Below are 57,671 nucleotides of genomic sequence, written 5' to 3'. Positions count from 1 at the left end.
CCGCCAGGACGAGACCGGCCAGGCGATCGACACCGAGCAGTACCCGGTGGAGCTCCAGAAGGCCAAGGCGTACATCGCGCTGCACAACTCCTACGGCGTGGACCTCAACTCGACGGCCGTCGAACTGGCTGAGGTCTCGCTGTGGCTGAACACGATGCACCCCGGTATGGAGGCGCCGTGGTTCGGCCTCCACCTGCGGCGGGGCAACTCGCTGATCGGCGGTCGGCGGGAGATCTACGGCGCGGACCGCCTGAAGAAGGGCGGCTGGCTGGGCGCCACGCCGGAACGCTTCCCTCTCACGGATGCGGCGGCGGGCCTGCCGGCCGGCTCGGTCCACCACTTCCTGCTTCCGGCGAAGGAGTGGGGCGCGGTCGCGGCCGAGAAGGAGGCGAAGGCGCTTGCCCCGGAGGAGGCGAAGGCGCTCGGCACCTGGCGCAAGGCGATCACGAAGTGGCCGAGCGCGAAGCAGACGACGCGGCTCCAGGGGCTCGCGCGTCGGGCGGAGTACCTGTGGCAGTTGGTGGTTCGCCGCCTGGAGATCTCCGAGCGGGACATCAGCCGCAAGATCGATGTCTGGGGGGCGGAGCCGGAGTGGCTGCGCCAGCCGGTGGAGGCGGTCCAGCGCGAGGAGGTCCTGGCGGACCTTGAGGCGGTCGACACCCCGTACTGGCGACTGAAGACGCTGATGGACGCGTGGTGCGCACTGTGGTTCTGGCCGGTCCAGGAGGCGTCGCTGCTGGATGGGACGAATCCTCGTTACCGGCAGGCGGCGGAGCTGGCGGAGCAGTCGGCTGCCTATGAGGTGGCCGTCTCGGGGGCGGAGGACGAGGACGCCGGCGTACTGATGTCCTGGGAGGAAGAGGCCCTCCCCGGTTTCGGTATGGAGGTCAAGCAGCTGTCGCTCACGCAGGAGGACGTGGCCAAGCGGCGGATGGGCCGCCGCAAGGAGTCCATTGCGGAGAAGCGCCGCGCTGTGATCCCGCTGGCGAACCTGGACGACTGGCTGGACTTCGCGGAGTCGTTGCTGGGGACGCAGGATGTGCCGACGGAGTCGCTGATCGCGGAGTTCGAGTCGCTGACGGAACTGACGCCGTACGAGGACGCGTTGCCGGACTTGATGGGGATGGATCGGTCTTACTGGCTGGAGTCCCGATTCCCGTGGGCGGCCCGCTCGAAGGACATCGCTACGCAGCAGGGCTTCTTCCACTGGGAGTTGGAGTACGCCCAGGTCTTCGAGCGGGGCGGGTACGACCTGCAGGTCGGGAATCCGCCTTGGGTGCGGCCAGACTGGCAGGAGGATGTGATCCTCGCCGAGTTGGAACCGTGGTTCGTGCTCAGCGAAAAGCCGAGCGCGGAGGAATGGCGGCTACGGAAGGACGAAACACTCACAAGCTCTCGCGCTTCCGGCTTCTACCTTGCCGAGCTGGCAGGGGTCGTCGGGACGGCGGGCCTGCTGAGTTCTCCGACCACGTATCCGCTGCTGTACAAGACGCGGCCGGACTTGTACCGGGCATTCATGTGCCGAGTCTGGGGGCAGACGAGCACGGCGGGAACGGCGGGGTTGATTCACCCAGACACGCACTTCGGCGGGACAAAAGAGGGGCGACTCCGTGAGGCCGCCTACGGGCATCTGCGGATGCATGCGCACTTCTACAACCGCACCGGCGTCTTCTCCGAGATCCACGCGAACACCGAGTTCAGCATCAACATCTACGGCTCACGCAAAGCGCCCTCTTTCACCCATATCAGCTGGCTCTTTTCGCCCGACACTCTCACTTCCTCGTTGACTCACAACGGAAGGGGCGCACTGCCGGGAATGAAGCATGACGGCTCATGGGACCTCAGGGCACACAAATCACGCCTGGTCCACGTAACGTCCGAGCAACTGATGGAATGGAATCGCCTGGCAGGGGATAGCGAAGCACCGGACAGTCAGGCTGCGCTGCTATATCCCGTCACCGATAGCGAGCAGGACGCCATCGAAACATTGTCATCGATCGATATCAGGCTCGGAAGTTTCCGCCCACGTATCACCATCGGGATGTTCGAGAACCTGGCAACCAAGAAGCTCGGCCTGTACTCCTGGCGGACTTCAGATGTCGAGGATCTCAGCGAAGTCATCCTTCAAGGGCCGCATATCGCAGGCTCCACCCCTTTCAACAAGCAGCCCAACAACCCCTGCAAGACAAACCGCGACTGGTCTTCTTTCGACCTCACAGCCCTCCCCTCCGACGCCATCCCTCGCACTAACTACATCCGGGCCTGCGAGACAGACCGCTACGTCTCTGTTCAGGACCATTGGGATGGCCGCCCATACACGGAGTTCTTCCGCCTTGCTTGGCGCGTCATGGTTCCGTTCGACACCGAGCGCAGCTTGTTTGCCGCGCTCATCCCTCCTGGTCCGGCGCACGTCGATGCGGTGAACTCCCTAGCGCTTGGAAGTAACAAGGCGACTGTCTTGACCGCCGGATTCTGGGCAGCGTTGCCCATGGACTACTTGCTGCGCATCACTGGACGCTCACACCTTCGGGTAGCCGAGGCGCACAAGATGCCCGCCCCTGCCTCCAACCATCCCCTCGCCCTGCCCCTCCTCCTCCGCACCCTGCGGCTCAACTGTCTGACCAACGCCTACGCCCCCCTCTGGCAGGAGCTGTTCCACCTCACCTGGCCGGGGTACGAAGACTGGGCCAACGCTTGGGCAGGTCTCGCTCCGCTCGCGGGACACCTCAAGGGGGCATGGGAGTACGACACACCCCTCCGGACGGAGTACGAGAGGCGGGCCGCACTGGTCGAGTTGGATGCTCTCGTGTCTGTCTGGCTCGGAATCACCGCTGATCAGCTCGTGGCGATCTACAAGTCCCGTTACCCCATCCTCTCTGACTACGAGGCGGAGATGTACTTCGACGCGAACGGTCGCAAGCTCGCCCGCAACCACAACACCTACGGATACGGTCAGGCCAAGGAGACCTATCCGGCTCTCCTCGACCACCTGGACAACCCGGCCACCACCCCGCCGCCCGAGGGGTACACCGCACCCTTCTACAAGGCCGACCGAGAGACCGAGATGCGGGCCGCGCACGCACACTTCTCTGCTCGGCTTGACGCGGAGATCGCCGCCCGCCGATGGACGCCTCCCGTGAAGGGTGACGAGTAGGAAGACGAACGGGCCGCGCCAACCGAATTTGGCGCGGCCCGCGTTGTCGTACAGGTCAGCGCGACGCGAAGGCGACGAACGTCGCCCACTGCTCCGTGTCGAAGCTCAGCATGGCCCCGGCCTTGTTCTTCGAGTCGCGGACATGGGTCGAACCGACGGCGTTCGCCACCTCCACGCACTCTCCTCCCTCGCCGCTGCTGTAGCTGCTCTTGAACCAGGCCGATTCCGGCATCGCCCGCACAGGCTCTTCGACGTTCATGTCTCTCCCAGCAACTTCTCGACGACGGCCAGCGATTCGCGCGGAGTGAGGGCCTGGGCCCTGAGGAGTCCGTACTGTTCCTCAATCTCCCGCACCGACTTCCGCTCCGTGTGGAGGCGACTGTCCTTGAGCACCTCCACGTAGGCGATCCTCCGCCCTTCCCTCGTCTCGATCAAGGTGAACGGACCAGCCAACCCAGCGTGCTCCGCGCGCTCTGTCGGCATCACCTGGATCTCGACGTTGCGGCGATGCCCCACCGACAGCACGTGTTCCAGCTGGCCCCGCATCACGTCCCGCCCACCCAGTGGGCGACGCAGCACGGACTCCTCGATCACGAAGCTGATGGTGGGCATCGGCGTGCGGGAGAGGATCTCGTGCCGGGCCAATCGCGCCGCGACCCGTTCCTCAACGGTCGCCTCATCCAGCAAGGGCCGCCGCATGACGAACACCGCCCGCGCGTACTCCTCCGTCTGCAACAACCCCGGCACCGCCTGCACCGCGTACACGTGCAGCTCCACGGCCTCCTTCTCCAGCTTCGCCGCGCCCCGGAAGAACGCCGGGTACTGCGCCCGCGCGACCTCCTCCTTCATCTCCTTCAAGATTCCGCGCGCCCCGAGCACCTCATCCGCCTGGTCGATGAACTTCGCCGGCGGGATCCGCCGCCCCTGTTCGTACGCCGCGATCGTCGACGCCGAGTACCCCGTCATCGCCCCGAACTCAGGCCGTTCGAGCCCCGCCCACTCCCGGAACCGCTTCAGCTGCCGCCCGAAGACCTGAAGGATTCCCGCCGCCCCCTGCTCGGCCTCGTATCCGGCTTCCACTTCACGATCGTCCATGATCCGCGCCTCCCGCACCCAACTCCCCGGCCATCCCACCGGTCACGCCCCGTACCGCCGACACCCTCCGCACCGACGCGTACAGCCCGTACCCGTCCGCACGTCACTCCTGGTCAACGTTACTCACGCAACGCCACCGTTGGCCGCATGGAATCCACAACTCACCCCACCCAGTCCGCGCGCGAATTCAAAGCCCCCGCCCGGGAGTTCGACATGCGCTTCACATCCACCCCACGCGGCGCACGGCTCGCCCGGCGTCTCGTCTCGCACCGTCTCCACGAGTGGGGCCACCCGTACAGCACGACCACCAACGACACCGTCACCCTCCTCGCCGCCGAGCTCACCGCGAACGCCGTACGCCACGGCCACGTCCCCGGCAGGGACTTCCGTCTCCGCCTCACCGTCGGCGCCGACCCCGACACCAGCTCCACGAGCATCCGTATCGAGGTCACCGACACCCGCACCGAGCGGACGCCCGCCCTCGCCGCGCCCACCCCCGATGCCGAAGCCGGCCGGGGCCTGCTCCTCGTGGCGGCCCTCGCCACCCGCTGGGGCATCACACCCCGCATCGCCGCCCCCGGCAAGACCGTCTGGGCGGAGATCAGCGTTCACCCGGACCGTTGATCACATACGCTGCCGTCCGTGGTCTACGCGATCTCCCTCTCCGCAGCAGAACTCGACGACATCGACTGGCAGTTGCAACTGGACCAGTTCATGGGAAAGACCATGGGTTCGTCCATGCGGTCGCGTGACCTGTCTCCCCAGGTCACGCTCGTGTTCGCGCGTACCCATCCCGCGACAGGCACCGCCTACCCCACCTACCAGCTGCGTTGGCTCGGTGTGGTGAAGCGCCCCAAGGGCAAGCGCATCGCCACCCGCGACGCCCTGATCAAGGTGGAGCCGCTGTGGCGCAGTCCCGCGCCGGTGGAACTGGCCACGGTGACCGCCTCACTGTCACAGGCAGACGCCTCGGACCTCACCCTCATGCTGTCCAGCGAGGTCGCCGTACTCCCCGAGGAGCTCGGTCAGCGCCTCGTCGCCGCACTGCGCAAGCAGGGGCCGCGGTTTGCCCAGCTCCTCGACCGTCTGACCAGCGTCGCGGATCAGGCCCCCTTCGACAGTTCCCGCATCGAGGACCGCTCCTGGCAGGAGCAGTACGACTCCACGCGCCTTGCGCTCAGCATCGGCGAGTTCCCCCTCGCCCCTCTCAGCGCCTGGCGCCGGCCATCGAGTCCCCACGACACCTACCTCGCCGGGTTGATCCCCGAACCCACCGAGCAGAGCCTGATCGAGCACGATGCCGCCCACTCGATGCCGGGCCCGAGGCTCCTCCAACCCTGGGACGGACCGGACTTCCGCTGCGACATCCACGTCTTCGAACACGAAGGGCGGCGCATCGAGGTCGCCAACGTCAACGCCACGCCCGTCGAGGGGCGGCTGGGCAGCGACCTGATCCACTACCACGAGGCCACCCAGAGTTTTGTGATGGTCCAGTACAAGCGCCTCCCGCCCGTGGAGCGCTGGATATACGTGGACGACCGCCTGCGCGGCCAGCTCGACCGGCTGGAGGCCGTGGCGCAGATCGGCCGGCCGGCCCACGCGCCTCACGACTGGCGCCTGGGGAGCGACCCCTGCTTCCTCAAGCTCGCCTACTGGCCGGAGGACGGCCGAGCCGACCCCGGCGGCCCGGCAGCGGGCATGTACCTGCCTCTGTCCTACGTACGCCTGCTGCTCCAGGACGACTGCACCCGCGGGCCGAACGGAGGCAGACGCCTCGGCTACGACTATGCCGACCGGCACTTGATCAACAGCCAGTTCATCGAGCTCGTGAAGCACGGACTGGCCGGGACCGTGGGCACGTCCCGGGAGGAGCTGCTCGCCCTGGGGACGGAGCGCGCCATGGAGGGGTACTCCGTCACCATCGCCGCAGAGCTGGGGGACGGCCGCCACCCCGGGGAACTGGTGCGGGAGCGGCAACGGCGTGCCAACTCCCGTACGGCCGGCAAGCGGCAGGCCAAGAAGCCGACCCGAGCCCGGATGAAACCTCAGAGACTCGTGATCGAGGGCCAGTTGTCCTGGGATCTCGACGAGAGGGGCTTCGCGGACTGACGGAGTCAGTCGTCCTTCGGCACGCGCGCGTATGAGAAGGCGCACCGGACCCGGCCGTCGGCCGCGGGAACGAGGCGTACCTGCTCGGCGGGCATCTGAATCGCCGAGCCCGCTGGCTCGTCCCAGAGCGACACCGTTCCTCCGGCCTCCCCGAACGACAGGTACGGCCGCTCGGGCTTCAGGACGCCACCCCGGCTGCCGAGTTTCGCCGCGGGAACCGTCGGCTCGACGCACGTCCACTCCGGTTCCACCCCGAAGTAGGAAGGTGGCGCCGTCTTCCGAACCGCGGCCGTACGGAAGTCGTCCACCGCCTCCCGTGCCGAGTCCAGCGCCCCCAACCCGCACATCACCACCACCGTCACCTGGGTGAGTACGTACAGCGGGACGCCCAGCCGCTCGACCGGGCTGACGAACGATGCGTGCACGTGCTTCGCGATGCCCCACAGGGCCGGGACGAACAGGGCGTAGCTGAGCAGGCTCAGGAGCTTCACCGCCGACGCCGCCTGCCAGATCCCGGGGACGTCGAGGTCATCGGGCGTCACCCCGAGGCTGTCCGCGTACAGCGCGTGCAGCACCGATCCGGAGGCCACCACGAAGGACACGACAGCGGTGAAGGCGAGCGGTGCCGCCCAGGCGAGCCATTCGCCCCACGTCCACTGGCGGACCAGTAGCCAGATGCCTCCGACCGTCGCCGTGACGGCGAAGACCGACAGCATCTGCACCGGGGTCCGGCCTTTGTCGTCCCCCATGCCCGCGCCGAGCGAGACGACAAGGAAGTAGACGGCTACCGCACCGCATATGAGGAGGCTCGCCACGCGGCCGCCGGCCGCGAACACGCCGTAGGCCAACCGCGCGCCTCCGACGAAGCACAGCGTCGCGACACCGGTCCACACCCATACCCGCACACCGCTCTGCTGCCGGGCGACCACCGCGCAGAAGGTCATGGCGAGCAGCCAGGCCACGACCCGGTAGATACGACGCAGGCCGTCCTCCTCGCGACGCTGCACGATGTGACTTCGCTCCCGGCCGTAGACCGGCCGCACGTCGGTCACAGCCCCGGGAGCGGAACCACCGGGCAGGTCCATGCGAGAGAGCCTGCGGGCCTCCGACGCCGTGCCCGTGACCACCATGCCGGTGTCGCGGTAGCCGCGCCTCTCCGAGACTCGCGCACGTGACACCACGGTTGCTCGGCGCAGTCTCGCCATCGGCGTCAGCGTTCTCTGATCGGGTCGGCGGGGTGGCCTGTGAGCGACCGTATGCGCCCGCCAGCCGGTCAGCTGCTCCCGATCCCGGTCCACCAGCTCGCAGCGCCGGGCGTACATCTCCAGACCGGCCGCCCGTGCCAGCCGTTCCACCCGCCAGGCGGCCGCTCGCTCGGTGCGCCGGTTGCGGGCTCCGAAGAACCGCACCTCGACGGAGTACAGCCGCGCCGAGGCGGCTTCTCGCAGCACACCCCGCGACGGGCCCTCACCGCGGGCGAACGCCGTCACGACGGGCCAGCCCTGCTGGTCGAACACCCTCTCCGCCTCGTCCCAGTCGCGTTGCTCCCCCCGCACCTCGACGAGCACCAGTACCCGCTGGTCGTACCGCAACTTGCCCCCCTCATCGATCTTCGACGGTACAAGCGTTCAAACCGCTTGTAGGCCGAAGCCGAGCTCGCTAGCCTTCACTGTCACAGTGTCACCAGGGAAAGGAAAAGCGGAAAATGAGTCCCACGATCCGGGTGGACGACCAGGTCTACGAGGAGCTGCAGAACCGGGCTAAGCCCTTCGTGGACACCCCGAACAGCACCCTGCGCCGAATCCTCGGCCTCCCGGAAAAGCCGGGGCCCGCGGGCGCTCCTGAGTCCTCATCACGCGAGCACACGCTCGGCCCCCTTCTGGCGGACGGACGGCTCCGGATCGGGCAGCGGCTGGTGTGGCGGCGGCGCAATCTCAACCGGGTGCACTACGCGGAGCTCCTGGAGACGGGTGCTCTCCGGCTGGAGGACGGCTCCGTCCACGACACCCCCTCGGGAGCGGCCACCAGCCTCGCGGGTAACGCCCAGAACGGCTGGAAGGCCTTCACCACCGAGGACGGAATCCCGCTGAACGACCTGCGATAGGTACGGGCCGCACCGGACATCGGGCCTACGATGTGACCGTTACAGGAGGAGGATCATGGCAGGAGTGACCAAGCCGAAGGTCGGTCGCGTAGACCCGCTGACACTTGTCGAATGGGCGCAGAGCGGGCGAATCCGGATCCCGCGCTTCCAGCGCTCGTACCGCTGGGAGGCCTCCGACTCCGAGCGACTCTTCGACAGCATCCTGCGTGGTTACCCCATCGGAAACCTGCTGATGTGGCGCAAGCCCGCAGCTGCCGCAGAGATCACCCTGGGAGAACTCCGGTTCGACGCACCTGAACGATCCGACGCCCTGTGGGTGGTCGACGGGCAACAGCGGCTGACCACGCTCATCGGTGCGCTCACGGCATCCGAGGAGACGGTGGACCGCCGTTTCCGGATCTTCTACGACCTCCGCGAGAAGGACCAGCACAAGCGCTTCCTGTCAGCGCCGCACTCCCAGCCTCCGCGTGATTACTGGCTGCCGGTATGGGTCGCGAGCGACAACCGGCGCCTGATCGCCTGGCAGCGGGAACGGCCTTGGCTCACGGACGAGGAGTACGACTTGTGCGATGCGGTGGCCACCGCCATCCGCACCTACGAGATCCCGATGTACGAAATCGAGGGCGACGACGAGCAGGCCCTGCGCGAGATCTTCGACCGCATGAACACCTTCGGGAAGACTCTCAAGCGAGCCGAGATCTTCCAGGCCCTGCACTCCGCTCCACTGGACGTGCAGCCATCCGACCTCGATGCCCTCCGCGAACGCGTAGCGGCGCTCGACTTCGGTGATTTCAGCCCGCAGATACTGATGCAGAGCGTCATGGCAGTGCGTGGCGGGAAGGTGGACCGGGACTTTCGACAGGAGTTCGAGAACGACGAGGATCGGCACCAGGCTTTCGCTCAAACCGAGAAGGCCCTGCGTCTCGTGGTCGACTTCCTGCGCAACGACGCCGGAATCCCGCATCTCCGGCTGCTTCCCTATGCCCTCTACATTCCTGTACTCACCCGCTTCACCGCCCTGTTCCAACGCCCGGAGGGACGAGGAGCCGAGCTCTTGCGCCGCTGGATCTGGCGCGGCGCCGTGGTCGGCGCGGCCCCGCAAGGCAACACCGTCGCGCTGCGGCGCAATGCCAGCGCTGTGGATCACGACCCGGTCGCAAGTGCCACGCGGATGCTGAAACTGCTGCCGGTCGGTGGAGAGCTGTGGAAGCCGGATCTGACCCAGACGGCCCTGAACCGGGCCCAGGCGAAGATCAACGTACTCGGACTGCTCTCAGTGCATCCGGTCCTCCTCGAAGGGGCGACGGACTCGGACGGCAACTACTACCCAGTGGGGACCCGGCTCGACGACTCTCGCCTGCTGACGAACATGCTCGACAGGGGAGGTTCTCCTCTGCTGTCGATTCTGCCCCATGACCGAACTATGGCCGGCAAGTTGCTGCATCCGTCGTCGAAGATCGACTTCTGGCGACTGTTCGAGGAGAACTGGGACCACTTGGTGCTGCGCTCGCATTGCATGGACGAGCGGTGCGTGGAGCTGCTGGAGTCCGCGGACTACGAAGCGTTTCTGGGCCGCCGTGCACAGATCGCCACCGCCACCATCTCTGAGCATGTGCAGCGCATGGCCCTGTTCGGCTTTGCCGATGGGCCGGAGGCCGAGATGCTGTTCTCGGGCGAGGACCTGTGGGGAGACAGTACCGATGCAGCCTGATGTGACCGCAACCGTCTTTCTGAGCGACCGCCGTGTCGGGGTGTTGGGATACCACAAGGGGAACACCTGGTTCGAATATACGGACCTGACAGCCGATCACCCTGTTTTCGGGCAAGGGTTCGAGCGCGATCCACGAAAGCGACGCACGGCCAGCGGTAGCGTGCCCGAATGGTTCGCAAATCTGCTCCCCGAGCAGGGCAGCGGCCTCCGGCGACTGGTAGCCGCCGATCTCGGCAAGCAGCGGATCCACGACTTCGTGCTGCTGAACCACCTCGGCGAGGACCTGCCGGGGGCGGTACGCGTGATTCCGGATGCTCCGCTCGACGACCTCCCCGATCACGATCAGCCCGAGGTCTGCAGCCACGACCACGCCTTGCGCTTCTCCCTGGCCGGCGTCCAGCCCAAGTTCTCGATGCGCTTTGAGGACAAGGCGTTGGTGCTTCCTGCCACAGGAAGTGGCGGCGACTGGATCGTCAAACTCCCGGACGAGCGCTTCCCGGCCGTACCCGCCAACGAGTACGCCATGCTGCGCTGGGCAGGCCTGTCCGGCATCGACGTGCCCGAGGTAGCTCTCGTACCAGGCTCGAAGGTGAAGAACCTGCCCGAGCGCCTCATCGACCCCGCAGAGCCCGTCCTCGCCGTTCGCCGCTTCGACCGCACCGCGGGGGGCCGCGTACATCAGGAGGACTTCGCCCAGGTACGCGAAGTGGCCACGGAGTCCAAGTACGACCGGGCCACCTACGAGGGCCTCGGCCGCGTGGTCAGCGCGGTATGCCCGACAGAAGACGTCGTCGAGTACCTCAGGCGGCTCGTCGCCATGATTGCGATGGGGAACGCCGACGCACATCTGAAGAACTGGACGCTGCGCTATCCGGCCGGCCGGTCGGCCCGGCTCTCACCGGCCTACGATCTGGTGTGCGTCGGCGCGTACCCGAAGGCAGACCAGAAGCTCGCCTTCCCTCTGAGCGGCACCACGAATTCCGCCCTCATCACACTCGAGAGTTTCCGTGCGATGTCGCCGGCCCTCAAGCTGTCCGCGGAACAGATCACCGCAACGGTACGGGAGACGGTCGACGCTCTGGCCACCACCTGGCCGGAGGTCAAACGGGAGTGCCCCGTCCCCGATTTCGTCGCCGGGGCGATCGACGAGCGCTTGCGAACCCTGCCGCTGATCCGCGGCTGACGACAGGCCCCTATCCCCTCAACCGGCGCCAGAGGTCGATGTCCTTCTTCCAGGCCTTGTTGCCACCACCCGTGGGGCAGAGCCTGTTGTAGCAGCGCCAGTACCAGTTCTCCTTTGCACCGCGTCTGATCTCGATGTCGTCCTGCCCGCACCGGGGGCACTTCGGTGGGCGGGCGAAGATCTCGGCGTGCTCGTGAGTGAGGATCTTGCGGGCGAAGTAGGTGCCGCGCATCGTGACCATGACCTCGCGGGTCCAGCTCTGCGACAGGGCGTTGAGGCTGCCGAGCATCACGGTCTTCTCGTCCACGACGACGATCTTCTGGTGCATGACGTGCATCGGTACGACCGTGTGGACAACCGCGCGCAGGTCCTCGACGAGGGACGCGTTCGCCGGCTTCTTCTGGAGCTGGTCACTGGGGTCGCGGACGAACACGGTCACCCGTACGCCCCGGTCGACTGCCGCGTGCAACTCCGGGAGGATCATGCGGACGCGCCTGGCCACCCAGGGAGTCCACAACCACAGGGAGGTCCGCGCGCTTCTGATGGCGGCGACGAAGGACGCATAGAACGTCGTCTCGTCGTCGACGTCACTGACCTCCACGTGCCGTGAGAGGACCTCCGCAAGGCGGTCGCCGAACTCCCCGCGTGGCACGCTCAGCTCGGGCGGCGTGATCAGGGACTTGGCGCGGAGGACCCGCACTCCGGGCGTGCCGATGAGGGCGTCCAGCTGTCCGAACGGGGAGTCCGGGGCCTTTCGTGCCACCTCCCGGATGCGTGAGGCGCTCGCAATGACGTACACACGGGTCTGTACGCGGGTCATGGCCACGTTGAACAGCCTGATCCCGCTGCGCATCCAGTCGCTCGCCTCCGGCGCACGCGATGCCTTCGCCATCCACAGCGGCCGGCCGTGTTCGCCCTCGACGGTGTCGAAGACGACGACGGGGAACTCCCGGCCCTGGAACCGGTGCGCGGTGCCGACTTCGGCGCTCGGCCCCCCGTCCCGTTCGATGTCGCGCAGCGCCTCCAGCGTGGCCTCGGCCTGGTCTCCGTACGGGGTCACGACACCCGTGGTCTCGCCGTCCCCGCCGTGCAGGTCGATCAGAGCCCGGGAGATGAGCGGGCCCGCGGGCCACCAACCCTTGCTGGGGCCCGTGAGATGGACATGGGCGAGTTCGTGGAGCCCGTCGGTGTCGATGAGGACGATCTCCGGGTCCTCGGAGCTCCTGGGGTTCCGTACGACGGGGCCGGCCTGGAGCACACCGCCGTAGGCCAGGCCGTTCACGAGGCCCATCACAGCACGGCCGAACCTGTTCTGGGTCACCAGGGTCGTACAGGCGGGGTGTGTCCGCGCCGCCGCCGGGTCGGTGATGCCGCAGTGCTGAAACACGTCCGGGATCAGCCAGCGCTGGATGTCGGGGCGCCTCTTGTCCTTCAGCGCACGGGGGACGACCGGGCCCAGCTGCATGAAATCCCCGAGGAGCACGGCCGCCTGCTGGGCGTGGGAGACGGCGAGCAGGACCTCGGGCAGGGAGGCTGCGCCGACCTCGTCGATGAGGACCACGTCGTAGTGGCCGGAGAAGACATGCCGGTTGGTACGGAAACGGGCCAGAGTCGTGGCGACGAGACGGGCGTTCCTGATGATCTCGCCCTGCGCGTCGCGGGCGAGCCGTTCGTACTCCTCCTGGATCTCCTTGTACTGCTCCTCCAGCGGACCCTTCCAAGCTGCTTCGGAGGCGACGACGGGACGCAGGGCCGCGGCCTTCCCATGCCGGGCCGGCCAGCCCTGTTCCTCGACAGTGGCGATGAGCACCTCGGCGAGGTGTGCACGCCTAGCTTCGTCCTCGGCCGAGGCGAGAGCTGTGCGCAGCTCGCCCATGGACCGGGTCAGGGTTTGGCACCGGGTGGCGGCGTCCCCCGCCGCCGTGTCACGTCGGCCGATCTCACTGTCGGAGAAGGGGATCGCGCGCCTCATCTCCTCGGTCTGCACAGCGATCTGAGCACGTCGGCGATCCGCGACGTCGCGGGCCTTGAGGGCGTGATCGTGCGCGTCTTGGTATTGGACTCCCGCGTCACCGCATGCGGCCTGGGCCTCGGTTCGCTCAGCTCGTGAGCGCAGCTTGGCGAGCCCTGTCCGGTTCTCGACCTCGCGTAGGGCGCGCTGTGTCTGGCGCAGCCGCTCCTGGCTCTGCAGAGCGGCGGACTCGGCTGCCGTGGCCGCGTGCTCCACCCGGTCCGCCTCGTCGAGGAGGGCGTCGACCTGCTTCCAGAGGTGGCGGGAGTCCTCGGCGTCGTCCCGGTCCTTCAGTGCCCTGTTCAGGTCCTGGCCGGCCGCCGCCAGGGTCTGGCCGACTTCCCGGGCGGCCTTCTTCAGTTCCGCCACCCTTACATCGCGCGACGCCGCATCACCGAACGGTTCGCTCACCAGGGCACTGGCCTGTGCGTAGGCCTCTGCATCGAACCGTACGAGGCTAGCCTCCAGCTCCGCCAGATCCTCCGCGCGGCTGCGGATGCCCAGTAGTTCCACCGACACCCGGGCACGCCTGTCCTCGACGTCGGCCAGCCGGGCCCGGACCATGAGGGGCAGGGACACCCGCGGGTCGTCGGCGATCTCCTTCAGCTGGGGCGGTCCTACGCGGACGATGTCGCCAGGGTTGTGGTGGCGTCCCCTCAGGACGCCCTTCAGGGCGTTGTCCACGGCGATGTTGGTCGCGGAGACCAGCAAGACCCTCCTGCCCGCGGCGATCAGGTCACCGATGGCCAGCGTGAGGACCATCGTCTTCCCCGTGCCGGGTGGTCCCCACACGAGGCGTACGCCCGTGCCCAGGCAGGCTCGGTACGCCTCCTCCTGTTCGGGGAAGAGGCCGGCCGGTACCTCGGTCCGGGCAAGCTCTCCGGCGGGGCTGCCGGATGCGAGCAGGCTGCCGAGCGGGGTGTCCCCCAACCCGGCGATGCCGTCCCTGAGGGTTTCCAGCAAAAAGGTGGGGGGCTGTTGCAGAACCCAGAGGAAGGGGTCGACCGGGTCCGCGAACTCGGCGACCCTGATGGTCAGCGACGAACCGCTCTGCATGGTTTCGGTGACGGCGAAGCCGGCTTCCACACCCGATTCCTCGGGCCCGGCGAGGCGCAGGCTTTCGAGCTGGTCGGGGTTGAGTTCGGTGCCCCGCAGATCCACGGCGTACCGGCCCGGCTCGCCGGCCCGGGCCGCGCGGCCGATCCTGCGCCACCGCGGGCGCTGACCTGCTCCTCCTTCCACGGCGATCCATTCGTCGACTGCCGTGGTGATCTCATCGCGCCAGCCCAAAGCTCCCCCTTTTCGGCTCGCGAATGGTAGATCTTGCGGAGGCCCCGGCACCTCCCTTTGCGTGAAAGCCGTGGCCTCCGCAGGGGAATGGAAAGGTTCGAGACTCGGATCGGTTCCTATTCGGCCATGTCCCGGTCTTCGTCAACCGGACTGCGGACCGGTCTGTCCGAGGCGGCATATACCGTTGACACAGCTCGCCGACCTGGCACGAAGCGAAGGAGAACGTCGTGAGGCCCACGCTGGCCGCCGCGCAACTGCGGGGCAGTCTCACCCAGTACCTCACGACGACGTACGCGCTCACCGACGAGGACACCCGGCGGGCGCTGGAGCGGTTCCTCGAGCATCCCGAGACCGGAATGTTCCGCGGTCCCTATCTACGGATCAGGACCCCCTTCCACAAGGCCGGTGCCGGCTGGGAGAAGCACCTGGAGTGGAACCCGGGCTTCACCCCGTACCGGCATCAGGCGAAGGCTTACGAGCGGCTGAGCACGCTCCACGGGCCCGCCCTGCCGACGCTGGTCACGACGGGGACGGGTTCAGGGAAGACCGAGTCGTTCCTTGTGCCCGTCCTCGACCACTGCCGCCGTGAGAAGGCCCTCGGCCGGACCGGGGTCAAGGCCGTGCTGCTTTATCCGATGAACGCGCTCGCCACCGACCAGGCAAGCCGCATCGGCGACTATCTCGCGCAGCCGGACCTGGCCCAGGTGACGGCGGGGCTCTACATCGGCGACCGACCGGACACCGACTTCCGCCGGGTGATGACGCGGCGCGAGGAGATGCGGCAGTCGCCGCCCGACCTGCTCATCACGAACTACAAGATGCTCGATCTGCTGCTCCAGCGGACCGAGGACCGCGCGCTGTGGCAGGACTCCAGGATCCAGTACGTGGTGCTCGACGAGTTCCACACCTACGACGGGGCGCAGGGCACGGACGTCGCCATGCTGCTGCGCCGCCTGGCGATGACCACGGGTCAGAGCGAGCCCGGGCGTCCCCTCGGTTCGATCTGCCCGGTGGCGACCTCGGCGACCCTCGGTGAGGCCGGCCCCGGGGCCGGCCCCGGCTCCATCCTGGAGGTGGCGGCGCAGGTCTTCGGGATGCCGTTCTCCTCTGACGCGCTGGTGGGCGAGGAACGGATGACACCCGAGCAGTTCACCGGACCGGTGAACTACGGGCTGCCCGAGCCGCCTTCGCCCGAGGAGGTCATCGCCTGCTCGGGCGGCCCCGATGTGGTGTCGCGTCCGGACAAGCTCGATCTCAACGCCCTGGCGGCACGGATGCTGGGACAGCAGGGCCTGTCCGCCTTCGAGATCGGACGGCTGCTCAAGCAGCACGACTTCACTCAGGGGGTGCTGTCCCTTCTCGACGGGGACCCGCTGAGCGAATGGGAGCTCCGTGACCGCCTCGGCCGGTTCGGGTACGCCTGGGGCCGGACCGCCCGGGAGAATCCCCGCCTCGCTGTCGCCGCGCTCGCGCGGTTCGTCGCCCTGCTGTCGGCCGCCCGCGATCCGGAGTCGGACGAGCGCCACCCGCGGCCCCTGCTTCATGTGGAGACCCACCTGTGGGTCCGGCCGGTGGGTCGGATCGTGCGCGGAGTCGGCCCCGGCAAGCCCGAGTTCCACTGGTACGAGGACGATCGCGCTCGGCGCTCCGCCCTGCCCGCGACGCCCCCTGAGGGCGACGAGGAGCCCGAAGCCGGCCAGATCGGGCACGTGGCGCGTTCTCATCGCGCGCAGTCGGCGATCGGTGCGGACACCGCCATGCGACAGGCGAGCATAAGGCTGCCCGCCGTGTACTGCCGCAACTGCGGCCGCTCCGGCTGGGCGGCCATCTCCCCGGAGGCTGATCCCCAGCAGCTGGTGATGGCCCACGACAAGATCTGGCGCGCCAGCGTGGGGCGGGAGAAGCGGCGGGTCCGCTATTTCATCGCCGCCACGGCCGCGGAGCAGGAGGACACACTGGCGGCGGTCAGCCAGTCCCGGCCCGCGACGGGGGGTGGACAGTCGCCGGCGCTGATCCTGGACGGTGCTCAGGGTACGTACCGGCTGCCGGTCGCCCAGGACGCAGGGAACCTCCAGGACGCCAGCTTCGTCCTGGCGATCACCGAGAAGAAGACCGCCGACCGAGCCGCCGTCGATCAGCGCTGCCCCGCCTGCGACACCGACAACGCGATGCGTTTCCTCGGCACTCGGCCGGCCGCCCTGGCGGCCGCGACGGTGACCCAGCTGTTCACCGGGCAGGAGGTCGCGCTCGAAGCGGAGGAGCGCAAGACCCTCCTGTTCAACGACTCGACCCAGGACGCCGCCCACCGCGCGGGCTACGTGGCGAACCGGTCGTTCACGTTCTCTCTGCGCTCGCTCCTCGCGCGCAACCTCGACGAGTCCGGCAAGCCGTCCGCTCTCAACGACCTGATCGGGAACGTGCTCGACTCCGTCGAGGATGCGCAGGCCCTCGCCGCCGTCGTCCCGCCCGATCTGTACGACGAGCCGGGCGTGGACCGGCTGCTTTCCGGGCGGGGCACGGGCGACCTGCGGACCTGGAAGCTCATCGGAGAGCGGCTCGCCTTCGCCACCGTCATGGAATTCGGGCTCCGTTCCCGGCAGGGCCGCACCCTGGAGCTGACCCGGACGGCGGCCGCCGAGGTCGTCATCGACGACCAGCACCGGATCACCATGCTCGCCCGCGACCTGCACATGGCCCTGCCCGGTCAGCTGCTCGGCACCGGACTGCCGACGGCCGAGCGCTACCTCGCCTTCGTCCGCGGACTGCTGGAGCGGGTCCGAGTTCGCGGTGGCGTCCGGCACCGGTGGCTGGAGCCGTGGATGAAGGACGCCGGGGTGACCCGGTTCAAGATCTGGGGTGGTCGGCCCGACGGCATGCCGGCGTTCCCCGACAGTGTCGCCGCGCCGCGCTTCCTGCTCGACGGCGACAAGGGCAGGTCCGACTTCGACTCGACGACGGCTCGCGCCGGCTGGTACCAGGACTGGGCACGCCGGTGCCTGGGCCTCGATGCCCCCGGGGCGGCCGAGTACCTCCGCAGGCTGCTGCCCGTCCTCGTCGGCGAGGGGCTGCTCGCGGTGCGGACGGCACAGGACCGGACGACGAAGGTCTACGGCCTGCAGCCCGGCCACATCGAGGTGCGGCTACTCGAGGACGACATCGTCAACAAGGCCTTCGTCACCTGTGAGGCGTGCGGCTGGCAGCAGGTGGTCCACCCCTCCCGGCGGACCCGCTGGTACGGCCATCCCTGTCCGCGGTACCGGTGCCGCGGACAGATCACCGCGCCACAACCGGGTCAGGCCACGGTGCTGTCCTCCGGTTCCACCAGCTTCGGCGGCCCCCGGCCGCGCGACTACCGCGATGACTACTACCGGCATCTGTACCGGACGGGTGGCACGTTCCGGGTGGTCACGGCCGAGCACACCGGCATGCTCACCCGGCCCCAGCGGGAGCGCGTGGAGCGGGCCTTCCGCGACGGCACTCACTACACCGACCCGAACGTGCTGTCGTGCACTCCGACTCTGGAACTCGGCATCGACATCGGAGACCTGTCCGCGGTCCTGCTGGGATCGCTTCCGAAGGGCCCTGCCAACTACGTGCAGCGAGCGGGCCGCGCGGGCCGCAAGACGGGCAACGCCCTGGTGGTGGCCTTCGGCGGCCGCCGGGCCCGCGACCTGTACTACCTGGACGAACCGCGGGAGATGATCGCCGGGGACATCGTGCCGCCCGGCTGCTACCTCTCCGCCGTGGAGATCCTGCGCCGCCAGTACACGGCACACCTTCTGGATCTCGCGGCCCGGGGTCGACTCACGACGAGCGACGGCGAGCCGCTGCAGCCCGCTCCGCGCCTGGTGTCGGCGCTGTTCGGCAGTACGGCCTGGTGCCAGGAGCTCGCGGACGCGGCCCTCGCCCATGGCGCCGTGCTCGTCGAATCGTTCCTGGACCTCTTCCCCTCCCTCCCCGGCCGGCCGGACACCGGGGTCTCCGAGCAGGCCGCCGAGGAGCTGCGCACGTACGCGTGCGGTGGCATCGTGCGCGCGCTCCAGGAGGCCGAGGAGGAATGGACCGGCCGCGGCGAGGAACTCCGGCGCCGGATCCACGCCATCGACACGGCGATGGACCAGCTCGTGCGCAGTGACCCCGAGCAGGAACGCGAATGGCGCGAGTTGCGCGCCGAGCGCTACGCGACGGGCAACCTGCTGCGCGACCTGAACCAGACCAGTGCCCACGGGGCTCTCGTCGAGCTCGGTCTCCTGCCCAACTACACCCTCTCGGACACCACCACGCAGCTGGAGGCCACCCTCTACTGGACCGAGCAGCCCGAAACCGACGGAGCCAAGAAGACCTACCACAGCGAGGTCCGGGACTACGAACGCTCACGCCGGTCCGCGCTGTCCGAGCTGGCGCCCGGAAACAGCTTCTACGTCAACGGCTACAGGCACGTCGTCCGGGCCATGGACATCGGCAGTCCGGAGCGTCGTGCCTGGTCGGTGTGGCGGCTGTGCCCCGCCTGCGGCTACGTCCGTACGGAGAACGCCCAGGCCGATGCCTCGCCCTGCCCCCGGTGCGGCGGCCGGGAGATCGCCGACGCCGGCTGTGTCCAGCGCGTTCTCGAACCGAAGCGGGTCATGTCGCGCGACAAGCGGGACGACGCCCGGGTCCGCGACGACAAGGACGAGCGCGACAGCAAGAGGTACGCCGGCCTCACGACCGTGGACATCGACCCGGTGCACCTGGCCATGGGCTCCTGGCGCCACGACACCGCCGTCTTCGGCGTCGACTTCACCCGCCAGGCGGTGGTGCGCACGCTGAACCTGGGCCTCGACCGCCAGGACGGCAGCAGCACCGTGCCCCTCGCCGGGGCTGACGTACGGATCAACCCGTTCTACGTCTGCACGAGCTGCGGCGGCGCCACTTCCGACGGGCGACCGGTCGTGGACCACCACCAGGACGCGCTCACCGAATCCCTCGCCGCGGCGACGAGGGCCAGCGCTCACCACCAGCTGTGGTGCCCGCGCCGCAAGGTCCGCACGAGCACCCCGGAAGGCCAGGGGAAGGGGGAGGACGTCCCCTTGCTCCTGGCCCACGAGCTCACCACCGAGGCCGTCCGCATCCTGCTTCCCGCGTCGGTCTCCCGTGTCAAAGAACGCCTCGCGTCCTTCACCGCCGCCCTGTTCGTGGGCATCGCCGCACGCTACGGCGGCGACCCGGACCACATCGACATCACTGCCGCGTCCATGCCCGACGGCAACGACCCGGAATGGCCTCGCCGTTTCCTCGTCGTGTACGACCGTCTGCCGGGCGGCACCGGCTACCTGCACCGGCTCGCCACCTCCGACGGCTTCCGGGAAGTGCTGCTGAGGGCCCGCGAGGTGATCGACAGCTGCCCGTGCATCGAGAAGGGCCTCGACGGCTGCCACCGCTGCCTGCTGCGCCGCGTACCGGCCGGCGACTACGACAAGGTCAGCCGCAACGAGGTCCGGCAGATGTTCGACGAGCTGCTGGGAGCCGACGGCGGCGACTGGGCCACCTCACCGGTCGCGGCCACCCACCAGATCCCGCTGGAGCGGCAGGCCGAGAGCGATCTCGAGGTCATGTTCCTGGAGACCTTGGGCGAATGGGCGAAGCAGCCCTCGGCCAAGGCCAGCGCGGACGCCTACACGACCACGGCCGGAACGTACTCGCTGGACCTGCGACTGACCGGCGTCGACGGAGCCACTGTCAGCTGGCGCGTCTCCCAGCAGCGGGTCCTCGACGGCACCCGACCTGACGTCCTCTTCGAACGCACCGACGCACCCGGTCCGCGGATCGCGCTCTACCTCGACGGATACGAGTTCCATGCCGGGCCCAAGCACAAGGACAGGCTGGCCGACGACGCCGTCAAGCGCACCCGGCTGCGCGCCGACGGAGTGCGGGTCTTCCAGCTCACCTACTACGACGTGAAGGACTGGCGGACCCGAGTCCGTGACACGGGCTACGCGAGCACCGGGCCGGAGCACCCGGTCTGGGTGCCGTACGGCGAGCAGGGTCAGAAGCGTGCCCGCGACTACTACGCGGGCGTGCACGGCGGCCTGCCCGGCGAGCTGTCCGCGAACCTCTGGGTGAATCCGGCAGACCTTCTGATCGCTCATCTGCGTACCCCGGACGCTTCCTTGTGGCAGCAGCGCGCCGAGGCCGCCGCCGCAGGGCTACTGGGCGCGGGAGCCCGGATCGCCGCACTGCATCCTCAGGCGATCGGTGAACAACTCCTCACCGCGCTGCGGGGAGGTGTCCCGCAGGGGCCCAAGGGACCGGTGCAGCTGCTGACCGCGGTCGACGCCGCGGGATGTGTGGTCACCGCTGCCGCGGACGGTCGGCACCGGCCGCCCGTGTGGACCGCGCTGACCCTGCTCGACGACAGTGACCGGGCCCTCTCGGACGAGGCCGCGCACAAGCGGCGCTGGCAGGGCTGGCTCTACTGGAGCAATGTGCTGCAGTTTCTGGAGTACGGAGGCGGTGACAGTGTCCAGTTGACGACCAGCCTGCTGGAAGGGTTCACCGCCGACGGCCTCGCCGTCACCGGGGGTTCGGGCTGGCTCGAGTCACAGCGGGTCGAGCAGCCGACGGCCGTTACGGCGAGCTCCGCCGAAGGCCTCGCGGAAGAGCCTGCCCCAGTCATCCCCACATCTGGGTCTGCCCGGCCCTCCGACACGGTTCATGACACCGGCTGGGAGCAGGTACTGGAGTTCCTCGACCCCGATGAACCCGGCCTGCTCCCTCTCAGCCAGGGGCTCCGCGCTCTGGGCGTGGTGCCGCCGGAAGCCGGATACGAGTTGGACGAGCACGGTTGGATGGCCGAACTCGCCTGGCCCTCCGCTCGGATCGCCGTGGTGACGGCCCACCGCCCGGTCGACGGAGAACGGGATCACGATGCGGAGGACCGGGACAGGGCTTTCGCCTCGGCGGGCTGGCGGATCCGCACAGCCGCCTCTTGCACCCCCCAAGACATCAAGGGCCTCCTCGCCACGGCAGAGGGCGAAGACACGGACACGAACGACGGAGACCAGCACCGATGACGACCACAGGCGTGACCCTGCGTCTGCTCGACAAGGCGGACAAGGAGATCCTGAGGCTGCCGCGTGCGGTCAAGGGCGCGATCTACGACTTCCAGCACAAGTTCAAGGAGAACCCTCAGCTCCGGGGCCTTCGGCTGAAGCAACTGGAGGGCCACGACCGGCTCTGGTCGGCCCGCGTCAACGACGAGTACAGGGTCCTGCTGCTGCGCCTGGCGGACACCGACTGGCTCATTGTCTCCGTCAAGCACCGCAAGGAAGCCTACGAGAAGCTCGACCGGCTCTCATACGGCATCAACCGGATCACCGGCGGCATCGAGTACGTCGACCTTCAGATCGTCGAAGAGAGCGTCCTTCGCCGAGCGGCGACTCCCAGGCCCGCCATCGTCCCCACCGAGCCTGCACCGGCGCCCGCGCCCACCCCCGTCCCGCTGTTCGCCGCGTTCTCCGACGAGCAGCTCACCGACCTCGGCGTTGCGGGACCGCTCGTACCGGTCGTCCGGACTCTGACCACCGAGGATCAGCTTCTCGGCCTGGCGGAGTACGCCCCTCAGCTCACCTCGGAAGTCCTGCTCGCACTCCACGATGGTGCGTCGTACGACGCGGTACTGGAGCAGATCACCAGTCCCGTCTCCGCTCCGGACCCCGTCGACACCGACGACTTCCGGGCCGCCGCCGAGCGGCCCGCCACCATGGTCACGACGACGGACGAGGCGCTACGAGAAGCCCTGGAGGGCGGCGACTTCGGTCGGTGGAAGGTATTCCTCCACCCGACCCAGTCCCGGCTCGTCGAACGCGAGTACTCGGGTCCGGCCCGGGTGGGGGGCGGGCCTGGCACCGGCAAGACCATCGTGGCCTTGCACCGAGTCAAGCACCTGGTGGACCGGCTGCCTCCTGGCCGCAACAAGCCCGTCCTCCTCACCACGTACAACAAGAACCTTGCCGCCGACCTGAGGTCCCGTCTCCTCCAGCTGGGTGGCGAGGAGCTGTTGGCGCGCGTGGAGATCAGCCACGTCGATCAGCTTGCCCTGCGCGTCGTACGCGAGGCCGAGCCCGGAAGTGCCAAGCAGACGCTCGACGAGAGCCAGGCTCTCCGTGAGTGGCGTGCCATGCTCGACGAGCTGGGTGAAACCGGGTGGGACGCCCAGTTCCTTCACGACGAGTGGTCGCAGGTCATCCTGGGTCAGGCCGTCGTCTCCCGGACCGAATACTTCCGTGCGCGCCGAGCCGGCCGGGGCAAGAACATCGCACGGGCAGAGCGCGCCGAGATCTGGCAGCTCTCTGAGCGGTTCACCCAGCGACTCGACCGCCTCGGACGGCAGACCTGGGAACAGGTCGCCGAGCGCGCCGCGCGGCTGGAGATGGACCGCGAGCGGCGGATCCAGGCCGTCGAGCGTCAGCGGGAGGAGGCGGGTGGTCTTGACAACATCCATCTTCAGGCCGGGTCGGCGGGCTGGCTGCGGCACCGATTCCAGCACATCGTCGTCGACGAGGCACAGGACCTGCGGGCCGCGCACTGGAAGCTGCTCCGGGCGATGGTGCCGCATACCGCCAACGACATCTTCCTCGTGGGCGATACCCACCAGCGCATCTACGGCAACCAGGTCACGCTGGGAAGCCTCGGTGTCCACATCCGCGGCCGCTCGGCCAAGCTGACATTGAGCTACCGGACGACACGACAGATCCTTGGGTCCGCACTCGGCGTACTCAGCGGTGAGAGCTTCGACGACCTGGACGGCAGCACCGAGGACCTGGCCGGTTACAGGTCCGTCCTGACCGGAAGCCTGCCGCAGTTGCACGGTTGCGACGACTGGGAGTCCGAGCAGGAGTCGATCGCCACGCTCCTCGCCGACTGGATCGCCCTGCCGACACCGCCCGGGCAGATCGCCGTCTGCGTTCCGACCAACGCCATGGCGAGCGAGCTGGCTTACACCCTGCTCGCCCACAAGGGGATCAAGGCCGTCGAGATCGGCCCCGAGGGCCCTCGGGGAGACGAAGGCGTGCACATCGGCACGATGTTCCGCTTCAAGGGACTCGAGTACCAGCGCATGGTCATCGCGGGGGTGCGGGACGGGCTCGTGCCCCGGGAAGCGGTCAACCGCCTACGGAGCGACGATGCCGTCCGCTACCGGCGCGAGCTCCAGCGGGCCCGCTCTCTGCTCTTCGTCGCGGCCACCCGGTCCCGGGACAGCCTCGCCATCTTCTGGCACGGCCGTCCGAGTCCGTTCCTCGAGCCCCTCATGCATTCGCCCGCTTCATGAACACACCGGGCGGCTGAGCCGCCCGGTGTTCCGGGGCACACAGCCTTTCAGTCGCGCACGTGCCGGATGTGGGCGGTTCGCCGCTTCCCTGAGCCGTCTTCGTACTCGACCGTGGAGCCGGCCGTGGACCACAGCAGGGCAACGGCGAGAGGCGTGAACGGGCTGAGCACCTCGCCCTCCTCCGTCGCCGGACTCTGAGAAGTGATCTCGCACTCCTCAACGTCCCTCGACCCACCGAAGGTCAGGCCGACCAGGCGGCCAGGGGCAACCATCTGTCCGCCGGCTGCGCGTGGAGTGGAGGGCACCGCCCTGAGAAGAGCCTCCAGGAAGGTGGCCCGCTCCTTGAGCTGCGCGCACCGCTTCTCCCGGTGGCGCCGGTTGTCGGCGCGCACCCGGTAGTCGGTGGCGGTGTCCAGGGGTTCCGGCTGCCTCAGGTACTCACGGATCTGGGAAAGTTCGTTCTCGACGCGGCGACGGGACGTCTCGGCCAGTGCTGTCACCGGGTACCGGGTGACAGGGGCGGCTTCGTCGCGTCGCGGAGCCGGCACGGTTCCGCTCCGCCGCGCGGAGGGAGCGGGGGCGCCGACGGCCCTCGTTCCGGTCCCACGAGCCGAAGAGGGCCGCCGTGCGGGCCCGCTCAGCGGTTCGGCTCGCGGCGACGAGACCGTCAGCGACGGTGCTTCAGGTCCCGCCGAGCTGCGTGCGACCACGCGCGGGCTACGGGGGCTCGTCCTGGCGAGGGCCACCGCGCGTTCGACAGCAGCACGAAGCCGGGCTTCGGCTCCGGACCGGTCGCGGTACCAATCGGTGCCCCAGATCCGGTGTAGCTCCCAGCCGAGCCCTCGCAGCACTCCTTCACGCAGACGGTCACGGTCGCGAGCGGCTTTCGAGGAGTGGTACATGGCGCCGTCGCACTCCACGCCCAACGCGTACAGGCCCGGCCGGTCCGGATGCCGGACGCCCAGGTCGATGCGGTAGCCGGCGACACCGACCTGGGGCTGTACGTCATAGCCCCAGTTGCGGAGCACCGCCAGTACGGATTCCTCGAACGGGCTCTCCGGCTGGGCGTCAGGGTCCACCGACTCCTGGGAAAGCACGGACGGACCGCTCTGCGAATACCGCAGGTAGCGGCCGAAGTGCCGGAAACTCTTGCTACCGGTGTCTCCCACCTCACCCGGTTCGAACGAGGCCACGACCTCCACGCGGTAGCGCGCTCGGGTCACGGCGACGTTCAAACGGCGCCAGCCATCGGCCTTGTTCATCGGGCCGAAGTTCTTCGAGAACTTGCCCTGGGCGTCCGGGCCGTAGCCGACGGAAAGGATCATGACGTCCCGCTCGTCGCCCTGCACGCTCTCCAGGTTCTTGACGAAGAATCCGTTCAGCCGGTCCTCGGAAAAGCATTCGTCGAGGTCAGGCCGCCTCTGCCGTGCCGCGTCCACGGCGTCCTGGATCGCGACAGCCTGGGACTGGGACAGTGCGACCACACCGAGCGATCTGCCCTGACGCGTACTGAAGTGGTGGATGACCCGACGGGCAACCTCCGCCGCCTCCCCCGGGTTGTTCCGAGCGGCGGCACCGGAACGGTAAACGCCCTCCGCAGCGCGGTAGAAGGCGACGCCGACATCGTCCCCCTCGGCGTGGGCCCCCGGGAAGGTGGTCATCGACTCGTCGTAGAACTCCCGGTTGCTGAAGGCGATCAGGTCCTCGTGGCGGCTGCGGTAGTGCCAGCGCAGCGACAGGCTCTCCAGCAGCCCGCTCGCCTTGCAGAGGTCCAGCACGGAAGCGAACCTGTCCGGGGCCTCCTCGTCCTCGGCGTCCTCCTCGGCGTCGTCCGCCGAGGAGAAGAACGCGGTGGGCGGAAGCTGCTTCTGGTCGCCGGCGACGATCAGTGCCCGGCCGCGGTAGACACAGTTGATGGCGTCCTGCGGCAGCACCTGCGATGCCTCGTCGAAGATCACCACGTCGAAGACGAAGTCGGGCGGCAGGAAACGACTCACGGTGAGCGGACTCATCATGAAGCACGGCTTGACCCGTGACACCGTGTCCCTGGCGGCTTCCAGCAACTCTCGTACGGGCTTGTGCCGGCTCTTCTTCTCGCCTTCGCGCTTGAGCAGCGCCGCACCCGGGGTGTTCGCACTACGGGGACGGCGGCCGTCGCACGCCTGGACGACGCGCAGACGGGCGTGGTCGGCCAGTTTCGCGTCCAGTTTCCGGAAGCCGGTCACCAGGTCGTCGCGGTCGGCGGACCGGGAGACGGCCAGTCGTCGGTCGGCCGTCAGCTGGAGATCCGCCCAGGCGCGGAGCACCGCGCGTTCGACCACGTCCGGGAAGCCTGCCGGAGCGACCCCGCGGCGCACGGCCCGGTCCACCAGGTCCCCGAGGCCCAGACCGTCGAGGGCGCTGCGCCCGATGTCGTAGGCGCGCCACTCGTCGGGACCGCCGCGGTCACCGTCCAGAACGGCGAGCGCCTTGACGGCCACGTCGTGGCCGCCGGCGAACGACCGGCTCAGCTGCTCGGCGCGTTCCGCCCGGAACAGCCCCGCCAGCGCCTCCGAGGCACGTGACCACGCGTCGGCGGCGGCTTCCAGTTCCGCGTCGGCTTCCGCCCGATAGAGAGTCTCAGCGGCGGAGACGCTCAGGGAAGCCTCCTGCCGAAGCGCGCACGACTCGCGCAGCGTGGTGATCCAGTCCAGGCCGGTGGTCAGGTCGGCAACCCTGGTTTTCCGGTCCGCGTAGAGGTCTCCGAGGAGTTCCCGGTCCGCTTCCGCCCGTGACTGGAACTCGGTCACGGCGGCACGCGCCGCCCGTACGTTGCGGACGGCCGCGCGTGCGGCGGTGAGGGTCCATGTGCCTGGCGCCGCGACCCCGGTTCCGTCCTCAGCGGCTGTCCGCTCCACGGTCCGAATCAGGCGCTCCGCGGTCCGGAGCGGTGCCACATGGGCACGGCTCCACTGCGCGGCGGCACGGAGGCTTCCCGGTTCCAACTCGTACGACGGCCCGGGCATGGGCGGGAGCACGAGGGAATCCCGCCACTCGGCCAGCCGGGCGGCAGCCTGTTCCGCAGTGTTCCTCGCAGCAGCACGTGGTTCCCCTCCGGAAGCCATCTCGCGTGCCAACGCGTCATGGTTGATCACCCGTGGGGCGAGCCGGAGGATCTGGTCGGCCCGTCCGATGAGGGAGCCCAGGTTCTCAAAATCGGTGTCCTGGCCCTGCCAGTACTTGCCGAGGATCTTTGCGTGGTGACTGACCTCTGCGTCCAGGGTCCGCGCTGCCTGTTGCCACGCCACCGCCGCTGGCAGCGCGGCCAGCACTACCTTGCTGCACTTGCCGCCTTCGGGGAGCAGCGACCGCACCACCCGCCGATCCGCGCGACATGCCGCGGTCAGCCTTGCCGTGATGGACCGGTGCACGGTAGCGAACCGGTGCGCCACGTCCTCGAGGGACTCCTCCTGCAACACCCGATCGGTGAAGAACTCTTCGGCCTTTCGCCGGGCCTCGCACAGCCGGTCGACGGCTTCACGCAGGACCTGCGAGGCGACCCTCGCGCTCTTCGCACTCTCCCCGGTGAGCCATACCGCTGGCGGCTTGGCGTCGTCGGTGTGCCCCGCCAGGCCGGCGAGGCGCCCCAGGCGAAGCGCCTCGTCGCAGGTCTCGGGTGCCGGAAGCCCATACATCGCGGCCACCGCCGCCAGTGACTTGACCGCCTGGTCGAGTGCCGCTGCGTCCGCTTCCAGTCGATCGCCGAGCTCGCGCGTGGCGTCAGCAGTGAGTGCACCGAGTTCGACCGCCGGGGGCAGCAGAGTTGCGAGAGCGGTCTCCTCCGGGCTCGGCGTGGAGTCCGCCTCTACTGCCAGTCTGTCCCATGCCACTCCGAGTGATCGCTCCGCCGAACGTTCGGCTTCGACGACCTCGTCCAGGCGGAGCCGGAAGTCCGACACGTCCGTGGTCAGACGGTGGTGGTCGGTGGTCAGCCATGAGAGCGGCAGCGTGGGCCGTCGGCTGGCGACACGGAGAAGGGAGGTCAGCCGGGATGTGTCCCGAACACCCTCCCAGTCGAGCTCTGACAGGAGAGCCGCGTGCTCCAGCAGCCTCGTCGCCAGCTCACCCAGGGTTTCGGTGGTCAGGTCGAGCACCTGCAGCGGGTCTTCGCCGGCGGTCAGCCCGTACCAGGAGAACGCGGCGCCTTCGGCTGCAGGACGCCACGACCTGCTGACCTGACGGGCGGCCACGTTCGACTGACCGAGCCGCTCAGCCGTGAGGGCCGCCGCATCGAAGGCAGAACCAGGGGGCAGCGGGTGGGAGTCGTCCAGAAGGGAGATCTGCCCGAGGACATCGTGCAGGCTCGCGTTGATGCCTGGTCGTATCTCGTTCATCGCCGCCGCGTATCCGGAGAGCTCCTTACGCAGCTGACGCGCGCGCTGAAGGTCCGCCTGGGCACTGCCGGGCGAGGTACGGCGAGGCGCCAGCAGCGCCTGACCGAGTTCCTGCGCCACCTGCTTCCGGCCCATGTTGTTGCTGTGCAACGCCAGGACGTAGTCGTCGAGACCTACATCGCCGAGGCGGTTGCGGACCACATCGAGGGCAGCGGCCTTCTCGCTGACGAACAGCACGGTGCGGCCCTGCTCCAGCAGGCCCGCGATCATATTGGTGATCGTCTGGCTCTTGCCGGTGCCGGGCGGTCCGTCCATCACGAAGCTGCGGCCTTCGAGCGCGGCGGCGACGCACTGCCGTTGGGACGAGTCCGCGTCGAGCACGAGCGGAGCGTTCTCGGGCGGCTGGATCTCATCGATGCGGTCTGTGTCGACGGGTTCGAAGGCAAAGGTTCCGGAAGCGATTCCGGAGTCGGCACCGAGCCCGATCGCTCGCACGAGGTCGCTGGCCTGAACTCGGTCGGCGTTGTCGAGGAGGTCCCGGTACATGACCTCCTTGCTGGAGTTGAACGTATCCAGCACGACCCGGTTGGTGACTTTCCAACCGCGCATCCCAGAGACCGCGTTCCGAACCCGCGCGATCAGAGCCGGAATGTCTCGGTGATCCACCTGCTCGACGCTCGGCCATGCGACACCCAACTCACCCATCTTGATGGCGAGGGCCGGATTGAGGGACGGTTCCTCATTCGCGTTGATCTTCAGGACGTACGCATCCCCGCGACGCCGCTCCAGAACGACCGGCACAATCACCAAGGGAGAACTGAAGCTCTTCTCGGCGGATGAGGCCGGCGTCCAGTCAAGGAATCCCACGCCGAGATGGAGAACCCACAGGCCGTAGTCGTTGAACTTCTCCCGCGCGACCAGGGCCAGACGCCGTAGGTGCCGAGCCTGCTCGGCCTGAGTGGCCTTGGAGGTCGTGAGCTGCACGCCAGGGCGGGCGGCGCCGACTCCCGCCCGGGATGCGGGGGTGTCGATCGCCCTGGCGCCGGCGGTGGAGCTGATCGGGATCGCCTTGGCGGCAGGCGCCGAACCGGCGGTCCCGTCCTCGGGGTCCTCGTCTCGCACGACAGAGAAGGTGCAGCCCCGGGAAAGCCCTTCCAGCACGCCGACGAGCCCGGGCTCGACCAGGTCCATGCCCGCGGACGAGGAGCGGCGCTGGTAGTTGAGCAGCCGGTTGCGAAGACTCAGGTCAATGAGCGAGTCCCGCCATGAGGCGAGCAGCTTGTCCAGCCGAGCGCGGTCTGCGGCAGGCAGCGAGCCTTGACGGGGCATACAGCGCAGCTCCCTCACTGTAAAGATGCCGTGAAGGCATGAGGCGAAATGGGTGAAGCATAGCGGCGCGTCGCCCCCATGTACGTGGGAGATCGCCAGGAGGACGAGACAAACGCGGAAGAGGCAGGGGCAGAGGCGGGACGACAGGGCTCCAGAAGGCGCGACCTGCCTCCACACCGGCCGTTCCGCGCCTCCGGATGGTCCACTTGAGGCTGGCCGGTCAGTAGTCGAATGCGTCGAGGTGCCGGCGCAGCAGGTCACCGATGACTTCGCGGCCCCCTTCGACTGGCAGCGGCGAGGGGGTCTCCTCGCCATTAGCCATGGGGAGGCTGCTGGCGAAGCGCACGAGGCAGGCGCCGGAGCGAAGGAGTCACGCAGCCAGACGGCGAAGGCGTCGGCTTCGTCCGCCGTCACATCGGTGAGGGTGATGTAGGCGTAGTCGGGCTCGGCGATGGAGGCGGTGCCGTCCAGCCACACGTCGGGCGTCAGCTCGATCTCGAAGTCCAGCACCGCCATCTCGTGGACGCCGGACCGACGGTGCCCGATGGTGGGGTCGGGAAATGTTCTCGCAGGGCTCGCTCAAGAGACTCCAGCGTGGCGCCCCAGGCTCCGCCGTTCCCCTCCGGGGGTAGAAGGCGAAGTTCGTCCGGATGTTTCGTTCCGCCCGGCCGGCTGCCACTGCACGTGGTGGGCCGAGCTGGCCTGGGTGAGCGGCGCTGAATCAGGCACGTCCCCCATCGAAGAGGACGGCAAGCCGTTCGAGACGACATCGGTCACTGGCCTCCCCGCGTTCTCTTGGATCGGTTCGAAGCGTGAGGCTTTCTGAACTACCCGACCACGCCTTCGCCTTGGGGATGCCCGGCCGAACCCTCCCATCGAGGAGCCGGAACGTGATGGTGTCAGGGCCCGGCTTTCGGCAGCACGGAGCGGCAGGGTGTGATGCGCTTCCTTCGCCGCCTCCAGGTCGGCGATCGGGGCTGAATCCCGTCCGCACAAAGCTCGGACATCCGTGCCGTTGTTGCGGCTGAGCACGGCAGTTGGACCGTCCGGAGCTCGCCGTGGCCGCAGTCGGGGGCGCACCCATCCCAGGCGTCGACGAGGCGGCGGTAGGTGCGCCCGTTGCGGGGTCGCCGACACAGGCGCACCTCCTCGGCTACTTGGCGGGGATCGTCCACTCCACGGGCATGTCGGCGCTCTCCGGGGCGTAGACGACGGTCGCGGGCCGGCTGTTTCCGGGGACGGGGTACACGACCTTGCCGCGGACGCATTTACCGGGGGCGAGCTTGGTCTCGACGGGGAACTCGGGCTTGGGGAAGTCTTCCCAGGTGCTGCTGGACGGCTCGATGCGGGCACCGTCGGCGTAGGACAGGGTCCAGGGGAAGGTGGTGGCGAGGAAGACGCCCTTGGTGCTGCAGACCTTGAGCTCGAGGGCGGCCCAGACGTATTCCGGTTGGCCCGTCTCCTCAGCTGCCGACCCGGCGGACTTGACGCCTTGCTCGTAGCTCAGCGCGGCGCTCGTGCCACTGACGTCACCGTCGGGGTCGTCCCACTTCAGGGTTGAGCCCAAGGCGAGGGTGGTGGTCGAGGCGTTGGTCGGCTCTGCGGCAGCGGTGGTGGTCGCCGTGGTGGGGCTGGTGGTGGTCGGGCCGGCTTTCGGGTCCTCGGTGGTGCTGCCGCAGGCGGTGAGCGCGAGGAGTAGGCACGTCGCGACGGCGGCTGTGGTGGTGCGGTTGTGCATGCTCGTCCCCCAGGACGTTTCGTGATGAGAGGTGCTCATGGTGCGATTCAAGGGGCGGTGAGAGGCTGCTGTTGGCCCTGCCGTGACATGACCAAGGCCCGCACTGTGGCGGGGCTGCAGGTGTCCCGACATGGCAGACGTGGCCTCACGTGTTGCACCTGGCGGTACCGCTGTTCAAGCGGCCTTGCTGGCAAGGTGCGGCTCAAGCTCGTTGAGTTCGATGACCGCGCGGCCATGTCATTCGTGGCCGTAGTGGGTGAAGTGGCCGCGGTGAAGCGGGCTGCGGATGGCGCCGGGGCGGGTTCCGGTGGCGACGCGGGTGTCGGCGAGTACGGGTCGGATCATGGGGAGGTGATGCGCCCCGCTCCGCCGCGACGGGGCTCCATGGTGGGCTACTTGCGGCGCTTCAGCGGCTCGCAGCCGGAGATGGACAGCAGGCCGTCCTTTGCCGAGATTGTGATGATGATCCGCTCGTCCTTGTTCGCCGACTTCAGCTGCGGCATGACGGACTTGTCGGTGGGCTTGGTGGACACCATGCACAGCTCGAATACGCCGGCTTCGGCGCCGGGCGTCTGGTAGGTGCCGGCGGGGATGTCCTCGCCGATGATGTAGTCGCCGTCCGGGTAGTCGGCCGGAGCGGCCGGCGCCTTGGTCTTGGGCGCTTCGGCTATCTTCGCCGGCGCTGTGGTCGGCCGAGCCGCGGGCGTCTTGGACGCGGGCGCCTTGACTGCGGGTGCCTGGGTGGTCGCGGTGGCCTTCGGCGCGGCCTTGTCGTCGCTCGTGTCGTCACCGCCCACGATCGCGCCGAGGATGACGAGGAACGCGAAGATGCCGCCGATGGTGATGCCCGTGATGGCCCACGGGCTCATGCCCTTCTTCGGGGGCGGGGGGCCGTAAGGGCCCGGCATGGTCTGACCGTTGTACGCCTGGCCTGGCTGCTGAGGATGTCCCCATGCGGGGGTGTGGCCGGGCTGCTGGGGCGGGTACGGCGGCTGCGGGTTGCTCACGGCGGTCCCCTCGCTGGTGGTCCTGATGTGGAGGTGGCGTGAACGTATCGTGCGCACCGGCCATTTGGAGGGGGATCTCCCAGATCGGGACAGGAAGAGCCCCGCCGGGCCGGGCGCTGTTCCGGCGGGGCGGGGCTGGGTCCTCCGTCCGTGGGTCCGGGGCTGTAGCGGGCCTCGGCGAACTGATGTGATGTGTCCACGGTACGGCGGGGGTCTGACACCGGGCTACGGGCGGACGGGGCTACGCCTGAAAGGCGGCGGTGAGGGTGAGGCTGCCGATCTCGTCGTCGAGTCCGAAGCCGAAATCCTCGTGGGCCCAACCAGCAAAGCGCCCACGAAGGATGTGACGCAGCGCTGCGCGGTCCTGCTCGCTGACGTCATCCCACTGCAATCAGCGACGCCGGGACCCGGCTGCTTTGCTCCAAGTCCCGCAAGCCAGCCTTCAGGCAGGTGCCTCGCACTCAGCACGACTCGCCCGATCAGCAGATGACGCCCGCCAGAACGAGCGTCAACACATCCCACGTAGCGCCCACACCACCCAAGGGCACACCCGTGAAACCCCGGCCCAGAACCCCTACTTCACCGGCTCCAGAATCGCGACACACTCCACGTGATGCGTCATCGGGAACAGGTCGAACGCCCGCAGTGTCCGCACCCGGTAGCCGCCCTCCTTGAAGTACGCGATGTCTCGGGCCAGGGCCGCCGGGTCGCAGGCGACGTAGGCGATCCTTCGGGCTCCCAGGCTCGCGAGGTGCTTGACCGTCTGCTTGCCGGCGCCCGCGCGGGGCGGGTCCAGGACGATGAGGTCGACCTCGGTGATGCGGGTGCGCGGGAGGACCTGGTCGACCTTGCCCTGTTCGATGCGGACGCGGTCGTACGCCTCGAGGTTGTGGCGGGCGTCCTCGACCGCGCGCTTGCCCGACTCGATGCCGAGCACCGCGCCCTGGTCGCCCACTCGGTCGGCGATCGCGCCCGCGAAGAGGCCGACGCCGCAGTAGAGGTCGAGGGCCGTCTCGCCCTTACGCGGCGTCAGGCCCTGCATGACGGCGAGCATGAGGGTCTGCGCGGCCTTCGGGTGGACCTGCCAGAAGCCGCCGTTGCCGACGCGGTACGTGCGGTCGTCGGCGCGCTCGCGGACGAACGGGCGGCCGTGGACGCGGTGGACGCCTCCGTCCTTCTCGTCGACGCGGAGGACCGAGACCGGCTTGTCCAGTTCCACCAGGGGAAGGCGCGCGCCGGGGCGCGGGGTCAGGACGACCTGACGGTCGCCGGAGCCCGAGGCGGCGATCGCCTCGATCGAGGCCATGCCCTCCCAGGTCCGCTTCTCGATGCCGAGCTCGGAGACGCCCTCGGCCGCGATCATGCAGTGGTCGATCACCTCGACCTCGTGCGAGCGGTGCCGGCGCAGGCCCGCGTGGCCCTCGGTGTCCACGGCGTACTGGACGCGCGTCCGCCACTGGGGGACCTCGCCCGCCGGGAGCTTGTCGCCCTCGGCCGGCATGACGGTGCCGTCCCAGCCGGCCTCCTCGGGGGTGAGCCCGGCCAGCCGCTGGAGCTGCTCGGCGATGACCTCGCCCTTGAGGCGGCGCTGGGCGCCCGGCTTGGCGTGCTGCCAGTCGCAGCCGCCGCACTTGCCCGGGCCCGCGAAGGGGCAGGGCGCCTCCACGCGGTCCTTCGAGGCCTCCAGGATCGTGACCGCGTCGGCGCGCAGGAAGCGGGACGTCTCCTCGCCCTCGGTGACCCGGGCGACGACCCGCTCGCCCGGCAGCGCGTGCCGGACGAAGAGGACGCGTCCGGCCTCCGTACGGGCGATGCAGTGGCCGCCGTGCGCCACCGGGCCGACCTCGACCTCGTACTCTTCCCCGACCAACGAAGGAACAGGTGCGTTCTGCATGACGGGGGAACTCCAGAGAATGAGAGAGGTGGGCCGCCGCAGCGCGGCAGCCCACCGGTCTACGTGTCCGCGACGACGCGGGACGCCTCAGCTCTTGGCCGCGGGCTCCTTCGGGCGCTTCTCGACCGGGCCACGACGCACCGAACCCGGCGCGTTCCAGTCCTGACGCTTCCTGGCCCGCTTCTTCGCGGCCTCGGAGGACTGCAGCTGGTACGGGACGGACGTCACCATCACGCCGGGCGTGAAGAGCAGTCGGCCCTTGAGCCGCAGCGCGCTCTGGTTGTGCAGCAGGTGCTCGTACCAGTGGCCGACGACGTACTCCGGGATGTAGACGGAGACGGCGTCGCGCGGGCTCTCGCGGCGGATGTTCTTCACGTACTCGATCACCGGCCGGGTGATCTCGCGGTACGGCGAGTCGAGGATCTTGAGCGGTACGTTGATCCCGCGCCGCTCCCACTCCTCCCTGAGCGCCCTGGTCTCGGCCGGGTCGACGTTGACGCTCAGCGCCTCCAGCTCGTTCGCGTGCAGCAGCTTGGCGTAGGCGAGCGCCCTCAGCGTCGGCTTGTGCAGCTTGGAGACGAGGACGACGGAGCGGACGCGCGAGGGGCGTACGTACTCGTCGGGGCGCTCCTCCGCTGCGGCGATCTCCTCCGCCACGGAGTCGTAGTGGCGGCGGATCGCGGTCATCGTCCCGTAGAAGATCACCATGCCGAGCAGCGCGACCCAGGCGCCGTGGGTGAACTTGGTGGCGAGGACGACGACCAGGACGAGGCCGGTGAAGAAGGCGCCGAAGGTGTTGATCGCGCGGGAGCGGATCATGTGGCGGCGCTTGGCCGGGTCCCTCTCGGTCTTCAGGTGCCGGTTCCAGTGCCGGACCATGCCGGTCTGGCTGAGGGTGAAGGAGACGAAGACGCCGACGATGTACAGCTGGATCAGCTTCGTCGAGTCGGCCCCGTAGACCCAGACGAGGAGGGCGGCGGCGCCGGCGAGGAGCACGATGCCATTGGAGAAGGTGAGGCGGTCGCCGCGGGTGTGCAGCTGGCGCGGCAGGTACCGGTCCTGGGCGAGGATCGAGCCGAGGAGCGGGAAGCCGTTGTACGCCGTGTTGGCGGCCAGGAAGAGGACGAGCGCGGTGGCCGCGGCGAGGAGCACGAAGAAGAATGTTCCGTCGCCGAACACGGCGGCCGCGACCTGTGAGATGACCGGGTCCTGGACGTAGCTCTCGCCGACCGGCACACCGTTGAGCAGCAGATCCTGGGCGGGCTTCTCGGCCATCCGTACGTCGGTGGCCAGCGCCAGGAAGATGATGCCGCAGAACATCGTGACGGCCAGGGCGCCCATGAGGAGCAGCGTGGTGGCCGCGTTCTTCGACTTCGGCTTGCGGAAGGCGGGAACGCCGTTGGAGATCGCCTCGACGCCGGTGAGGGCGGCACAGCCGGAGGAGAAGGCACGCAGCAGCAGGAAGAACAGCGCGAAGCCGGCCAGGCCCTGGTGCTCGGGCTTGATCTCGAAGTCGGCGGTGGGGGCCTTCATGGTCTCGTCGAGGACGATCCCCTTGTACGCCCCCCAGGCGATCATGATGAAGACGCCGGCGACGAAGACGTACGTCGGGATGGCGAAGAGGCTGCCCGACTCCTTCACACCGCGCAGGTTCATCAGCGTCAGCAGAACGATGACGCCGACCGCGCAGAGGACCTTGTGCTCGACGACGAACGGGATGGCCGAGCCGAGGTTCTCGATACCGGAGGAGATCGAGACGGCCACGGTCAGGACGTAGTCGACGAGCAGGGCGCTGGCGACGGTCAGTCCGGCCTTCGGGCCGAGGTTGGTGTTGGCGACCTCGTAGTCGCCGCCGCCGCTCGGGTAGGCATGGACGTTCTGCCGGTAGGAGGCGACGACCGTGAACATCAGGACGACGACGGCCAGCGCGATCCACGGGCTGAAGTGATAGGCCGACAGACCTGCGATCGACAGGACGAGCAGCACCTCGCCGGGTGCGTACGCCACCGAGGACAGCGGGTCGGAGGCGAAGACAGGGAGAGCGATGCGCTTCGGGAGGAGGGTCTCCCCGAGCTTGTCGCTGCGCAGAGCCCGTCCGATCAGGATCCGTTTGGGAAGGTCGGTCAGTTTGGACACGGAGAGGATCGTAAGCGTTCGAAAAGAGCCATGCTCACCGCGACCCCCAATCCGCACGGAATCTCCGTGCCCACTACCTCGGATGCGGTCCCGTTCGGGGTTGCCGCATAAGCTCGGATCGGGCAGCACGGCAGGGCGCTGCCCGCCACGGCCCGGGCCAGTCGGGTGAGGAAAGTTGTGAGCAGGGTGTATTCGCAGGTCAGTAAGACGATCAGGAGTGCGGGGTAAGGGGACGTGCACATCGTCATCATGGGCTGCGGGCGAGTGGGAGCCGCTCTCGCGCAGACCCTGGAGCAGCAGGGGCACACCGTCGCGGTCGTGGACCAGGACCCGACGGCTTTCCGCCGTCTGGGCTCGGGCTTCGGCGGACGCCGTGTCACCGGCGTCGGCTTCGATCAGGACACGCTGCGCGAGGCGGGGATCGAGGAGGCCGGTGCCTTCGCCGCGGTGAGCAGCGGCGACAACTCGAACATCATCGCGGCGCGGGTCGCGCGCGAGATGTTCGGCATCGAGAACGTGGCCGCCCGGATCTACGACCCGAGGCGCGCCGAGGTCTACCAGCGGCTCGGCATCCCCACGGTCGCCACGGTCCGCTGGACCGCGGACCAGATGCTGCGGCGACTGCTGCCGTCCGGGGCGGAGCCGCTGTGGACCGACCCCAGCGGTGGCGTGCAGCTCGCCGAGGTGCACACCTCCGTGGCGTGGATCGGCCACAAGATCAGCAAGCTGCAGGACGAGACGGGTGTGCGCGTGGCGTTCCTCACCCGGCTCGGCGAGTCGATCATCCCGACGTCGCAGACCGTGCTGCAGGAGGGCGACCTCGTGCACGTGATGATGCGTACGGACGAGATCGCGAAGGTCGAGGAGGCCTTCGCCGAGGGTCCTGAGGAGGGCGGTCACTGATGCGTGTCGCTATTGCGGGCGCGGGTGCGGTGGGCCGTTCCATCGCGGGCGAGCTCCTGGAGAACGGGCACGAGGTGCTGCTGATCGACAAGGCGCCGACCGCCATCTCGGTGGAGCGGGTTCCGCAGGCGGAGTGGCTGCTCGCCGACGCCTGTGAGATCACGTCGCTCGACGAGGCTGCGCTGCAGCGCTGCAACGTCGTGATCGCGGCCACGGGTGACGACAAGGTGAACCTGGTCGTCTCGCTGCTCGCGAAGACCGAGTACGGCGTGCCGCGCGTGGTCGCCCGGGTGAACAACCCGAAGAACGAGTGGCTCTTCAACGAGTCGTGGGGCGTGGACGTCGCCGTGTCGACGCCGCGTCTGATGTCGGCCCTGGTCGAGGAGGCGGTGAGCGTCGGCGATCTGGTCCGGCTGCTGCGCTTCAGCCATGGTGACGCGAACCTCGTGGAGCTGACCCTCCCGCCGGAGTCCGCGATCGCGGGTACGGCGGTGGGCGATGTGGCCTGGCCGCAGGACACCTCCCTGGTGACGATCATCCGCGGCTCCCGGGTGCTGACCCCGAGCCCGGAGGAGACCCTGGAGGCGGGCGACGAGCTCCTCTTCGTGGCCGCCCAGGCCCGCGAGGAGCAGCTGGAGGACCTGCTGTCGGTCCGCCGCGACACGTCGTCGGCGAGCTGAGCCGAAGCCGTCGGGCAAGGACGAGGAAGGGCCCGGGACCTTGAGAGGTCCCGGGCCCTTCCGTCTGTGCTTACGCGCTCTGTGCTTACGCGCTCTGTGCCTACGCGCTCTGTGCCTACGCGCTCTGTGCCTACGCGCTCTGTGCTTACGCCTCCGGCTGCCGCGCCGCGGCCGCCTTGCGGGCCTTCTCGGCCTCTTCCTCGGCTTCCATCTCGGCGAAGACGTCGATCGGCGGCGGCGCCTTCGCGAGGAAGACCCACGTCAGATACACCGCGAGCAGGAAGGGCGGGATCTTCAGCGCGACCAGGACCCAGCCGAACTTGGTCGTGTCGGCCCACCAGTACATCGGGAAGAGGATCGCGCACTTGCCGAGCAGGATCAGGCCCCATGCCCAGCTCGCCTTGGTGTACGCCTTCTTGCGGCCGGGGTTACGGGTCCGCCAGGAGAGGTTCTCCTTGAAGACCGGGCCGAGGATCAGGCCGATCAGCGGGACGCCCGCGAGCGCGGTGATGATGTACGCGAGGGCGAGGCCCAGCGTGTACAGCATGCCCGGCAGATAGAAGTCCTTGGCGTTGCCGGTCATCATCGCGAAGACCACGCCGAACGCCACGCCGAAGACGCCGCTGAACGCGTGCTTGACGGTGTCCCGGCGGATCAGCCGGACGGCGACGAGGACCACGGAGACCGCGAGTGCCGCGATCGCCGAGGTGTGCAGGTCCTTGTTGATCGTGAAGATCGTGACGAAGAGAAGGCCGGGCAGGACCGTCTCGACCATGCCCCGCAGGCCGCCGAAGGCCTCGAACAGCGCAGCCTCCGTGACCTCCTTCGTGGCCCGGGAATCTTGGTGCGCCTGAGCGTCCTGGGCGTCCTGATCCGTCGTCGGCTTGTCGAACGACGTCACCGGCTACTCCTGTCCGAGCGGTCGGAGCTCGTATTTGGGGTTGAAGAGGACCCGCCGGCCGTGGCTCATCGAGATGCGACCGGAGGCGATCAGCTTGCGGCCCGGCTCGATGCCCACGATGGACCGCCGGCCGAGCCACACCACGTCCAGCGGGGCCGTGCCGTCGAACAGCTCGGCCTCGAGGGCCGGCACACCGGCCCGAGGACGCAGGGTGACCGTGCGCAAGGTACCAGTCACCTTGACTATCTGGCGGTCGGAACAGTCGGAGATTCGGGTGCAGCCCGACGCCTCGGCGTCCTCCTGGAGCTCTTCGGACTCCAGCTCCTCCTGCGAGGTGGACAGCCGGTCGAGCATCCGGCGGAACCGCCCGGCCGGCTTCTCTGTACGCGGTGCAGCACTCATACAGAAAGCGTACCGGCCCCGGCCGACAGGGGAACCGGCCGTCCTCGCCGACTCCTCCGCCCCCCTGGAGCCCGCCTCCGCCCCCTGGAGCCCGCCTCCGCCCCGGCCTGAGCGCCCTGCTCGGCGCCGTTCCGGCCCACCTCTCGGCGCGCCCCTCTCAGCCCTCCCGACAGCGCGGCTCTCGGTGCGCCTCTCAGCGCTCGAAGCGGTAGCCCATGCCCGGTTCGGTGACGAAGTGCCGCGGGTGCGAGGGGTCGGCCTCCAGCTTGCGCCGCAGCTGCGCCATGTACACCCGCAGATAGTTGGTCTCGGTGCCGTACGAGGGGCCCCAGACCTCCTGGAGGAGCTGCTTCTGGCTCACCAGGCGCCCGCTGTTGCGGACGAGCACTTCGAGCAGGTGCCACTCGGTGGGTGTGAGGCGGACGTCGCGCCCGTCCCGGTGGACCTTCTTCGCGGCCAGGTCGACCGTGAAGCCCTCGGTCTCGACGACCACGACGCCGTCCTCGCCGCCGCCGACCGGCTCGGCCCTGCGGACCGCGGCGCGCAGCCGGGCCAGGAGCTCGTCCATCCCGAACGGCTTGGTGACGTAGTCGTCGGCTCCCGCGTCCAGTGCCTCCACCTTCTCGTCCGAGGTGTGCCGCGCCGAGAGCACCAGGATCGGCACCCGCGTCCAGCCGCGCAGGCCCTTGATGACCTCGACGCCGTCGAGGTCGGGCAGTCCGAGGTCGAGGACGACCACGTCGGGGTGACGCTCGGCGGCCATCCGGAGGGCGGTGGCGCCGTCGGGCGCCGCGTCCACCTCGTACTTCCGCGCCTTGAGGTTGATCACCAGCGCGCGGACGATCTGCGGCTCGTCGTCGACGACGAGAACCCGGGTCATCGAAGGCTTCCTTCTCTCTGTCGGTCCTGTGAGGGTCGTACTGCTCGCGTTCGGATCGCGTCGACGGACCGAACGGCCGGATCGCACGGTCGGCTCCCTCGCTCGATGCGCCCGGCCGGATCGCACGGTCGGCGCCGGGGTCGGAGCCGCGGTCGCATGCCCCGGTTCAAGAAGTCACCCGGGCGGGTACGTCGGCGGCCGTCGGCGGCCGCTGCCCGGTCACGGCCTTGAGGGTGAGGGTCATGGTCAGTCCGCCGCCTGGCGTGTCCTCGGCGGTGATGGTGCCGCCCATGGCCTCGACGAAGCCGCGGGCGACCGCGAGCCCGAGGCCGACCCCGGAGCCGCGCGGAGCGTCCCCGAAGCGCTGGAACGGTTCGAAGATGCCGTCCTTGCTCTCGTCGGGCACCCCCGGCCCCCGGTCCACGACCCGCAGTTCGACCCGGTTGCCCAGGGCGCTGGCGGAGACGGCCACCGGCACGTCCTGCGGGCTGTACTTCACGGCGTTCTCGACGATGTTGGCGACGGCCCGCTCCAGGAGCCCCTTGTCGACCTCGACCATCGGGAGGGTTTCGGGGATGTCCAGCTCGGCGCTGCCGTCGGGAACCCCACCGAGTGCCATGGGGACGACCTCGTCGAGGTCGATGGCGCGGATCAGTGGGGTGACGGTGCCGGTCTGGAGCCGGGACATGTCGAGGAGGTTGCCCACCAGGTGGTCGAGCCGGTCGGCGCCGTCCTCGATTCCCTCGAGGAGTTCGGCGCGGTCCTGCTCGGACCATTCGATGTCGTCGGAGCGCAGGGAGGAGACGGCCGCCTTGATTCCGGCGAGCGGGGTACGCAGGTCATGGCTGACCGCCGCGAGCAGGGACGTACGGATCTTGTTGCCCTCGGCCAGCTTGCGGGCCTCCTCGGCCTCGCCGACGAGCCGCTGCCGGTCCAGTACCACCGCGGCCTGGGCGGCGAACGCACCGAGCACACGCCGGTCCTCGGCGGGCAGCACCCGGCCGGTCAGGGCGAGTGCCAGGTGCTCGCCGACGGGCATGTCCACGTCCGCGTCCTCGGGACGGGTGACGGGGTGGGCCCCCACGTTCGCCGCACACGTCCACGGCTCGACGTCGCTCGTCCGTTCCAGCAGGGCGACGGACTCCATGGCGAAGGTTTCGCGGACCCGTTCGAGGAGGGACTCCAGACTCGTCTCGCCGCGCAGCACGCTTCCGGCGAGGAAGGAGAGCGTCTCGGCCTCGGCCCGCAGGCGGGCGGCCTGGTGGGTGCGGCGGGCCGCCAGGTCGACGACCGACGCCACGGACATGGCGACGCCGAAGAAGACGGCGATCGCGACGATGTTCTTGGGGTCGGCGATGGTCACCTTGTGCAGGGGCGGGGTGAAGAACCAGTTCAACAGGAACGAGCCGAACGCGGCCGACGCCAGCGCCGGCATGAGTCCGCCGAGCAGCGCCGCGGCAACGGTCAGCGCCAGGAACAGCAGCATGTCGTTGGCGAGGCCGAGGTCGGCGTCGACATGGGTGAGCAGCAGGGCGAGCAGGCCGGGTCCCGCGATGCCGACGATCCAGCCCCAGATGATCCGGGGGCGGCCGAGGCGGGCGCCGCGGGTGACGGGCAGTCCGCGCCCCTTGGCGACCTCTTCGTGGGTGACGATGTGGACGTCGAGGTCGGGGCCCGACTCACGGGCGACGGTCTGGCCGACGCCGGGGCCGAACATGTACTGCCAGGTCTTGCGCCGGCTGGAGCCGAGGACGATCTGGGTGGCGTTGACCCCGCGGGCGAATTCGAGGAGGCCCGAGGGGATGTCGTCGCCTATGACGTGGTGGAACGTTCCGCCGAGGTCCTCGACCAGGGTCCGCTGGACGGCGAGTTCCTTGGGCGAAGCGGCCGTGAGGCCGTCGCTGCGGGCGATGTAGACGGCGAGGACCTCACCGCCGGCGCCCTTCTCGGCCAGCCGGGAGGCGCGCCGGATGAGGGTGCGGCCCTCGGGTCCGCCGGTGAGCCCGACGACGATCCGCTCGCGGGCCTGCCAGGTGGAGCGGATGTTGTGCTCGCCCCGGTACTGCTGGAGGTACTCGTCGACGCGGTCCGCGGTCCACAGCAGTGCGAGCTCGCGGAGCGCGGTCAGGTTGCCGGGGCGGAAGTAGTTGGCGAGGGACGCGTCGATCCTGTCCGGCTTGTATATGTTGCCGTGGGCCATGCGGCGGCGCAGGGCCTGGGGCGACATGTCGACGAGCTCGATCTGGTCGGCGCGGCGGACGACCTCGTCGGGGACGGTCTCCTGCTGACGCACACCGGTGATCGACTCGACGACGTCGCCCAGGGATTCGAGGTGCTGGATGTTGACCGTCGATATGACGTCGACCCCGGCGGCGAGCAGCTCCTCTATGTCCTGCCAGCGCTTGCCGTTGCGGGAGCCCGGGACGTTGGTGTGGGCGAGTTCGTCGACGAGCGCGACGGCCGGCTTCCTGGCCAGGACCGCGTCGACGTCCATCTCGGTGAAGGTGGTGTCGCGGTACGCGAGGGTGCGGCGCGGCACCTGCTCGAGGCCGTGCAGCATGACTTCCGTACGGGGACGGTCGTGGTGCTCGACGAAGGCGACGACACAGTCCGTGCCGCGCTCGACCCGCCGATGGCCCTCGGAGAGCATCGCGTACGTCTTGCCGACGCCCGGTGCCGCACCCAGGTAGATCCGTAGCTTGCCGCGTCCCATGGCATGACCTTACGTCCAGCGAAACGGACATTCTGCACGAGGGGCAAGGCCCGGGGGCCGTATTGACGGGATCCTGATGTGGATCCGATATCCGTCCCGCGCGGGATCGAAGAATGGATATCAGATCCAATATTCAATGTCTGATGTCCGATATCCAGGATCCCCGGCGCGCGACTACTCCGTCGTCAGTGCTCGATGATCTCGCCGTCGCCCAGTTCCAGCACCCGGTCCGCGAGCCCCAGAAGCTGGGTGTCGTGCGTGGCCACCAGCGCCGTGACGCCCTCGCTGCGGACCACCGCGCGCAGGAGCTCCATCACCGCGAGCCCGGTCTCGGCGTCGAGCTGGCCCGTCGGCTCGTCGGCGATCAGCAGGGCCGGCCTGTTGGCCAGGGCGCGGGCGATGGCGACGCGCTGCTGCTGGCCGCCGGAGAGTTCGCCGGGCCGCTGGGCCGCGTGGTCGGCGAGGCCGACCAGTGCGAGGAGGAGCGCGATCCGCTCCTCCCGCTCCTTCGGATCCGCCCTGCGCAGCCGGAGAGGCACGCCGACGTTCTCCGCCGCGGTGAGGATCGGGATGAGCCCGAAGGACTGGAAGATGAAGCCGATACGGTCCCGGCGAAGCTCCAGGAGTCCGTCCTCGCCGAGCTCCGCGAGGTCCGTGCCGCCGATGGTGATCCGGCCGTCGTCGGGGCTGTCGAGGCCGCCGACCAGGTTGAGCAGGGTGGTCTTGCCGGAACCGGAGCGGCCTTTGAGCGCGACGAGCTCGCCGCGCGGGATGTCGAAGGAGACCCCGCGCAGGGCATGGACGGCCGCCGCGCCCGTACCGTACGAGCGGTGCAGGTTCTCGACCCGGACCATGGGTCCGCCGGACGGGTCCTCGACCACCGCCGTGCCGGACCGCGCGCTGCTGTCACTCATCCCCGAACTCCCCCTCGTCGAACGTGTGCGCCCGTCAGTATGTGCCGCGGAGGGGCCGCCGGGCCAGGGTCCGGGAAACGCCGGTGGGCCGCATTCCGGACAACGTGTTCGGAATGCGGCCCACCGGCCTCATGGAATCAGGGGTTCAGCGGACCTCGGTGATCTCCGGTCCGCGCTGAAGCTGGCCCATGCCGCCGGAGAAGCGCGAGCCTTCCTGCTCCTCCTGCTGGACACCGTCGGGCACCATCTGCGCGTCGTTCGGGAGCTTGAGGACGATCGGGTCGCGCGGGGCCATCGGGCCGTCGCCACGGACCACGACGGTGTCCCGCACGATCTGCTCCAGCAGACCGGCGGCCTCCGGCTGCACCGCTCCCTGGCCGGAGATCACTCCGCGCAGGAACCAGCGGGGTCCGTCGACACCCACGAAACGCACCAGCTGCACACCGCCGGTGCCGTCGGGCAGCTGCACCGGGACCTGGGCCCGCAGCTCCCAGCCCAGCGGGCCCTCGACCTCGTCGATGACACCGCCCTGCTGGGTGATGCCGGAAGCGATCTCCTCACGGACCTCGCCCCAGATGCCTTCCTTCTTGGGCGCGGCGAAGGCCTGCAGCTGCACGGCGCTGTCGCGCAGGACGACGGTCGCCGCGACGATCGCGTCGCCCGCCACCTCGACCCGCAGCTCCATGCCCTCCACACCGGGTACGAAGATGCCACCCAGGTCCACCCGCCCGTCCTCGGGCTTGGAGACCTCGGAGATGTCCCACGGCCCGTCGGGGCGGGGGGCCGGCGGAAGATTCACCCGACGCGGGGTGTCCTTACCGTCGGTGCCGACCTCGTCGACGACCTGCTCGGCCTCGCCCGCTGCGTCCTCAGCGGCACCGCTCTTCTTGCGACGTCCGAACACGTCACTGTCCTTCCCGGTCGGATACGACCGAAGCGTATCGATTCCCACCCGTTGTGCCGTCCACAGCGGCATGACCGCCGGTGGACCCGAAGCCCCCCTCGGCCCGCGCCGAGCCGGGAAGCTCCGCCACCTCGTGGAAGCGCACCTTCTCGACCTGCTGGACGACCAGTTGGGCAATCCGGTCGAACCGTTCGAACCGCACGCTTTCGCGCGGGTCGAGATTGACCACGATCACCTTGATCTCTCCACGGTACCCGGCATCCACCGTCCCCGGGGCATTCACGAGGGCGACTCCGCACCTGGCAGCGAGCCCGGAGCGAGGGTGAACGAAGGCGGCGTAGCCGTCGGGCAGGGCGATGGAGACCCCGGTGGGCAGCACGACCCGCTCCCCGGGGGCCAGGACGGCCGCCTCGGTGGTCACGAGATCGGCTCCGGCGTCGCCGGGGTGGCCGTAGGCCGGGATCGGCACCTCGGGGTCCAGGCGCCGGATCAGGACGTCGACAGGGTTGCGCATCAGGGGTTCACCTCGAAGGCGCGGGCGCGCCGGACCTGGTCGGGGTCGGACATGGCGGCCTGGATCTCCTCCGGGCGGCCGTTGTCGATGAAGTGGTCGACCTTGACCTCGATGAAGAGGGCGTCGGCGCGGACCGCGACGGGGCCGTCGGGCCCGCCGATCCGGCCGGTGGCGGTCGAGTAGATCTTGCGTCCGTGCACGGCGGTGACCGCGGCCTCCAGGTGCAGGACTGTGCCGACCGGAACGGGCCGCGCGAAGTCGGTCTCGAGTCGGCCGGTGACGGCGATGACCCGGAGCAGCCAGTTCAGGGAGCCGAGGGTCTCGTCGAGCGCCGTGGCGAGGACGCCGCCGTGCGCGAGTCCGGGGGCACCCTGGTGGTCGGGGGTCACGGTGAACTCGGCGGTGACGGTCACGCCCTCACCGGCCCGGGCCTCCAGATGCAGACCGTGGGGCTGCCCGCCGCCGCACCCGAAGCAGTACTCGTAGTGCGCGCCGAGGAGCTCGCCGGGGGCGGGCGCGTCGGGGTGGCGTACCGGCGGTATGGCGTCGGCCGGCGGGGTGAGGGCGGCAGATGTTGCAGTCACAGCCGCAGACCTTACCCGCGAGGCCGGGCGCAGGTCGCGCCGTGCCAAGCTTGGACGTATGCAGCCTTCCGTACCGCCTTCCGCGCCGCGCTTCGACGAACGTCTGACCGCCCCCCGCTCCTGGTGGGTGATCACGGCTCTGCTGGGTCTGTCCGGCGGTCTGGTGACGTTCCCGCTGGGCACGGTCCCGACGCTGGGCGGGCTGCTCGTCGCGACGGCGCTGGCGGCGGTCGTCGTCTCCTCGTACGGCTCGGCCCGGATCCGGGTGGTGGCCGGTTCGCTGGTGGCGGGCGACGCGCGGATCCCGGTTTCGGCGCTGGGTGCGCCGGAGGTACTGGACGCGGAGGAGGCGCGCGCCTGGCGCACGTTCAAGGCCGACCCGCGCGCCTTCATGCTGCTGCGCAGCTATGTCCCGCGCGCGGTCCGGGTCGAGGTGACGGACCCGGCGGACCCGACGCCCTACGTCTATCTGTCCAGCCGTGACCCGGAGGGCCTCGTCGCGGCCCTGGAGGCCGCACGCACGGAGAACCCGGGCGACGCCGAGGCCGGGACCAGTGAGGCCATGACCGCCGAGGTCCGGGCCTGCGAGGGCTAGAAGCCGATCTCCTTGGGGTTCTCGGGCTGCTCCAGCGGGGGCAGCTCCTCCAGGGCGCTCCAGGGCACCTGGCGCCTCCGCAGGTCCTTGCGGACGTGCTGGGCGAGCTTCTTGGTGTCGCGGCGGTTCATCACCGCGCCGACGGCGGCACCGACCATGAACGGCATCAGGTTGGGCAGGTTGCGCACCATGCGCTTCATGATCTGCTGACGCAGTTCTCGCTTGAGCTGCCCGCCGAGCGCCGCGTTGACGGTGGTCGGCTTGGTGGGGTCGATGCCCCGTTCCTCCGTCCAGGAGGTCAGATACGCGGTCGACCGCTGGGTGAGCGTGCCGGGCGGCCGCAGGCCGTACACCTCGTGCAGCTCGGCGATGAGCTTGAGCTCGATCGCGGCGACTCCGGTGATCTCCGCCGCGAGCTCGGCCGGCATCGCGGGGGGTACGGGCAGCATCGCGGCGGCGCCGATGCCCGCGCCGACCGTCGAGCTGGCGTTGGCTGCGCCCGCGACGAGCTTGTCGGCGATCTGCTCGGGCCCCATGCCCGGAAAGTGCCTGCGCAGGGTCGCCAGGTCCCGGACGGGAATGCGCGGGGCGATCTCGATGAGCCGGTCGGCGAGATAGCCGATCCCGGCTTTGGCGCTCTCGCCGCCACGCTTCACGCCGCGTTTGACGGCGTCGATCCGCGCGCGGTCGAGTTTCATACGGTCCAGCTGTGCGCGCGCCGGATCGGCGACGCGCCTGACGGCGTCGAGACGGCGCCCGCCACGCGGGGCCTCCCGATCCACCGGCTCCGTCGTTCCGGCCGTCCCGGTCGTGACGACTGCTTCGAGCGAGGCCGAGGGGCCCCGCCCGTCGTCACGTGCGCCGAGAGAGGGCAGGAGGGCGCTCTGCTCGGCTTCAGGGGCCTCCTGAGCACCCTCCGCCGGGTCCGAGCCGCCCTGATACGCCTCCGGCCTCCCAGGAAGCCGGAAGCGTCGCTTCCGAGACGGTGAGTCGCCTGCCACGGCAGAGCGACCTCAGTCGCAGTCGCGGCAGATCGGCTGGCCGTTCTTCTCTCGTGCCAGCTGGCTGCGGTGGTGCACGAGGAAGCAGCTCATGCAGGTGAACTCGTCGGCCTGCTTGGGCAGGACTCGTACGGCGAGCTCCTCGTTCGACAGATCGGCGCCGGGGAGCTCCAGGCCTTCTGCGGCCTCGAACTCGTCGACGTCGACCGTCGAGGTCGACTTGTCGTTCCGGCGAGCCTTCAGTTCCTCAAGGCTGTCCGAATCGACGTCGTCGTCGGTCTTGCGTGGGGTGTCGTAATCCGTTGCCATGTCGCTCTCCCCCTCTGGGTGGTTGCGGTGTCTCCAGCGCACGTAACGCGTGAGAGGCCGGACTTGTGCCCGACCCGAGGCGGAGATTTTGCCTCACATCAAGGTCTGTTACTCAATCGACACCCAACCGGCCCTCTCACGAGTGATCGGCTTTGGGTGGCGAACGGGACCGTACACGGTCCACCTGCCGTCCTTCACGGGCGCCACCCCGTGTACTTCCCGTCATCCAGCCCCCCGGAAACCCGGACTTTTCCGGGTTTTCCGAGGGATTTCTCAATCACGGAGAGTAGAGAGCCGGATGCTCGCTCCTGTGATCGATCACACATGAGCGTCTCAGAAACGGGATCCGGGAATTCCGCGCAAAGCGAACGGAACCGGCTGGTACCCGAAGTGTGTCAGATCGGGAGAGTGACACGCATCACGAGACCGCCGCCTTCGCGGGGCTCCGCGATGATACGGCCACCATGGGCCCGTGCGACGGATCGCGCGATCGACAGGCCGAGACCGACTCCCTTGTCGCTCCCCGTCCGCTCCTGCCGCAGCCTTCTGAACGGCTCGAAAAGGTTGTCGATCTCATACGCGGGAACCACGGGACCCGTGTTCGAGACGATGAGGACCGCCTGGCCGCGCTCGGTCTCGGTGGTGACCTCGACCCAGCCTCCTTCGGCCACGTTGTACCTCACGGCGTTCTGGACCAGGTTCAGGGCGATCCGCTCGAGCAGGACGCCGTTGCCCTGGACGACGGCAGCCTCCCGCTCACCGCGGATCTCCACGCCCTTGGCCACGGCCTCCGCGCGCACCTGGTCGATGGCGCGCGAGGCGACCTCGGCGAGGTCCACGGGCTTGCGCTCCACGATCTGGTTGTCGCTGCGGGCCAGCAGCAGCAGGCCCTCCACCAGCTGCTCGCTGCGCTCGTTGGTGGCCAGCAGGGTCTTGCCGAGCTGCTGGAGCTCCACGGGCGCCCCGGGGTCCGAGAGATGCACCTCGAGGAGCGTGCGGTTGATCGCCAGCGGGGTGCGCAACTCGTGCGAGGCGTTCGCGACGAAGCGCTGCTGGGCGGTGAAGGCACGCTCCAGACGCTCCAGCATCTCGTCGAAGGTGTCCGCGAGCTCCTTCAGCTCGTCGTCCGGGCCGTCCAGCTCGATGCGCCGTGCCAGATCGGATCCGGCCACCTGGCGGGCGGTCCGGGTGATCCGGCCGAGCGGGGAGAGAACCCGGCCGGCCATCGCGTAGCCGAAGGCGAAGGCGATGATGCTCAGGCCCAGGAGGGCGAACAGGGAGCGGCGCAGGAGGTCGCCCAGCGCCAGGTCCCGCTGGTGCTGGAGGCAGGCGGAGACGGCTTCGTTGAGCTGCTCCCCGGTTCCCGTGGCGGGCAGCTGGCACCAGGAGGTGGTCGGCTGGACCTCGCCCTTGACCACCTTGAAGGGCAGCTCCGAGGCGCTGTCGCCCAGAGCCTGCGCGGTGAACAGATAGATGATCGACAGCAGCAGGATGCCGGCGATCAGGAACATGCCGCCGTACAGGAGCGTGAGCCGTATCCGGATCGTCGGACGGAGCAGCGGCCTGACCGGGTCCCTGGGGTCCCAGGTCGGCTTCGGGGGCGCCTGAGGGGGCGCGGGGGTGGCGGCCACCGGGTCAGATCCGGTATCCGGAGCCGGGGACCGTCACGATGACGGGCGGCTCGCCGAGCTTGCGGCGCAGGGTCATCACCGTGACCCGTACGACGTTGGTGAAGGGGTCCGTGTTCTCGTCCCAGGCCTTCTCCAGAAGCTGCTCGGCCGAGACGACCGCACCCTCGCTACGCATCAGGACCTCCAGGACGGCGAACTCCTTCGGTGCGAGCTGCACCTCCTTGCCGTCGCGGAAGACCTCGCGGCGGTTCGGGTCGAGCTTGATGCCGGCCCGCTCCAGGACGGGCGGCAGCGGAACCGTGGTGCGCCGGCCGAGGGCCCGCACGCGCGCGGTGAGCTCGGTGAAGGCGAAGGGCTTGGGGAGGTAGTCGTCGGCTCCCAGCTCCAGGCCCTCCACACGGTCGCTGACGTCGCCGGAAGCCGTGAGCATCAGGACCCGGGTGGGCATCCCCAGCTCGACGATCTTGCGGCAGACGTCGTCGCCGTGGACCAGGGGGAGGTCCCGGTCGAGGACGACCACGTCGTAGTCGTTCACCCCGATGCGCTCGAGGGCGGCGGCGCCGTCGTACACGACGTCGACTGCCATGGCCTCCCGGCGCAGTCCGGTGGCCACCGCATCGGCGAGCAGCTGCTCGTCCTCGACGACGAGTACGCGCACGTCTGTCATTCCTTCCTGAGAGCCCTCGTCCCTCACGCGGACCCGGGCGGTTCTTGAGCACTGACTGTGCGTATCCATCCTGCCCGGTACGCGCGTAAACCGGCTGTAAGGCGGCCTACGGGCAGGAGCGGGAGGGCACGCGGGCGACGAGGGGGCGTGTGGGGGCACGAGTGGCTCGGAGAGGGGCGCGCGGAGAATTCACCGGATTCACGGGCCAGTTGAGGTTTCTGTGAGGAAGGGCGTGGGGAGGACGTCTGCACACCCCGCGATCACGCCCTGTATGTGGCGCGCCACAAGCCGCTCTGTCCCCCAGAGGTTGCAGCGTGTGATCCACCCCACCTTCGGCACACCCCCGTGCCACCGACCCATGACGAGGGGGCGCACGATGGACGCTTTCACCGCAGGACTGCTGCAGCGCATAAGGACTGCGCAGACCGACCTCACACGGGCACGCGAGACGGGCGACGACTTCCTCGCGGAGGTCGAGCAGGCCGAGCTCGACGACCTGCACCGCCTGGCCGCCGAGCACGGCGTCGAGGTCGGCGCCGCCAGCGCCTGACCCCTGACATGGAAGGGGCCCCGGTGTCGACGACACCGGGGCCCCTTCGCATGGGCGGTCCTCGCCTCTAGTCGCGCCAGGCCCCGAACTCCTCCAGGAGCTGCTGGAGCGGCTCGAAGACCCCCGGTGGGGCGGCGATCGTCAGCTCGCCCGACGGGCGCTCTCCGGGCCGTCCACCGGTCAGGGCGCCCGCCTCGCGGGCGATCAGGTCGCCGGCGGCGAGGTCCCACGGGTTGAGTCCGCGCTCGTAGTAGCCGTCGAGACAGCCCGCGGCGACGTCGCAGAGGTCGATGGCGGCCGATCCGCCGCGGCGGATGTCGCGCAGACGCGGGATCATGCGCTGCGCGATGTCGGCCTGGCGGGCTCGGCGGGTCTGGACGTAGGCGAAGCCGGTGGAGATCAGCGCCTGCTCCAGCGGGGGCGCGGGACGGACGGCCAGCCGGCGCTCCCCCACGTACGCGCCGCCACCGAGCACGGCCCGGTACGTCTCGTTCCGCAGGGGCGCCTCGACCACACCGACGACCGTCTCGCCGTCGCGCTCGGCGGCGATGGAGACGGCCCAGGTCGGCAGCCCGTAGAGATAGTTCACGGTGCCGTCGAGCGGGTCGATCACCCAGCGGACCCCACTGGTGCCGGGGCTGGCGGCGCCCTCCTCGCCGAGGAAGCCGTCGTCGGGCCGGTGCTCGGAGAGGAAGCCGGTGATCAGCTTCTCGGCGGCGATGTCCATCTCGGTGACGACGTCGATCGGGCTGGATTTCGTCTTCGCCACCGCCAGGTCGTCCGGCCTGCCGTCGCGCAGCAGGGCGCCGGCCAGGCGTCCCGCCTCCAGGGCGAGGTCGAGCAACTCGGTGAGCAGAGGGTCGGTCGGCACAGGGTTCACGGGCTCGGTCACAAGCACTCCTTATGCGTACGGGCTGTCGGCTCCGGCCGCCGCGGGCCGCTCCGCCCTCGCCGGGCAGCAGCCGATGGGGCAGAGGTCGTGGGAGGGCCCGAGGGCGCCGAGCGCGCAGCGCTCCACCCGGGCACCGCGCTCGCTCCCCGCGCGCTCCAGGACGAGGTCCCGTACCGCCGCCGCGAAGCGCGGGTCGGCTCCGACGGTCGCGGAGCGCCGGACCGGGAGCCCCAGCTCGGCGGCCTTGGCGGTGGCCTCGGTGTCGAGGTCGTACAGCACCTCCATGTGGTCCGAGACGAAGCCGATCGGGACCATCACGGCTGCCGGGACCCCGGCGCCTTGCAGCTCCTCCAGGTGCTCGCAGATGTCCGGTTCCAGCCAGGGGATGTGCGGGGCGCCGCTGCGGGACTGGTAGACGAGCTCCCAGGGGTACTCGACACCGGTCTTCCTGCGGACCTCGTCGACGATCACCCGGGCCACGTCGAGGTGCTGCTTCACATAGGCGCCGCCCTCTCCGTGCTCGCCGGCGGGGCCTGAGGAGTCGGCCGCCGATTCGGGGATCGAGTGGGTGGTGAAGGCGAGGTGGGCGCCGGCCCGGACGGACTCGTCGAGGTCGGCCAGCGAGGCGAGCACTCCCTCGACCATGGGCTCGACGAAGCCGGGGTGGTTGAAGTAGTGCCGGAGCTTGTCGACCCGGGGCAGCGGGAGCCCCTCCGCCTCCAGCTCCGAGAGCGCGTCGGCGAGATTCTCGCGGTACTGACGGCAGCCGGAGTACGAGGCGTAGGCGCTGGTGGTCAGGACGGCGATGTGTCGCCTGCCGTCGGTGACCATCTCCCGCAGGGTGTCGGTGAGGTACGGCGCCCAGTTCCGGTTTCCCCAGTAGACCGGCAGGTCGAGGCCGGCCGCCGCGAAGTCCGCCCGCAACGCGTCGAGCAGCGCGCGGTTCTGGTCGTTGATCGGGCTGACGCCACCGAAGAGGAAGTAGTGCTGCCCCACTTCCTTGAGCCGCTCCTTCGGAATGCCTCGGCCGCGGGTGACGTTCTCGAGGAACGGGACGACGTCGTCCGGGCCCTCGGGGCCGCCGAAGGAGAGCAGCAGAAGGGCGTCGTACGGGGCGGGATCGTGCTGATCGGACATGGCACCGATCCTCCCATCCGTCGCTGACGGCCGATGGCGCGCCCCGACCGAACAATGCGGCTGCGGCATTCAGTTCAACACCGTAGGCTTTAGCTATTAATTACACGTGTTGAGCTGACGCCCGGAGATCCTCTTGCCCAGTCCCTACCGCGCGATCTTCGCGGCGCCCGGCACCAGATCGTTCTCGGTCGCCGGTTTCATCGGCCGGATGCCGCTGTCCATGATGGGCATCGGCATCGTCACCATGATCTCCCAGGTGACGGGGAGGTACGGCCTCGCGGGCGCGCTCTCCGCGACCATGGCCATGTCCGCCGCCGTGCTGGGCCCCCAGGTATCGCGGCTGGTCGACAGGCACGGACAGCGCCGTGTGCTGCGTCCCGTGACCCTCGTGTCGCTGGTCGCTGCCGCCGGTCTGCTGCTCTGTGTCCAGCAGGGCGCGCCGGACTGGACCCTGTTCGTCTTCACCGCCGTGATCGGCTGCGTGCCGAGCCTCGGCGCCATGACCAGGGCGCGCTGGGCGGACATCTACCAGGGGGAGGCGCGCCGGCTGCACACCGCGTACTCCTGGGAGTCGATCGTCGACGAGGTGTGCTTCATCTTCGGCCCGATCATCTCCATCGGCCTGTCGACCATCTGGTTCCCCGAGGCCGGCCCGCTCTTCGCGGCCGTCTTCCTCGCCATCGGCGTCTTCTGGCTGACCTCGCTTCGCGCCACCGAGCCCAAGCCGCACCCGAGCGACGGGAGCTCAGGCGGTTCCGCGCTCCGCTCCCCCGGCCTTCAGGTCCTGGCCCTCGCCTTCGTCGCCACCGGCGCGATCTTCGGCTCGGTGGACGTGGTGACGGTGGCCTTCGCGGAGGAGCAGGGCAGCAAGGCCGCCGCCAGTCTGGTGCTCGCGGTCTACGCTCTGGGCTCCTGTCTGGCCGGCGCCGTCTTCGGCCTGCTCCACCTCAAGGGCGAGCCGTCGCGCAGGTGGCTGCTGGGCGTCTGCGCGATGGCCGTGAGTATGATCCCCCTCCTACTGGCCGGGAACCTGCCGTTGCTGGCCGTGGCGCTCTTTGTCGCGGGCCTGTCCATCGCACCGACGATGGTGACCACCATGGCCCTCGTCGAAGCACACGTGCCTCGCACCAAGCTGACCGAAGGCATGACCTGGACAGGGACCGGGCTCGCGATCGGTGTGGCGCTCGGCTCCTCGGCCGCCGGCTGGGTGGTCGACGCCTCGGGTGCGGAAGCGGCGTACGTGGTGCCCGTCGTCTCGGGCGCGCTCGCGGTCCTGGTGGGTCTCCTGGGCTACCACCGGCTGCGGCAGCCGGTGCCGACACGGGAGGGGCAGCGTGAGCGGGACGAGCAGGGGGCAGTCACAGCGGTCGGAGAGCACCGGGACGGTGAGCAGCCCGTGGCGTAACTGGGCGGGGAACGTCACCTCCCGTCCGGTGCGGGAGGTGCGCCCGGCCTCGGCCGAGGAGTTGGCCGACGCCGTCACGAAGGCGGCCGCGGACGGGCTGCGGGTGAAGACGGTCGGCACCGGTCACTCCTTCACCTCGATCGCAGCCACGGACGGCGTGCTGGTCCGGCCGGACCTGCTGACGGGCATCCGGCGCATCGACCGCGAGGCGATGACGGTCACCGTGGAGTCCGGCACTCCGCTCAAGCGGCTCAACGTGGCGCTGGCCCGGGAGGGCCTGTCGCTCACGAACATGGGCGACATCATGGAGCAGACGGTCGCCGGGGCCACCTCCACGGGCACCCATGGCACCGGCCGCGACTCGGCCTCCATCGCCGCACAGATCCGGGAGCTGGAGCTGGTCACCGCGGACGGGCAGCTGATGACCTGTTCGGAGAAGGAGAATCCGGAGGTCTTCGCGGCCGCCCGGATCGGACTCGGCGCGCTCGGCGTGGTCACGGCGATCACCTTCGCCGTGGAGCCGGTCTTCCTGCTCAGCGCGCGCGAGGAGCCGATGACCTTCGACCGGGTCACCTCGGAGTTCGACGCGCTGCACGCGGAGAACGAGCACTTCGAGTTCTACTGGTTCCCGCACACCGACAACTGCAACACCAAGCGCAACAACCGCAGCGCAGGCCCCGCCGCACCGCCCGGACGGATCAGCGGCTGGATAGAGGACGAGCTGCTCTCCAACGGGGTCTTCCAGCTCGCCTGTTCGCTCGGCCGGGCCGTGCCTCCGGTGATCCCCTCGCTCGCGAAGATCTCGAGCCGCGCCCTGTCGGCCCGTACGTACACCGACATCCCGTACAAGGTCTTCACCTCCCCGCGCCGGGTGCGCTTCCTCGAAATGGAGTACGCCCTGCCGCGCGAGGCGGCCGTCGCGGCGCTGCGCGAGGTGAAGGACATGGTCGAGCGCTCGCCGCTGAAGGTGAGCTTCCCGGTGGAGGTGCGGACGGCGCCGGCCGACGACATCGCGCTCTCCACGGCCTCGGGCCGGGAGACCGCGTACATCGCCGTGCACCTCTACAAGGGCACGCCCCACCGCGGGTACTTCACCGCCGTGGAGCGCATCATGACCGCGCACGGCGGCCGGCCGCACTGGGGCAAGGTGCACACCCGGGACGCCGCGTACTTCTCCGAGGTCTATCCGCGCTTCGCCGAGTTCACGGCGCTGCGTGACCGGCTGGACCCGGGTCGGCTATTCGCCAACGACTATCTGCGCCGGGTGCTGGGCGACTGACGATCACTCGGCCGGGATCTCCTGTCCGCCGGCATCGGTGCCGGTGGACGGGGTCCCGGTCGGGGTCGGCGTCGGCGTCGTGTCGGTGGGCGTGGGCGTCGGGGTGGGTGTGGGCTCCGGATCGCCCCCGGTCGAGCGCGAGGGCGTCGGCGCAGGGTCGGAGGTGGTGCCACCGGCCCCTGGTGACTGCGTGCCGGTACCGCCGCCGCTCTCGTCCCGCTCGCGCTGCCGCTCGGTCCGCGGCTGCTGCGAGGGCGTCGCACCGGTCGAGGGCTCGGTCCTGCCGCCGCCGTCGCCCCGGACGACCGAGCCGAAGGTCGTGCTCCCCTTGGTGCCGCTGAAGTCCTGATCGGAGATCAGTTCGTAGCCGGTGATGCCGCCCATGGCGACCAGGAAGACGAGCGCCGCGGCGATGCCGGAGCGCTTCCAGCCGCGGACGCGGGTGCCGTGCGTGGTGGCCTCGCCGAACTCGTCCCCGAACTCGTCGCCGTACGGGGCCGGCCCGGGCGCGCCGACGGTCGCGAACACCTGCGTACGGTTGGCCGCCTGCCGGACCGCGGGCCCCGCGGCCTTCGACGGCTCCGAGTGGACGGCGACCTCCCGTATCTGCTCTCCCGTGCGCTTGAAGAGGTGTTGGAAGACAGAGCCGCCGCAGGTCGCGATGACACTGATCACACCGGCGCCGAGGATCGTGCCGTACACGCCGAGGGTGGAGGCGAGTTTGGCGGCGACGACGGCGGCGACCGCGCTGCCGGAGACCTGGGCGACGCTGAGGTCGATCCGCTTCTTCTTCTCGTCCTTCGCCTGATCCATGCCTCGCCCTTGCCTGCTCATCCGTTCAACCATGCACCCACAAGGGACAAATGGGCGAAGTGAATAGTTCCGTTTCCGCTGGTTCTGTGAAGAGGGACACGTACGGGCAAAGGTCGCGGAGACTCAACTCCCGTACCTCCGGAGAAGTTGGGCGGCGTGCCGGTCCACCCAGGTGGCCCGAATGGAGTACTGTGTCGAGCCCTGGGTCCGGGCTCTCGCAAGGGTGCTCGGGGTCTACGGGAGGGGGCCGAAAGTGGCACTCGAACCGGCGGCGCCGTGGCACCGCACGGATTCCTGTCGCACAGCGTGACCGCCGGTCACTCTGCGTCGTAAATAGGTAACCGTGCCATAACGGCGTTCCAGGGTCCATGCCCGACACGCCGGGCAACTCGGCAAGGTTGTGGCAGGCTGCACCCGGGCAGGCCACACTCGACTAGCGGAAGCAGCGACGCACGTGACGTCGGCAGGCACCACCCGGGAGGTCCCCATGCCCGAACTGCGTGTCGTGGCCGTCTCCAACGACGGCACACGACTGGTGCTGAAGGCTGCTGACAGCACGGAGTACACGCTTCCGATCGACGAGCGGCTGCGCGCCGCCGTGCGGAACGACCGCGCACGGCTCGGTCAGATCGAGATCGAGGTGGAGAGCCACCTCCGCCCCCGCGACATCCAGGCACGGATACGGGCCGGTGCCTCCGCGGAGGAGGTCGCCCAGCTCGCAGGCATCCCCGTCGACCGCGTGCGGCGCTTCGAGGGCCCCGTGCTCGCGGAGCGGGCGTTCATGGCGGAGCGGGCCCGCAAGACCCCCGTGCGCAGGCCCGGGGAGAACACCGGGCCGCAGCTCGGCGAGGCGGTGCAGGAGCGGCTGCTGCTGCGCGGCGCCGAGAAGGACACCGTGCAGTGGGACTCCTGGCGTCGTGACGACGGCACCTGGGAGGTGCTGCTCGTCTACCGGGTGGCCGGCGAGGTCCACACGGCGAGCTGGACGTACGACCCGCCCAGGCGGCTCGTCCAGGCCGTGGACGACGAGGCGCGCTCGCTGATCGGCGAGACGGACGACACGATCGCCGCCGCGCCGGAGCCCAGCTTCCCCTTCGTGCCGCGCATCGCCCGGCTGCCGCGGGACAGGCCGCTGGACCGCGCGCTCGACCGCCAGATGGAGCGGCCCGCGCCGGTGGCCGAGCCGGAGGAGGAGCGGGACTCGCTCACCAGCCTCCTGGAGGCCGTGCCGAGCTTCCGTGGCGACATGGTCGTCCCGGACCGGAACCCCGAGCCGTCCTCGACCGAGCCCTCCGACGAGCCCGAGGCGGAGGAGCCCCCGGCTCCGGCGGCCTCGGCCGGCGCGGGCTCGGCCTACGCCGACGTCCTGATGCCCCGCGCGGTCTCGGGCCACCGCGACCGCCTGACGGGCACCACGGACCGCCAGGCCGAGGCCGACGGCGTCCGCCCGGGCCGCCGCGCGGCGGTCCCGAGCTGGGACGAGATCGTCTTCGGCACACGAAGGAAGAAGCAGGACTGACGTCCGTACGGGAAGGGGGCCCGCGCCGACAAGG

Annotated in this window: 39 protein-coding genes (1 of these 39 running past the window's edge); 15 read left to right on the top strand and 24 right to left on the bottom strand. The window is 69.4% G+C overall.

The features are described 5' to 3' along the window. A protein-coding gene (locus ACFC0D_RS15265; protein WP_376435045.1) for a class I SAM-dependent DNA methyltransferase crosses the window boundary here: on the top strand, nucleotides 1–3,154 show its 3' portion. It extends 1,907 nt beyond the left edge of the window; the window shows 3,154 of its 5,061 coding nt (coding positions 1,908–5,061); its start codon lies beyond the left edge, outside the window; the stop codon is at nucleotides 3,152–3,154. A gap of 55 nt (nucleotides 3,155–3,209) precedes the next feature. Here ACFC0D_RS15265 and ACFC0D_RS15260 read toward each other — a convergent pair whose 3' ends face one another. Beyond that, complete coding sequence (locus ACFC0D_RS15260; protein ID WP_376435042.1) at nucleotides 3,210–3,413, bottom strand: DUF397 domain-containing protein; 204 nt, start codon at nucleotides 3,411–3,413, stop codon at nucleotides 3,210–3,212. Further along, complete coding sequence (locus tag ACFC0D_RS15255; protein WP_376435091.1) at nucleotides 3,410–4,249, bottom strand: helix-turn-helix domain-containing protein; 840 nt, start codon at nucleotides 4,247–4,249, stop codon at nucleotides 3,410–3,412. The genes ACFC0D_RS15260 and ACFC0D_RS15255 overlap by 4 nt, the downstream gene beginning before the upstream one ends. A gap of 147 nt (nucleotides 4,250–4,396) precedes the next feature. Between ACFC0D_RS15255 and ACFC0D_RS15250 the strand changes: the two genes are divergently transcribed. Together ACFC0D_RS15250 and ACFC0D_RS15245 are read left to right on the top strand one after the other, a co-directional pair. Further along, complete coding sequence (locus ACFC0D_RS15250; RefSeq protein ID WP_376435039.1) at nucleotides 4,397–4,873, top strand: ATP-binding protein; 477 nt, start codon at nucleotides 4,397–4,399, stop codon at nucleotides 4,871–4,873. An 18-nt stretch (nucleotides 4,874–4,891) separates the two neighbouring features. Further along, a complete protein-coding gene (locus tag ACFC0D_RS15245) occupies nucleotides 4,892–6,358 on the top strand; it encodes a hypothetical protein (protein WP_376435036.1) in 1,467 nt (488 codons plus the stop codon). Between the two features lie 5 nt (nucleotides 6,359–6,363). Here the strand turns inward: ACFC0D_RS15245 and ACFC0D_RS15240 are convergent, their stop codons facing one another. Next, nucleotides 6,364–7,950 (bottom strand): NnrS multi-domain protein, encoded by a 1,587-nt coding sequence (locus ACFC0D_RS15240; protein WP_376435034.1) that lies wholly within the window; start codon nucleotides 7,948–7,950, stop codon nucleotides 6,364–6,366. Nucleotides 7,951–8,063: 113 nt separating this feature from the next. Between ACFC0D_RS15240 and ACFC0D_RS15235 the strand changes: the two genes are divergently transcribed. From ACFC0D_RS15235 to ACFC0D_RS15225, 3 genes are read left to right on the top strand one after another with little or no spacing between them, the layout of a single operon-like run. Beyond that, the gene (locus ACFC0D_RS15235) at nucleotides 8,064–8,462 is read left to right on the top strand and encodes a hypothetical protein (protein WP_376435031.1); all 399 of its coding nucleotides are present in this window, start codon (nucleotides 8,064–8,066) and stop codon (nucleotides 8,460–8,462) included. Nucleotides 8,463–8,517: 55 nt separating this feature from the next. Continuing rightward, nucleotides 8,518–10,173 carry a DUF262 domain-containing protein gene (locus ACFC0D_RS15230; RefSeq protein WP_376435029.1) on the top strand — a complete coding sequence of 552 codons (1,656 nt, stop codon included), beginning with the start codon at nucleotides 8,518–8,520 and terminating at the stop codon, nucleotides 10,171–10,173. Then, nucleotides 10,163–11,356, top strand: a complete 1,194-nt coding sequence (locus tag ACFC0D_RS15225; RefSeq protein ID WP_376435026.1) for a type II toxin-antitoxin system HipA family toxin — start codon at nucleotides 10,163–10,165, stop codon at nucleotides 11,354–11,356. The genes ACFC0D_RS15230 and ACFC0D_RS15225 overlap by 11 nt, the downstream gene beginning before the upstream one ends. Nucleotides 11,357–11,366: 10 nt before the next feature. Here the strand turns inward: ACFC0D_RS15225 and ACFC0D_RS15220 are convergent, their stop codons facing one another. Beyond that, nucleotides 11,367–14,657 carry an AAA domain-containing protein gene (locus tag ACFC0D_RS15220; protein WP_376435024.1) on the bottom strand — a complete coding sequence of 1,097 codons (3,291 nt, stop codon included), beginning with the start codon at nucleotides 14,655–14,657 and terminating at the stop codon, nucleotides 11,367–11,369. 227 nt (nucleotides 14,658–14,884) lie between these two features. On the opposite strand from ACFC0D_RS15220, the gene ACFC0D_RS15215 reads away from it, so the two are divergent. Beyond that, nucleotides 14,885–21,709, top strand: coding sequence for a DEAD/DEAH box helicase (locus ACFC0D_RS15215; RefSeq protein ID WP_376435022.1), 6,825 nt, complete (start codon nucleotides 14,885–14,887; stop codon nucleotides 21,707–21,709). Next, nucleotides 21,706–23,967, top strand: a complete 2,262-nt coding sequence (locus ACFC0D_RS15210; protein ID WP_376435019.1) for a UvrD-helicase domain-containing protein — start codon at nucleotides 21,706–21,708, stop codon at nucleotides 23,965–23,967. Before ACFC0D_RS15215 ends, ACFC0D_RS15210 begins: the two co-directional genes overlap by 4 nt. A 47-nt stretch (nucleotides 23,968–24,014) precedes the next feature. Here the strand turns inward: ACFC0D_RS15210 and ACFC0D_RS15205 are convergent, their stop codons facing one another. The 5 genes from ACFC0D_RS15205 to ACFC0D_RS15185 all read right to left on the bottom strand — a co-directional run bounded on the left by ACFC0D_RS15205 (nucleotide 24,015) and on the right by ACFC0D_RS15185 (nucleotide 36,444). After that, nucleotides 24,015–30,185, bottom strand: coding sequence for a DUF4011 domain-containing protein (locus ACFC0D_RS15205; protein ID WP_376435017.1), 6,171 nt, complete (start codon nucleotides 30,183–30,185; stop codon nucleotides 24,015–24,017). A 637-nt stretch (nucleotides 30,186–30,822) separates the two neighbouring features. Further along, the gene (locus tag ACFC0D_RS15200; RefSeq protein ID WP_376435015.1) at nucleotides 30,823–31,446 is read right to left on the bottom strand and encodes a hypothetical protein; all 624 of its coding nucleotides are present in this window, start codon (nucleotides 31,444–31,446) and stop codon (nucleotides 30,823–30,825) included. A 353-nt stretch (nucleotides 31,447–31,799) separates the two neighbouring features. Next, nucleotides 31,800–32,414, bottom strand: a complete 615-nt coding sequence (locus ACFC0D_RS15195) for a hypothetical protein (RefSeq protein WP_376435012.1) — start codon at nucleotides 32,412–32,414, stop codon at nucleotides 31,800–31,802. Nucleotides 32,415–32,988: 574 nt separating this feature from the next. Then, a complete protein-coding gene (locus ACFC0D_RS15190; RefSeq protein ID WP_376435009.1) occupies nucleotides 32,989–34,308 on the bottom strand; it encodes a class I SAM-dependent RNA methyltransferase in 1,320 nt (439 codons plus the stop codon). 87 nt (nucleotides 34,309–34,395) lie between these two features. After that, nucleotides 34,396–36,444 carry an APC family permease gene (locus ACFC0D_RS15185; protein WP_376435006.1) on the bottom strand — a complete coding sequence of 683 codons (2,049 nt, stop codon included), beginning with the start codon at nucleotides 36,442–36,444 and terminating at the stop codon, nucleotides 34,396–34,398. A gap of 234 nt (nucleotides 36,445–36,678) precedes the next feature. Here ACFC0D_RS15185 and ACFC0D_RS15180 point away from each other — a divergent pair, with 234 nt between their 5' ends. Next, nucleotides 36,679–37,347: a potassium channel family protein gene (locus ACFC0D_RS15180; protein WP_376435004.1), complete on the top strand. Its 669-nt coding sequence runs from the start codon at nucleotides 36,679–36,681 to the stop codon at nucleotides 37,345–37,347. After that, entirely contained in the window at nucleotides 37,347–38,027 is a 681-nt protein-coding gene (locus ACFC0D_RS15175; RefSeq protein ID WP_329114949.1) for a TrkA family potassium uptake protein, read from the top strand. Before ACFC0D_RS15180 ends, ACFC0D_RS15175 begins: the two co-directional genes overlap by 1 nt. 145 nt (nucleotides 38,028–38,172) lie before the next feature. On the opposite strand, the gene ACFC0D_RS15170 is transcribed toward ACFC0D_RS15175, so the two are convergent. The 8 genes from ACFC0D_RS15170 to ACFC0D_RS15135 form a co-directional block, all read right to left on the bottom strand. Next, nucleotides 38,173–38,928, bottom strand: coding sequence for a DUF3159 domain-containing protein (locus tag ACFC0D_RS15170; protein WP_376435001.1), 756 nt, complete (start codon nucleotides 38,926–38,928; stop codon nucleotides 38,173–38,175). 3 nt (nucleotides 38,929–38,931) lie between these two features. Beyond that, complete coding sequence (locus ACFC0D_RS15165; protein WP_361967355.1) at nucleotides 38,932–39,330, bottom strand: OB-fold nucleic acid binding domain-containing protein; 399 nt, start codon at nucleotides 39,328–39,330, stop codon at nucleotides 38,932–38,934. A 193-nt stretch (nucleotides 39,331–39,523) separates the two neighbouring features. Beyond that, complete coding sequence (locus tag ACFC0D_RS15160) at nucleotides 39,524–40,210, bottom strand: response regulator (protein ID WP_376434998.1); 687 nt, start codon at nucleotides 40,208–40,210, stop codon at nucleotides 39,524–39,526. A gap of 166 nt (nucleotides 40,211–40,376) precedes the next feature. After that, a complete protein-coding gene (locus ACFC0D_RS15155; RefSeq protein WP_376434995.1) occupies nucleotides 40,377–42,923 on the bottom strand; it encodes an ATP-binding protein in 2,547 nt (848 codons plus the stop codon). 185 nt (nucleotides 42,924–43,108) lie between these two features. Continuing rightward, nucleotides 43,109–43,837, bottom strand: coding sequence for an ABC transporter ATP-binding protein (locus tag ACFC0D_RS15150; RefSeq protein ID WP_376434992.1), 729 nt, complete (start codon nucleotides 43,835–43,837; stop codon nucleotides 43,109–43,111). A gap of 145 nt (nucleotides 43,838–43,982) precedes the next feature. Continuing rightward, entirely contained in the window at nucleotides 43,983–44,741 is a 759-nt protein-coding gene (locus ACFC0D_RS15145; RefSeq protein ID WP_376434989.1) for a DUF3710 domain-containing protein, read from the bottom strand. A 1-nt stretch (nucleotide 44,742) separates the two neighbouring features. Next, on the bottom strand, nucleotides 44,743–45,255 hold the full coding sequence (gene dut / locus ACFC0D_RS15140; RefSeq protein ID WP_376434987.1) for a dUTP diphosphatase: 513 nt from the start codon (nucleotides 45,253–45,255) through the stop codon (nucleotides 44,743–44,745). Further along, entirely contained in the window at nucleotides 45,255–45,839 is a 585-nt protein-coding gene (locus ACFC0D_RS15135; protein WP_376434985.1) for a PaaI family thioesterase, read from the bottom strand. Before ACFC0D_RS15135 ends, dut begins: the two co-directional genes overlap by 1 nt. 58 nt (nucleotides 45,840–45,897) lie before the next feature. Between ACFC0D_RS15135 and ACFC0D_RS15130 the strand changes: the two genes are divergently transcribed. Continuing rightward, nucleotides 45,898–46,434 carry a DUF3093 domain-containing protein gene (locus tag ACFC0D_RS15130; protein WP_376434983.1) on the top strand — a complete coding sequence of 179 codons (537 nt, stop codon included), beginning with the start codon at nucleotides 45,898–45,900 and terminating at the stop codon, nucleotides 46,432–46,434. On the opposite strand, the gene ACFC0D_RS15125 is transcribed toward ACFC0D_RS15130, so the two are convergent. The 4 genes from ACFC0D_RS15125 to ACFC0D_RS15110 all read right to left on the bottom strand — a co-directional run bounded on the left by ACFC0D_RS15125 (nucleotide 46,431) and on the right by ACFC0D_RS15110 (nucleotide 50,033). Next, entirely contained in the window at nucleotides 46,431–47,435 is a 1,005-nt protein-coding gene (locus ACFC0D_RS15125; RefSeq protein ID WP_376434981.1) for a hypothetical protein, read from the bottom strand. The genes ACFC0D_RS15130 and ACFC0D_RS15125 overlap by 4 nt on opposite strands. 12 nt (nucleotides 47,436–47,447) lie before the next feature. Next, nucleotides 47,448–47,744, bottom strand: coding sequence for a DUF4193 domain-containing protein (locus ACFC0D_RS15120; RefSeq protein WP_003955561.1), 297 nt, complete (start codon nucleotides 47,742–47,744; stop codon nucleotides 47,448–47,450). Between the two features lie 395 nt (nucleotides 47,745–48,139). Beyond that, on the bottom strand, nucleotides 48,140–49,375 hold the full coding sequence (locus ACFC0D_RS15115) for a sensor histidine kinase (protein WP_376434979.1): 1,236 nt from the start codon (nucleotides 49,373–49,375) through the stop codon (nucleotides 48,140–48,142). A gap of 4 nt (nucleotides 49,376–49,379) precedes the next feature. Next, the gene (locus ACFC0D_RS15110) at nucleotides 49,380–50,033 is read right to left on the bottom strand and encodes a response regulator transcription factor (RefSeq protein WP_132914883.1); all 654 of its coding nucleotides are present in this window, start codon (nucleotides 50,031–50,033) and stop codon (nucleotides 49,380–49,382) included. A gap of 385 nt (nucleotides 50,034–50,418) precedes the next feature. Between ACFC0D_RS15110 and ACFC0D_RS15105 the strand changes: the two genes are divergently transcribed. Then, the gene (locus ACFC0D_RS15105) at nucleotides 50,419–50,592 is read left to right on the top strand and encodes a hypothetical protein (protein ID WP_315893340.1); all 174 of its coding nucleotides are present in this window, start codon (nucleotides 50,419–50,421) and stop codon (nucleotides 50,590–50,592) included. A 67-nt stretch (nucleotides 50,593–50,659) separates the two neighbouring features. On the opposite strand, the gene ACFC0D_RS15100 is transcribed toward ACFC0D_RS15105, so the two are convergent. Both ACFC0D_RS15100 and ACFC0D_RS15095 read right to left on the bottom strand, forming a co-directional pair. Next, nucleotides 50,660–51,484, bottom strand: a complete 825-nt coding sequence (locus tag ACFC0D_RS15100) for an inositol monophosphatase family protein (protein ID WP_376434976.1) — start codon at nucleotides 51,482–51,484, stop codon at nucleotides 50,660–50,662. 9 nt (nucleotides 51,485–51,493) lie between these two features. Beyond that, entirely contained in the window at nucleotides 51,494–52,621 is a 1,128-nt protein-coding gene (locus ACFC0D_RS15095) for a ferrochelatase (RefSeq protein WP_376434974.1), read from the bottom strand. 133 nt (nucleotides 52,622–52,754) lie between these two features. On the opposite strand from ACFC0D_RS15095, the gene ACFC0D_RS15090 reads away from it, so the two are divergent. Together ACFC0D_RS15090 and ACFC0D_RS15085 are read left to right on the top strand one after the other, a co-directional pair. Next, complete coding sequence (locus ACFC0D_RS15090; RefSeq protein ID WP_376434972.1) at nucleotides 52,755–54,026, top strand: MFS transporter; 1,272 nt, start codon at nucleotides 52,755–52,757, stop codon at nucleotides 54,024–54,026. Next, entirely contained in the window at nucleotides 54,007–55,305 is a 1,299-nt protein-coding gene (locus ACFC0D_RS15085; protein ID WP_376434970.1) for a D-arabinono-1,4-lactone oxidase, read from the top strand. Before ACFC0D_RS15090 ends, ACFC0D_RS15085 begins: the two co-directional genes overlap by 20 nt. Nucleotides 55,306–55,308: 3 nt before the next feature. Here the strand turns inward: ACFC0D_RS15085 and ACFC0D_RS15080 are convergent, their stop codons facing one another. Continuing rightward, nucleotides 55,309–56,118, bottom strand: a complete 810-nt coding sequence (locus tag ACFC0D_RS15080; protein WP_376434968.1) for a hypothetical protein — start codon at nucleotides 56,116–56,118, stop codon at nucleotides 55,309–55,311. Between the two features lie 487 nt (nucleotides 56,119–56,605). Between ACFC0D_RS15080 and sepH the strand changes: the two genes are divergently transcribed. Continuing rightward, a complete protein-coding gene (gene sepH, locus ACFC0D_RS15075; RefSeq protein ID WP_376434966.1) occupies nucleotides 56,606–57,637 on the top strand; it encodes a septation protein SepH in 1,032 nt (343 codons plus the stop codon). Nucleotides 57,638–57,671: the final 34 nt, after the last annotated feature.

It is taken from the genome of Streptomyces sp. NPDC056222 (assembly GCF_042264065.1).
GTDB lineage: Bacteria > Actinomycetota > Actinomycetes > Streptomycetales > Streptomycetaceae > Streptomyces.
Note: the sequence above shows the minus strand (reverse complement) of the source record. Positions and strands in the feature narration are given on the sequence as shown.

Bases quoted from the DNA above. Each gene is read 5' to 3' on its own strand.
- ACFC0D_RS15260 (WP_376435042.1), bottom strand. From the start codon at position 3,413: ATGAACGTCGAAGAGCCTGTGCGGGCGATGCCGGAATCGGCCTGGTTC.
- ACFC0D_RS15255 (WP_376435091.1), bottom strand. From the start codon at position 4,249: ATGGACGATCGTGAAGTGGAAGCCGGATACGAGGCCGAGCAGGGGGCG.
- ACFC0D_RS15250 (WP_376435039.1), top strand. From the start codon at position 4,397: ATGGAATCCACAACTCACCCCACCCAGTCCGCGCGCGAATTCAAAGCC.
- ACFC0D_RS15235 (WP_376435031.1), top strand. From the start codon at position 8,064: ATGAGTCCCACGATCCGGGTGGACGACCAGGTCTACGAGGAGCTGCAG.
- ACFC0D_RS15230 (WP_376435029.1), top strand. From the start codon at position 8,518: ATGGCAGGAGTGACCAAGCCGAAGGTCGGTCGCGTAGACCCGCTGACA.
- ACFC0D_RS15225 (WP_376435026.1), top strand. From the start codon at position 10,163: ATGCAGCCTGATGTGACCGCAACCGTCTTTCTGAGCGACCGCCGTGTC.
- ACFC0D_RS15210 (WP_376435019.1), top strand. From the start codon at position 21,706: ATGACGACCACAGGCGTGACCCTGCGTCTGCTCGACAAGGCGGACAAG.
- ACFC0D_RS15205 (WP_376435017.1), bottom strand. From the start codon at position 30,185: ATGGCGGTGCTGGACTTCGAGATCGAGCTGACGCCCGACGTGTGGCTG.
- ACFC0D_RS15200 (WP_376435015.1), bottom strand. From the start codon at position 31,446: ATGAGCACCTCTCATCACGAAACGTCCTGGGGGACGAGCATGCACAAC.
- ACFC0D_RS15190 (WP_376435009.1), bottom strand. From the start codon at position 34,308: ATGCAGAACGCACCTGTTCCTTCGTTGGTCGGGGAAGAGTACGAGGTC.
- ACFC0D_RS15175 (WP_329114949.1), top strand. From the start codon at position 37,347: ATGCGTGTCGCTATTGCGGGCGCGGGTGCGGTGGGCCGTTCCATCGCG.
- ACFC0D_RS15165 (WP_361967355.1), bottom strand. From the start codon at position 39,330: ATGAGTGCTGCACCGCGTACAGAGAAGCCGGCCGGGCGGTTCCGCCGG.
- ACFC0D_RS15160 (WP_376434998.1), bottom strand. From the start codon at position 40,210: ATGACCCGGGTTCTCGTCGTCGACGACGAGCCGCAGATCGTCCGCGCG.
- ACFC0D_RS15155 (WP_376434995.1), bottom strand. From the start codon at position 42,923: ATGGGACGCGGCAAGCTACGGATCTACCTGGGTGCGGCACCGGGCGTC.
- ACFC0D_RS15150 (WP_376434992.1), bottom strand. From the start codon at position 43,837: ATGAGTGACAGCAGCGCGCGGTCCGGCACGGCGGTGGTCGAGGACCCG.
- dut (WP_376434987.1), bottom strand. From the start codon at position 45,255: ATGCGCAACCCTGTCGACGTCCTGATCCGGCGCCTGGACCCCGAGGTG.
- ACFC0D_RS15130 (WP_376434983.1), top strand. From the start codon at position 45,898: ATGCAGCCTTCCGTACCGCCTTCCGCGCCGCGCTTCGACGAACGTCTG.
- ACFC0D_RS15120 (WP_003955561.1), bottom strand. From the start codon at position 47,744: ATGGCAACGGATTACGACACCCCACGCAAGACCGACGACGACGTCGAT.
- ACFC0D_RS15105 (WP_315893340.1), top strand. From the start codon at position 50,419: ATGGACGCTTTCACCGCAGGACTGCTGCAGCGCATAAGGACTGCGCAG.
- ACFC0D_RS15095 (WP_376434974.1), bottom strand. From the start codon at position 52,621: ATGTCCGATCAGCACGATCCCGCCCCGTACGACGCCCTTCTGCTGCTC.
- ACFC0D_RS15080 (WP_376434968.1), bottom strand. From the start codon at position 56,118: ATGGATCAGGCGAAGGACGAGAAGAAGAAGCGGATCGACCTCAGCGTC.
- sepH (WP_376434966.1), top strand. From the start codon at position 56,606: ATGCCCGAACTGCGTGTCGTGGCCGTCTCCAACGACGGCACACGACTG.